The organism is Nocardia transvalensis NBRC 15921 (assembly GCF_000308875.1).
GTDB classification, from domain to species: domain Bacteria; phylum Actinomycetota; class Actinomycetes; order Mycobacteriales; family Mycobacteriaceae; genus Nocardia; species Nocardia transvalensis.
Map to the genome: position 1 here is coordinate 56,908 of NZ_BAGL01000065.1, position 55,530 is coordinate 112,437.

Here is a 55,530-nt window from a genome sequence, read left to right on the forward strand (position 1 = left end):
GCCGTCGTGGAATTTCACGCCCTGCCGGAGGTCGAAGGTCCAGATCCGGCCGTCCGGCGAGGACCGCCAGCTCGTGGCCAGCGCGGGAACCGGTTTCGGGACGCCCTGATCGGTGGACAGATCCTCCTTGACCAGCGGCTCGTAGATATTGCTGGAGACCCGGTAGGTCTCCCAGTAGTACTCCCGATTCGGGTCGATCGCGCTGGGCTCGGTGTAGAGCCCGACGACCAGGGTGTCACCGGCCGACGCGTCCGCGCCGCAGCCGGTCAGGACCAGCGTCAGCGCGACTCCGGCGGCCGCGACGACCCGTGCCACACCGGATCTCATGAGCCGTTCCCCTGCGACCTCGCCGCCGCGCGCGCCAGTTCACGAAGCCGGCCGGGGTGCGGGAGACGCCCGTTGAGCAGGTAGTCGCCGATCTCGCGCTGCCGGTAGGCGACCGGATCGTGCGTGGTGTGCGTGCGCGCGTTGCGCCAATAGATGTCCAGCCCCACGGAATTGGCGGTCGATCGCGCGCCGGTGGCCTGGTAGATCGTGCTGGTGACGTCCAGGACCGCTTCGGTGGACACCGATTTCAGCTGATCCAGCCGGATCGCGAGCGCGCCCCACCGCTCCCGGGTCAGCCCGGTCCCGGCCGCGAGCGCGGTCTCGTACTCCCCCGCCACCGCGTCCGCGAGCGCGACACCGGCGGCGACATCGGCCGACAGCCGCCCGAACAGTTGCAGGTGGTAGGGGTCCTCGGTGGCCTCGCGGGTCGGGGCTTCCGGCCAGGGGCGTCCCCGGTCGCGCACATACTCCGCCGCGGCGTCGAGCGCGCCCTCGGCGATGCCGAGATACAAGGTGGCGAAGATGAGCTGGCTGAACAGACCCCGCAGACCGTCACGCAGTGCGGGATCGCCTCCGGCGGTGGCGAATTCGTCCAGCCCGGTCAGTATCTCCTCCGGTTCGACGGCGACGTCGTCGAAGGTCACACTGCCGCTGGCGGTCAGCCGCTGGCCCAGGTTGTCCCAGTCGTCGCCGAAGCTCAGGCCGGGGCGGTCCGGCGGAATGTGCACGTACACCGGGCGATCGCCGTCGAACAGGCAGACCGTGATGTAGTCGGCGACCGCGACGCCGGTAGCGAAGGTACGGGTTCCGTTGATACGCAGGCCCTTCGCCGCGCGCGTGACCTGCACGTTCGGGTCGCGCGGATTGCTGACGCTGCCCTGGAACCAGCCCTTCTCCCCCACCCCGCGCGCCACATGTTCCCACTGGGCCCGCGAGGCGAGCAGATAGGTCCACACACCGTTCGAATAGTGATAGGTGAGGAGCTGCCCGATCGAGCCGTCGGCGGCGGAGACGATGCGGCCCAGCCGCAGCGCCTGGGTCAGGCCGCCACCGGCGCCGCCGAACTCGCGCGGCGTGGCGAAACCGAGTAATCCGTTGCGGCGCAACAGTTCCAGCTCCGCGAGCGGGTTCCGGTTGGCGCGGTCCCGCTCCAGTGCCGTCTCGGCGAGTTCGGCGGCCACCTGTCGCGCGATCCCCTCCCACCGTGCGAATTCCTCGGCGTCGGTCCCGCCGTAGGGAACCACCGATCCGGCATTCGTCATGGGTCTCCTTCGGCTCACGACGCGCGGCTCGGATTCGGCACGCCGCGCGGTGACGTCAGCCAGTCAACCGTACGGTTTTGGGTGCCAACAGAATTGCGATCACTCGGAACACAACACCGGGGGTTAAGCGGGGTCGTTGCGGCGGAAGGTGAGGGCTACGGCGAAGGTGAGAGCGGCGATGACCACCGCTCCGGTGAAGGCGGCGGTGATGCCGTGGACCAGGACCTCGTGGGGTGTGCCCGAGGCGGCGCGGGAGGCGGTGCCGAAGATCGTCACCAGGATGGCCAGGCCCAGGGTGCCGCCGGTCTGCTGGACGGTTTGCAGCGCGCCCCCGGCCGCGCCGGCCTCGTTCGGCGGGATATTCGACATGATGATCACGTTCAGGGGCGAGAACGCCAGGCCGATGCCACAGCCCATGAGGATCATCGCCGCCAGCAACAGCGGGAAATACGCGCTGTCCGTGGACAATCGGGTCAGCAGCAGCAAGCCCGCGGCCATCAGGACCGTACCGGTCACGGTCACCGGCTTCGGGCCGAACCGGGGCAGCAGGCGGGGAATCAGCCGGATCATGGTGAACATCAGCGCCGCGGTCGGCAGGAAGGCGAAACCCGTTGCCAGCGCGCTCATTCCACGCACCTCCTGCAAATACTGGGTGAGGAAGAAGAACATCGACATGCCCGCCATCGGGCCGAGGAACATATTGACGTAGGCGGCGGCGCGATTGCGGTCGGCGAACAGGTGCAGCGGCAGCAGCGGCTGCGCCGCGCGCAGTTCGACGGCGACGAAGGCCACGAGCAGCACGGCGCCCGCCGCCAGCGAGACGCCCGTGGCGGGCGCGCCCCAGCCGTGCGCGGCGGCATTGATGAAGCCGTAGACCAGCGCCGCGACACCGCCGGTGGCGGTCACCGCGCCCGGCAGATCCAGGCGCGCGGGCTGCCGCACCGATTGCGGGAGGTAGCGCAGCGCCAGCGCGACCACGGCCACCCCGAACGGCACGTTGATGAACAGCACGGATCGCCAGCCCAGCCACTCGGTGAGCAGCCCGCCGAGCATCAGCCCGATCGCGAATCCGGCACTGGACATGCCCGAGAACAGCGCCAGCACCCGCATCCGGGCCTTGGGTTCGCTGAAGGTCGTGGTCAGCAGCGCCAGCGTGCTGGGCCCGGCCATCGCGCCGCCGATCCCCTGCACGACCCGCGCGGCCAGCAGCCAGCCCGCCGTTGGCGCCAGGCCCCCGACCAGCGAAGCGAGGGTGAACAGGGCGGCGCCGGCGACGAACAGCCGCCGGCGTCCGAACAGGTCGCCGGCCCGGCCACCGAGCAGCAGCAGGCCACCGAAGACCAGCGTGTACGCATTCATCACCCAGGACAGTCCGGTGGCGCTGAAATGCAGGTCGGTCCGGATGCGCGGCAGCGCCACATTCATCACGGTGACATCGAGAATGATCATCAATTGGCAGGTCAGCAGGGTCATCAGCACGACACCGCGGCGCAGCGGCGGGGTATCGGTGCGGACGGCGGCCGACGAGAGGGTGGAGGTGGTCAAGGGGGCTCCATCGAAAGCGAAATCAAGCGGAGACAGTCTCCGTTTCTGATGGAGTTAGCATATGGAGAACATCTCCACTTACGCAAGACTAAGCGGAGAGTTCATCCGTTTTCAATGGAGGAACCGTGGACGCACCGCCGACAACGACGCCGACGGGACGGCCGATGCGCGCCGACGCACGCCGCAACTACGAGCGCATCATCGAATGCGCCCGCGCGGCCTTCGCCGAGCACGGCCCCGAGGCCCCGCTGGACGACATCGCCCGCCGCGCCGGAGTCGGCCCCGGCACGCTCTACCGGCACTTTCCCCAGCGCGACGCGCTCATCGAGGCCGTCTACCGGTCCAGTATCGAGACGCTGTCGGCCCGCGCCCACGAACTCGCGGAGACGCGGCCGCCGGCGGAGGCGCTCGAGCAGTGGTTCCGCGCGCAGGTCGACTTCGTCATGGACAAGCGCAGCCTCGCGGCCACACTCAAGGCCGCGATCGACCGCAGCTCCGAGACGTTCACCCTGTGCTCGAGCCTGATCGTCGACGCGGCGACCACCGTCCTGCGACCGGCGCAGGAGGCGGGCCTGGTCCGCGACGACATCCAGCCCCGCGACCTGCTGCGCCTGGGCCACGGCATCGGCGCCGCCTGCGAGACCGCGCCGGATGCCGCCGATCGCCTGATCGCGGTGACGCTCGCCGGGCTTTACACGCAGCCGTAACGCTCCGCACCCTCTTTCGTGGCACTATCTAGATTGCTGATCATTAACCCGCAATCCATCGAGTGGTACGCACAGGATGGTGGCCATGGAGTCGATCGACCAGCAGCGCCCCGGCGCGGCCGAACTCTGGGGTAAGTTCCGCGCCGTCGGCGGCGTGCGGCATCTCGTGGACGGCGCCGCTCCGGCCGTCGGTTTCCTCGTCGGATACGCGACCGTCAACGCCAAGGCGGGGGTCCTGATCGCGCTGCTGACGCCGGCCTGGTTCGTCTTCTGGGCGGTACACCTCGTGATCATGGTGCCGCTGTACGTCGCGAACGAGGTGGTGCTGCTCGGCTCGGTCGCGCTCGTCCTCGGTAAACCGGCTCTGGTGGTCATGATCGGGGTCACCTGGTTGTGGGTGCGGCGATCGCTGCGAGCCGCATGATGGCTTCCGTGGACGACGACGAAGATCCCGGAATCGACTACCGCTTCACCCTGGCCAACGAGCGCACCTTCCTGGCGTGGATCCGGACCGCGCTGGGCCTGCTCGCCGGCGGCGTCGCGGTGCACACCCTCGTACAGCCCTTCCACCACGCCGGGCTGCGGCGGGCGCTGGCATTGAGCTGCATCGTGCTGGCGGTGACGGTGTCCATCGGCGCGTACACGCACTGGCGCGACGTGCAGCGGCGGATGGAACGCGGTGCGCCGCTGGCGAATTCGGTCATGGTGCCGCTGCTGGCCGCGGGCATCGCGGCGGTGTCGATACTGGCCGCGGTGGCGGTGTTGTACCGATGACCGCGCCGACGCTCGCCGCCGAGCGCACCGCCCTCGCCTGGCGGCGGACCGCGGTCGCGGCGATGGCCACCGCGGCGCTGTTCATCCACGAGGCCATCGGGAGCGGCTGGCGCGAGACGGCGGCGGCGCCCGTGGCCGCGGCACTGGTGCTCATGGCCGTCACCGTGATGAGCTATGTGCGCAATCGTTCTCTGCAGCAAGGCCATTGGGGACACGGCAGCCAGGTGATCGCGGTGACCGCGGTGGCGATCATCGGCGTCGCGCTGGCCGCGGTCGCCATCGGAGCCACCGATCCCCTGTTCTGACACGTGATCTCACAGTCCGGCTGCTCAGGAGGCAGATGTGGATACCGCAACAGATCCGACCGGCGCCATCGCCGATCAGCAACAGCAGCTGGCGGATGAGCTGCCCTTCGCCGACACCGCCGACCAGGAGGACGCCGATCGCGGCTTCGTCGCCGCCCTCGAACCCGGGACCGTGACCGATGCCAACGGAAATATCGTGTGGGACAACGACTCCTACGGCTTCCTGCGCGGTACCTGCCCGGCTTCGGTGAATCCGAGCCTGTGGCGGCAGTCGGGGCTCAACATCCGCCAGGGGCTGTACGAGGTGACCGACGGCATCTATCAGATCCGCGGCCTGGATCTGTCGAATATGACGCTGGTGGAGGGGAATTCCGGCGTGATCGTGATCGATCCGCTGATCTCCGCGGAGACCGCGGCCGCCGGGCTCGCGCTGTACCGTGTGCATCGCGGCGACCGGCCGGTGACCGGGCTGATCTACACCCATTCGCACGTCGACCATTTCGGCGGGGCGCTGGGCGTCACCACCGTCGAGGACGTCGAGGCGGGCCGATGCCCGGTGCTCGCACCGGCCGGATTCCTCGAGCACGCCGTCGCCGAGAACGTCTACGCCGGAACGGCGATGGCCCGCCGCGCGGCCTACATGTACGGCGCGGCGCTGCCCCGCGGGCCGAAGGGGCAGGTCGGGGCGGGCCTGGGGCAGACCACCTCGACCGGCACCGTCACGCTGATCGCCCCGACGCACGACATCACCCGCACCGGCCAGACCGAGACCGTCGACGGGGTCCGCATCGACTTCCAGATCACCCCGGGCACCGAGGCCCCGGCGGAGATGAACTTCTACTTCCCCGGCCGCCGCGCCCTGTGCATGGCCGAGAACGCCACGCACACCCTGCACAACCTGCTGACCCTGCGCGGCGCGCTGGTGCGCGATCCGCACGTGTGGTCGCAGTACCTGACCGAGGCGATCACCCTGTTCGCCCGCGACGCCGACGTGGTGTTCGCCTCCCATCACTGGCCCACCTGGGGCACCGAGCGCGGCGTGGAATACCTTGCCCTGCAACGGGATCTGTACGCATACCTGCACGACCAGACGCTGCGCCGCCTCAATCAGGGCTATGTGGGCGCGGAGATCGCCGAGACCATCGAGCTGCCGCCCGCCCTCGAGGCCGCGTGGCACACCCGCGGGTACTACGGCTCGGTCAGCCACAATGTGAAGGCCGTCTACCAGCGCTATATGGGCTGGTTCGACGGCAATCCGGCACACCTGTGGGAGCATCCGCCGGTCGAATCCGCCACGCGGCACGTGGAATTCATGGGCGGCGCCGAGGAGGTGCTGCGCAAGGCCCGGGTGGCCTACGACGACAGCGACTACCGGTGGGTGGCGCAGGTGGTGAACTACGTCCTGTTCGCCGATCCGTCCAACGAGGCGGCAAAGAAGTTGCAAGCAGGCACCTTCGAGCAGCTCGGCTACGGCGCCGAGAACGCGACCTGGCGCAATTTCTATCTCATGGGCGCCTACGAGCTGCGCCACGGCAGCGTCGGCACCCCGACCAAGGCGAGTTCACCGACCATGCTCGCCGCCCTCACCGTCGAGCAGGTCTTCGACGCCCTCTCGCTGCGACTGGACGGCCCCAAGGCGTGGCACGAGAAGGCCGTCAGCGACTGGGTACTGACCGACGAGAAGCGCACCCGCCGGCTGGAACTGCGCAACGGCGTGCTGGTGCACTACGACCGCCGCGACGGCGACCGGCTGCCACCCGCCGACGTCACCTTCACCCTCACCCGCGCCACCCTCATCGGCGTCCTGCTGGCGGGGCAGGATCTCCAGGCCGCACTGAGCTCCGGAGCGATCGCCATCGACGGTGACGCCCAGAGCTTCGTGCGCCTGGTGTCGCTGTTCGACCAGCCCGACCCGGACTTCGCGATCGTCACTCCCTGACAGCTGCCACACCACAACCGAATCCGTCGGCGTGCCCGGCATGCCCCGCACCCAGGAGGAACCATGATCGTGCTGTCCCGCAGCGCTCTTCCCTGCCTGCTCGTGCTCGCCGCCGGATGCCTGTGCGGGTCCGGAGCCGCCGGGGCCGCGCCCGGCCTCCGGCTCGCCGACGCGGGCGACCTGGTCGTCAACGGGGCGTTCCAGGACGGCCCGAGCGGCTGGGATCAGCATCTCTACAACGCGACGATCGGTGGTTCCGGCGCCGGCGTGCACGACAGCGGGTACGTGGGCCAGGACGTGCCGGTGACCAAGGGCCTCACCTACACGTTCTCCGCCCGGGCCGGCGCGGCCGATCAAGGGGCGGTGCTGGTGCTGGCCCTCGATTCGCGCTCGGGCGTCGGCTATGTCAACCGCACGGTCACCTCGACCGCGCCGGAGACGGTGACGCAGACCTTCACCGCCGCCGGCGACACGGTCTACATCGCCTGCCAGGCGACCGGCGCCACGGGCGGCTGGTGCACCGACTTCAGTGTGGTCGCTGCGCCCGCCGCCGCAGGCTCGTGCACCGGCTCCGCGACCAGTGGGTCGGGCTGCACCCTGTCCGCCGCCACGGGTTCCGCACAGCGCACCCGCGCGGACGGGTAGCGCTCGCGGATCGACGCCGCTCGTGCCCAGCCTCCCGCGCGCCGCCGTGCGGATACCGGCGGCCCCTGGGTGAGGTCAGAGGCCGTGCGGGGTGCGGTCGGCGCCGTGCCGGGTGACGAACCGGGCGCAGTCCGGGCATTCGGCGATGATCGGGTGACTGCAGGTGAGGACGTGGGCGAGGAAGCGGTCGGTGTCGCGCAGCAGCGCGATCTGGTCGCGGATCTCGCCGCGTTTGGCGTCGATCAGGGCGATCCGCTCGCCGTGGCCGCCCGCCGCCATCCCGCGGATCTGCCCCAGCGACAGCCCGGTGCGCTGCAGCGTCCGGATCAGCCGGGCCCGGTCCAGGGTCTGCTCGTCGTAGGTGCGGTGGCCCGACGGGCTGCGCGGCGGCGCGAGCAGGCCCACCGACTCCCAGTGGCGCAGGACGTGCGCGGCGATGCCCGTCGAGGCCGCCGCATCGCCGATCTTCAGACCGTCCCGGATAGTCACACATTTCCCCTTTACTTCACGTCGACATGAAGTTTTACGGTGACTCCGATGGTAGCGGCGGCTGGGCCGCCGGGAGATCCTGGAACGGAGTGAGGGCGAATGTCGGATCCGGCACGGACGCCGAGCGTGCTCGAATGCTGCTCGGCGGCAACGGGTTTCGTGTACGGAATGGTGCGGCCGCGGCGGCGGGACGAACGGCTGCTGCGCTCGATCGAGGATGCCGGCCTGCCGGAGCCGCGGGGCACGGTCACGGTGACCGCGCTGCCGCAGGCGCCGCGTCCGGTGCCGACCGAGGCGGTCGCGGAGGGCGTCTTCACGCCGCGCCGGATCACGAACTCGCTCACGTCGTTCGTGATCGAGCATCCGGAGGCGACATTCCTGGTCGACCCGAGCGTCTGTATCGACGCCGAGCACCGCGCGATCGCGCAACTCCCCGCGGTGCTGCGGGTCGCCGTGCGCCCGCCCGGCGACGTCGTCGCCACCGTCGACGCGCTGCGCGCCGAACCGCGGCTGCCGCGTCCGGATTTCGCGCTGCCCACGCACGCCCACTGGGATCACGTATGCGGCCTGCTGGACCTGCCCGGCCTGCCCGTGCATCTGCACCGGCCCGAATACCGGTGGGTGTCCTCGGGGCCGGTGGCGCCGGTCGGCGGCGTGCGGGATTCGCTGCGCGACCGTCCGATCGTGGAGTACGAGCTGGACGGGCCGCCGGTGCTCACCTTCACCCGCAGCCGCGATCTCTTCGGTGACGGCACCGTGGTTCTCGTCGACCTGGCCGGGCATACGCCGGGCAGCGTCGGGATACTCGCGCACACCCGCAGCGGGTGGATCCTGCTGGCCGGGGATGCCGCCTGGCACCGTCTCCAGATCGATACGATCCGCCAGAAGGCCAGCTACCCAGGTAATTTCGCCGACGCCGATCGCGACGAGACGTTCCGCACCCTCCACCGCCTGCACCTGGCCCGCCACCGGGTGACCATCGTCCCGACCCACGATCACGACGCGGCGCAGGCATTGCGTGATCACTCGAATCCGCAGCCGGGATCGTCGGCGGCCCCGGACAGCGGGCTGCCCGCGGGGAGGACGTAGCGCACGGCGCGGAGTCAATCCAGTTGCTTGGCAAAGCAATTCGACAGGGGCAGGTCCTCGTACGGCGGGAAGAGGTCGATGCGGTGGTAGCCGCTGCGCAGGTAGAAACGGACCGCCGCCGGCTGTAGATGGCCGGTCTGGAGAACGAGCCGGGGCACGCCGTGTTCGCGCGCGGCGTCCTCGGCGGCGGCCAGCAGCAATCCGGACACGCCGCGACCGCGATTCCCGGGACGCACGAACATCCGTTTCAGCTCGAGATCGCCCCCGTTCCAGCGCACGGCCGCGTGCCCGACAGGACCGTCCGCGTAGGCGACGACCGTCCGCACCACCGTCTCCGGTTCGACGTGGTGCGGATTGGCGGCCAGCGATCGCATCAGGCGCGCGTAGCGAGGTCCGACCTCGGCGGCCATCTCGTCCCGGAGGAGTTCCGCGTCCAGGTGGTTCCAGTCGACTGTGGAGAGGGTCACCGGGGTCCCGGCCACAAGCGTGCCGGGAAATGAGGACGAGCCGGTGCCGGGAAACGAGGACGGGGCAGTACCGGGAAACGAGGACGGGACAGTACCGGGAAACGAGGACGGGACAGTACCGGGAAACGAGGACGGGACAGTACCGGGAAACGAGGACGGGCCTGGGAGAGACGTGAGGGGATGCCCGGTCATGAGTCGCCCAGGCTGTTGAGGAAGGAGCGGGGGCGGGTGCCGTTGACCGCGTGGTCGCCGATCAGGGCGGCCTTGTAGACGGCCGGGTTGTGGGAGGAGACGGTGCGGGCGTTGCGCCAGTGGCGGTCGAGGCCGAGCCGGGTTTTCAGGGCGCTCGCGCTTCCGGCGTTGAAGAACTGCCAGGTCGCGGCGCCGACGAGGTCGGTGTTCACCACCTGGGTCGCGGCGGAGTCCAGCAGGGCCCGCTCGGCGCGCGCGGGGCTCGGGTCGGCCAGGAATTCGTCCAGGGTGCCGGCGAGGTGCAGCACGTTCGCGCGCGCCGAATACGCCTTGCCGCGGACCTCCCCCACGATCTGCAACACCTGCGGATCGGCCGCGGGTTCGGGCGTCGAGGCCAGCGGATACGACCGCGCGCGGCCGCGGACCAGGTCGGCCAGGTCGTCGGCGACCGCCCGCGCGATACCGGCCTGGGTGGCCGAGTGCACGAACTGGTAGAACGCCTCCATGTAGTCGTTGGTCAGCGGATCGCGATGGCGCAGCAGGTAATCCGGGTCCACGCGCACGGATTCGAAGACGGCCGTACCGCTGGCGGTGAGCCGCTGCCCGAAGCCGTCCCAGTCGTCGATCACCGTGACGCCCTCGCTGCGCCGGGGCACGATCGCGGAGACGAATTCGCCGTCCACGGAGACCAGCACGTTGAGCCAGTCGGCGTAGAGGCTGCCGGTCGTGTAGTACTTGCGGCCCGACAGCAGATAGTGGTCGCCGTCCCGGCGCAGCGAGGTGGCAAGTTCTTTCAGATTGGGCGTGCTCAGCTCCGCGCCCGCGGGGCCGAAGAACGCGCCCCCCGCGGCCGAGCGCAGCAGCGTCTCGCGGGCCGGGCCGGGGTCGGCGAACCGCAGGATCTCGGTGAGCCCGAGGTGCCCCCGGAAGATCTGCGCCAGATTCGAATCGCCCGCGGCGATATCGATCAGGACGTCCGCCAGCACCCGCACCGGCGCGCCGGATCCGCCGTACTCCACCGGCACGCGCAGCGCCCCGGCCCCCGCGGCCAGCAGGTGCGACAGCTGCTCGGTGGGCAGCTTGTGCTCGGCCTCGCGGTCGGCGGCCTCCGGGCCCAGGCCGGCCGCCACCGTGGCGACGGCGTCCAGGCGCGTCCGGAGATCATCGTCGACTGCCACCATCACAGCTCCCCATTCGTCGTGCAGGCTCCTCCGCATTCGAACCGCAACGGGGCGCCGGCGACAGGTATGCGCTCACGGTGGTGAAAATTCTTTACAGCACAACCCCTTTCCCGCAGCATGACCTGCGGACCACGGGGGTCTGTCCCACCTTCTCCTCTACGAACGGACGTCATACGTATGTCTGATGTCGTTGTCTCCGGACCGCTGTTCCGCCTGTCCGACGAGGTGCGCGAGGCGCTGCGGGCCGGTCGGCCGGTCGTCGCGCTCGAATCCAACGTGGTGGCGCACGGGTTTCGCCGCCCCGACAATGTCGCCATCGCCCACGAGGTCGAGCGGGCGGTGCGCGAGGGGGGCGCGGTGCCCGCGACCATCGCCATCGCCGACGGCCGCATCCTGGTCGGCACGAGCCAGAACGATCTCGAAAGGCTCGGCACCGCAACCGATGTCGCGAAGGTGACCACCCGCGACATCGCGGTCGCGCTGGCGGGCGGCGGCCTCGGCGCGACCTCGATCGCGGCCACCATGGCGATCGCGAACGAGGTCGGCATCGCGACGGTCGCCTCGGCCGGGCTCGGCGGCGTGCATCGCGGCGCGGAGACGACCATGGACATCTCCGCGGATCTCACCGAACTCGCCCGGACCCGGCTCATCGTGGTGTGCGCGGGGGTGAAGAAGATCCTCGACGCGGGCCTGACGCTCGAGTTCCTGGAGACCCAGGGCACGCCGGTGATCGGCTACCGGCATCGTGGCTTCCCGGCCTTCTACTGCCGCGAGAGCGGCTTCGACACCCAGGCGCGCGTCGACGATCCGCGCCGGATCGCCGAGATCGCCCGCTTCCACCGGGAGCTGTCGGGAAGCAGTTCACTGCTGGTCACCCATCCGATCCCGGTCGAGGACGCACTCGACGGCGACGCCATCGAAGCGGCGATCCAGCAGGCGCTCGCCCGCGCCGAGGCGGAGCGTGTCACCGGCCCGGCCGTCACCACGTTCGTCCTGAAGGCCGTGGACGCGGCCACCGGCGGCGCGGCGGCCGCCGCCAACCGCGCGGTCCTGATCAGCACCGCCGTGGCCGCCGCGGAGATCGAGGTCGCGCGGGCCACGCTGGAGCGCACGACCGCCCCGAGAGAAGGAGCAGCCCATGTCGGCTGAGACAACCCGTTCGGCGCTGCTGTTCGATCTGGACGGGACGCTGCTGGACACCCCGCGCGCGATCGCCGAGCAGATGTCACTGGCCGTCGAGGCGGTGACCGGTACGCGTCCGGAGCTGGACGAGGTGCGCGCCCTCGTCGGCGCACCGCTGGAGCGCATGGCGGGCGCGCTGTCCGGCGCCGGTTCGGATTCGGATATCGCACAGGCGATTTCGGCGGACTACGTGACACGGTACCGGGAACTGATCGTGCCGAAGGCGGCCGACCTCCTCTTCCCCGGAGTTCGCGGCGGCCTGGAGCGGCTGGCCCGCACGGGATTCGCGCTCGCCGTCGTCACCAGCAAGAAGCACGAGAGTGCCGAGCTGATCCTGGACGCGGCGGGGATCCGGGAACCGTTCACGGCGATCGTGGGCGCCGACGACGTCGCGCATCCCAAACCGCATCGCGACAGCGCCGATGCCGCCCTGGCGGGGCTGGGGCTCGGCGACGTCGGTCCCGCGGGAGCCGTCATCGGCGATACCGCGGCCGATATCGGGCTGGGCACGGGTATCGGCGCCTTCACCGTGGGCGTCACCTACGGGGTCGGCACCACGCACCAGATCCTCACGGCCGCAGCCGATGTCGTGGCGCACACCTTCGACGACGTGACCCGCGCCGTTCTGTCCCGGATTGGAAAGTGAGCCAAGGCCATGACCGCATGGACCCGTCCGACCACCGCACCCGTCCCGCTGGATCGCTACCTGGGCGTCAACGTCTTCGAACTGCCCAAGCAGCCGGGACTGATCGCCCTGCACACCGAGGCCCGCGACGCCGAGACCGGGCAGGAGCGGTTCGTCCGCGCGACCGGGCGCATCATCCGCCTGCTGCTCGAGACCGCGCTCTCACATCTGGAACACCGGCCACACGCGGTTACCACGCCCACCGGATTCACCTTCGAGGGACTCGAAACCGCCTCTCCCACACTGTATGCGGTATCGATTCCGCGGGCCGGCGATGCGCTGGAGGGCGGGTTGCGCGAGATCCGGCCGGATACGCGGTTCGGCAAGATCCTCATCCAGCGCGATGTGACGACCAAGCAGCCGACGCTGTTCTACAGCAAGCTCCCGCCCGGTATCGCCGGTAGCGAGGTGCTGCTGCTCGATCCCACCATCGCCACCGGGGGCACGCTGCTGACGGCGGTGAACGAGCTGATCGCGGCCGGGGTGCCGGAGCATCGGATCGTGGTGGTCAATGTCCTGACCTGCCCCGAGGCATTGGCGACGGTGCTGACGCGGCGGCCCGATCTGCGCATCGTCACCTCGCATATCGACGAATCCCTCACCGATCAGGCGTTCATGCTGCCCGGCATCGGCGATTTCGGGGACCGCTTCCACGGCACGGTCGCGGAGGCCTGAGATGGCGGCGAACCTTCTCGACCTGTTCGAGGCGCGGGTGCATCGACATCCGGACGCCATCGCGTGCGTGGACGATTCCCGCGCGCTGAGTTTCGGAGAACTCGCGCGGCTCGCGCGCGGTGGTGCGCAGGCATTGCGGGATGCCGGTGTCGGGCCGGGCGATGTGGTGGGCGTATTCCTGGATCCGTCGGTCGACCTCGTCGTCGCGGTGTGGGCCGTATTGCACGCCGGGGCCGCGTATCTGCCGCTGGCGGTGGATTATCCGGCCGAGCGCCTCGTGTACACGGCGACCGACAGCGCGGTGCGCGTGGTGCTGACCGACGCGCGCAATGCGGCGCGGGCGCATCGGATCCTGCCGGAAGACGTGCGGACACTGCCGGTGTCAGGACTCGGCGAGCAAGGCGACCCGGACCGGCCCGAAATCTCCTCCGCCTACACCATTTACACCTCCGGGACCACCGGATCCCCTAAGGGCGTGGTGATCTCGCACACCGCTATCACCAACCAGATGATCTGGCTCGGAACGGAACTCGGCCTCGGGCCGGAAGCGCGGATCCTGCTGAAGACGCCGGTCGGCTTCGACGCGGCGCAGTGGGAGCTGCTGGCGAATGCCTGCGGGGCCACGGTCGTGGTCGCGCCGGCCGGAACGCACACCAGCCCGGAGGACATCCTCGACCTCGTTGTGCGCGAGGCGATCACGATCGTGCAGTGCGTGCCGACGGTCTGGGCGGAACTGGCCGCACTGCCCGGCACAGCCGCCGCGACCACGCTGCGGACGGTGGTGAGCGGCGGCGAGGCGCTGCCGAGTACGGTGGCGCGGCGATTGCGCGAAGCGCTGCCCGGACCCCGCAAGATCAACCTGTACGGGCCTACCGAGACCACCATCAACGCGACCTGGTTCGACTTCACCGACGCCGATCTCGGCGGCGCGCCCGTGGTGCCGATCGGGCGGGCCGTCGACGGGTGCGGCACGAGCGTGGTGGACACGTCGGATCGCGAGGTCGCCGACGGCGAGATCGGCGAACTGCTCATCGGCGGAATCCAGCTGGCGGACGGCTACCGCAACCGGCCGGAGATCACCGCCGCGCGATTCTCCGGAAGCGGGACCGGACGCCGGTACCGCACAGGCGATCTCGTGCGTCGCCGGGCCGACGGCGTCCTGGAGTTCGTCGGGCGCAACGACGAGCAGGTGAAGGTGAACGGTCACCGCGTCGAGACCACCGAGGTGCGCGGGTGGATCGAGAAGCACCACTGGGTGCGGTCGGCCGCCGTGGTGCCGTGGGTCTCCGACCGCGGGGTGACGCAGCTGGCCGGATTCGTCGAACTCGATCCGGACGAGGCCCCGCTGATGGATCAGGGGCAGGCCGGACGCCATCACCGGTCCAAGTCGACCCGCACCCAGGTGACCGCGCAGCTGGCCGGGCTGGGAGCGCGCCGATTCGACACCGTCCCCGATCTCGAGCTGCCCGGCGCCGAACCCACCGGCGAGCAGCGGCGAAAAGTGTTCGCCCGCAAGACGTATCGCAACTTGGAGGAGTCGCCCTTCGACCTGGAACGGCTCGCGGCGGTCGTGCGGCGGCTACCCGTCCGGGGCCGCGAGGTCCCCGCACCGGCCGAGTTCACCGCGCGGACGCTCGGCACGCTGCTGCGGTGGTTCGGCCCGTTCCACAGCCCGGATCGCCTGCTGCCCAAGTACTCCTACGCCTCGCCCGGTGCGCTCAATGCCACCCGGATCTACCTGGAGACCAGCGGGATTCCGGGGCTCGCGGCGGGGGTGTACTACTTCGATCCGGAGCGGCACGCGCTCTTTCGCGTCGGCGCGGCCGCGCGCAGCGGGCTGCACCTGCATCTCGTGGGGCTGGCGCGGGTGATCGAAGCGGTGTACGCGACCAATGTCCGGGAGGTCCTGCACTTCGAGGCGGGCCACATGCTGGGCGTGCTGGACGAGGTGGCGGCGGGTTACGGCTGGCGCGTTCGCACGGTGCCCGTGCGGGTCGTCGACGGGATCGACGAGGGCGTGGTGACCGCGACCGTCGCGCTCGATACGCGGGCGCTGCCCGCCGGGCACGAGCCGCCGGTGCGCGTTCTGGTCCAGGTGCACGGCGACGCCGGGGGCGCACGGCACGGGCTGTACCGGTTCACCGGTGCGGGAACGGAATTCGTCTCCGAGCGGAAGGTCGAGCGGCGGCATGTGATCGCCATCAACCAGCGTTCCTACGACCGATCCCCCTGTGCCGTCGCGCTCACCGTCGCGGCGACGTCGGGATGGGACGGATTCACCGCGCTCGGCCGGTCCCTGGCACATCTGCAGCAGATCGGGGCGGAGGTCAATGTCGGGTTCATGTCGGCCGGGTACTCCTCGCTCACCGGGCGTGACCTGCCCTCGGCGCGCCGACTGAACGAGATACTCGGCGAGACAGCCCAACTCAGCTATTTCGCGCTGGCCGGGCCGGTCTCCGACGAGCAGGTGCGATCGACGGGGATGGCCGAGGACGCCGTGCACATGAAGGGCCCCGAGGAGCTGCTGAAGGACGATCTGCGGGTGGTCCTGCCGTCCTACATGGTGCCGCCGACGATCCACGTGCTCGATCGAATCCCGCTGTCGCAGAACGGGAAGCAGGACCGGGTCGCGCTCTCGCGGCTGGCGGCCGACCTGAACGCGCGCGCGGCGCGGGCCGCCGATCCGCCCAGCGGCGAGCGGGAATCGCGGGTGGCGCGGGTGTGGTCGCGGGTACTCGGCTACGAGCCGGTGTACCGTCACGACGACTTCTTCGCGCAGGGCGGGAATTCGATGTCGGCGCTGCGGCTGATCCGGGCGCTGCACGAGGAACTGGGTGTCGCGCTGCCGGTGCAGACCCTCTTCCGATCCCCCACCCCGGCCGAGCTGGCCGCCGCGATCACGACTCCCGCGCAGGGTCCGACGTCGCGGCTGCTGCGGCTGGCGGGGTCGGAGGGCACCGCGACGACCGTGCTCTGGCCCGGACTCGGCGGCTATCCGATGGGACTGCGCACCCTCGCCCGCGAGCTGGCCGAGCACGGGCAGGTCGTCTACGGGGTGCAGGCGCGCGGACTCAACGGCGGGGAGCGGCCGCACGGCGACCTCGGGGCCCTGATCGCCGACGACCTCGACGAACTGCTGGCGGCGAAACTGCCGGAGCCCCTGCGCCTGGTCGGGTACTCGTTCGGCGCGCGAGTGGCCGCCGAGGTGGCGCAGCGGCTGATCGCCGCCGGGCACGACGTCGAGGAGCTGGTGCTGATCGCACCCGGGTCGCCGGTGATCGCGGCGGCCGGGCCCGATACGGGCGCGATCGACTACCGGGACCGGTATTTCAAGCGGGTACTGGGCTCGGTGTTCAGCGGGCGGGTGGATCCGCCGTACGCGGACCGGCTCGACTCGCTCGGCGGCCGCGGCGAATTCGTCGACCTGATCGTCGCCGAGGAGCCCGGATTCGCGCGTGAGACCGTCGAGCGCATCGTCGCCGTGGTCGAGCACACCTACGGTTTCCGCGGGGAGCCGACGAGCGTCGACCAGGAACTGCTCGACCGGAGCGTCTATCTGCGGGCCCGGGGCGACGGTCCCGCGTTCGCCGACGTCCCCGTCGCGCCGCTGCGGCTGCGCGCCACGCCGGTGAGCAACCTGCCCTACCACCACTACGAGATCGTGACCGCCGGGGCGCTCGACATCGCCGCCGCGGTCCTGGAGCAGAGCATGAATCGGGAGTTGGTCTGATATGCCACACGTAGAGATCTCGCACTTCCCCGCCGACCTGTCCGACACCACCCGGCGACGCCTGGAATCCGACCTCGTCGAGGCGATCACCAGAGCCTTCGGAGTCTCCGCCGACGCGGTATCGATCGGCCTCGCCCCGGTCGACCGCGACCACTGGCAGACCCGGGTCTACGACCCCCTCATCACCGACCGCGCCCCGGGCACTCCCCTCCTGCGCACCCCCGGCTACTGATGGTGGATATCGGCCGGAATCCACACACGGCGGAGGTAACGCGGCTGGCGGTGCTGGTCGCAGTTATCGCGGCAGTGGCCGTTAACCTGCGGCCGGGAATCGCGACCGTCGGGCCCGAATTGGACGGCATTACAGCGGATTTCGGGGCGGGGGCTCGGGCGGCGGGTGTGATTACCGCGCTGCCGGTCGTCGCGTTCGCGGTGGTGAGTCTGGTGGTGCCGGCGGTGCGGGGACGGATCTCGGTGCGGGCCGGGCTGTTCGGGGCGCTGGCCGTGACGGGGGGGAGTCTGGCGGTGCGGCCCTGGGGCGGGCTGTGGTTGTTCGGGGTCACCACCTTCACCGCGGCGCTCGGGGTCGGCCTGTTGGCGGTGCTGCTTCCCGCCGTGGTGCGCTCGGTCGGCAACACCCGAGTTCTGGTCGCCACCTTCACCACCGCCCTACAAGCCGGGGCCGCACTGGGTTTCGCGACGGTCGTCCCGCTCTCCGACCTGTTCGGCAGCTGGAAGTGGGCGCTGGCGGTGTGGGCCGTCCTCGCGCCGATAGCGATCGTTGCGCTGTGGGGGTCCCCTTCGATCGCCGCACCGGACGCCCAACATCCCTTGTCCCGGCACGCTTTTGGCCGGGACCCACTGCCCGCATCGGCGGATTCCGGCCAAAAGCGTGCCGGAAAAACCAAGGCAGACTCGGCGGGGGCCGGCTCGGCAGGGGCGGGCTCGGCAGGGGCGGGCTCGGCAGGGGCGGGCTCGGCAGGGGCGGGCTCGGCGGGGGCGGGCTCGGCGGGGGCGGGTTTGGCGGGGGCGGGCGGTAGTCCCCTCGCGATTCTGCGGCGTACGGGGACCGTGGGGCTGGCGGTGTTCTTCGGGTTGCAGGCGTTGGTGGCGTTCGTGGTCATGGGGTGGTTGCCCTCGGTGTTGCGGGATGCGGGGGTCGGAGCTCAGGCGGCCGGGGGGTATCTGGGGCTGCTCACTTTTCTGGGGGTGCCGATCAGCCTGACCGTGCCGCCGATAGTCGCGCGTTCGGCGCACCCGGAGCGGTGGCTGGCGGGGTTCAGCGGATTCACCGTGCTGGGCGTGCTCGCCTTCCTGGTCTCCCCCGGGAGCGCTCCGCTGCTGTGGTCGCTGGTGCTGGGGATCGGGCTGGCGGTGTTCTCGCTGGCCCTGACCGTGATCACCGTCCGCGCGGGGTCGGCCGAGCAGGCGGTGGAGTTGTCCGGTGCGGTGCAGGGCGTCGGCTATCTCATCGCCGCCGTCGGACCGTATGTGATCGGGCTGTTCCGGCAGCTCGGCGACGGCTGGGCGCTGCCGCTCGGCGCGCTGCTGGCCACCGCGGTCGCGCAGTTGCTCATCGCCCTGAAATCCGGCGGCGCGCGCACCGCCACACACCACGACGGGAGGAAGCTGTCATGACCACCAAGGTTCTGGACGACGTCTCGGATCTGCTGGACGACCGCACCCACCACATCGAGTTCAACGGCCACCTCACCAATCACGTCAAGCACGCGGTGGTGGCGCTGGCCGCGATCGGCGCCTCCGAGGAGCGAATCCGCGACTACTACCGCACCTACGCCCACCTGACCCCGTACGGATTCCCGCTGGAACCCCGGCGCCCGTCCACTCAGGTGATCGACAGCGGGAACTGGCGCGAATTCCTCGGGCGGCGCACCCATTTCGACGCCTACCTGACATTCTTCGATCGCGAGGTCGCCGAGCGCGGGATCTCGGGAGCGGTCGGCGAGTACGCGCCCGAGCTGCTGCGCGGCTGGATCGGCGCCTTCACCCACGCCGCCATCCATCTCGGCTGGGGGCTGTGGGCCGAACACCCCGGGCTGACCGCGGAAGCGCTTGCCTACCTGGCGTTCTCGCAGGTTCTCACGGTCGACGGCGAGCGGCCCGCCGGACCCGACACCGATGCGGCCGACCCTGTCGAGTCGCTGGTGCGACTGAGTGACCGCTGGACCGGCGACACCCCCTTCCACCGCGCGGTGGAGACGGTGATCGCCGACACCGACACCTTCACCGAACTCCATCCCGAGCTGAACCGATCCGGCCTCCAGGCCAGGGTCGCGAGCGTCGCCCGCGCCGGAATCCCCGACCTGGCCGATACTCCCGCCTGGATCCACGCGCTTCCCCCCGACGAACGACGCGACCGGGTCCGCCGCGCGATCACCCTGCTGTATCTCGCACAGCCCGGCGATTTCGTTGTGCTGCACCTGATCACGTCGCTGTTCGCGCTCGAGGTCGTCGCCGGCGCCCTCGATTCCCCGGAGACCATCACGGCGATCTACGACCTGTACTGGGCGGGGGCGCGCATCATCACCGCGGCCGAACGCAAATTCCCCGGCGGCGACAAGCTGCGTGAACTCGACACGCTGTACGCGGGACGGGAATCCGATCGCTCCGCCCATGCCGTCGACGAATTCGACGTCGCCGCGCGGCGCGCGTGGCTCGAGGACGAGGAGCACAACCCGAAGCTGGTCTTCGTCCTGCGCTCCTGGTGGGACGCCGACGACTGGACCGGCTACCGCCACGCCGCCGCCCAGTTCACTCGAACACCCGAACTGCCCGCGAGTTTCGACGAACCGCCGACCGTCTGACCGAGAACAGGAATACGCTGTGACAGAAGTGATTTCGACCGGACTGCAGGAGCAGCTGGACAAGCGGTACGGCCCGGACGCCCCCGTCGCCGGCGATATCGGCAACCCGACGCTCGAGGTGCTGCTGCGGCACCGCACGGTGCGCCGATACCTGCCGGGCACGCTGAGCGAGACCGAATTGCAGCTGATCATCGCTGCCGCGCAGTCGGCGTCGACCTCGGCCAACTTCCAGTTCACCAGCGTGGTCGTGGTCGACGATCCGGCACTGCGGGAACGCCTGTCGGAGCTGGCCGGCGGGCAGCAGCTGGTGCGCGATGCCGCGGTATTCCTGGTCTGGGTGGCCGACTGGTCCCGCAATGTCGCCATCGCCACCGAGCACGGGCACACCATCGAGGCCACCTCCTACCTCGACAGCACGGTCTCCAGCATCGTCGACGTCACCCTGTCGGCGCAGAACGCCGCGGTCGCCGCCGAATCCCTCGGCTACGGAATCACTTTCGTGGGCGCGCTGCGCAACAATATCGACGCGGTCATCGAGGAGCTGCGGCTGCCCGAGTGGACCTTCCCGGTCTACGGCCTCGCCATCGGCATCCCCGATCCCGACGATCCGGCGGATATCAAGCCGCGCTACGGGCAGAGCGTGGTCGCCCACCGCAACGCCTACACCCCGCCGACCCCGGCCGAGACCCAGGACTACCTGGACCGCATCAATGCCTACTACCGCGAGCAGGAACTGCCCGCCGATTGGGTGAAGAACCGTCTGGCGGGGCGCATCTCGACCAAGGAGAGCCTGCACGGGCGGCAGCACATCCGCCGGACCTTCAACAACCAGGGCTTCTCGCTGAAGTAGCACCCTTTTTCCGGCCAAAAGCACGCCGGAAAAAGGAGGAGGAGGGGCGCGGCGGGAGGGTAGGGTCGGTTACTTGCGCAGCCAGGTGTCGAAGAATTGCAGCCGCCCCGAGGCTTCGAACTTCAAGTCCTGCACGGCGTTCGAGACGCCGATGGCCTGGGACAGTTCGATGGTCGGGATCCACAGCCCGTTGTCGACGACCAGCTTCTGCGCCTGGCCGATGAGCTGGGCGCGGGTGGCGGGGTCGACCGCCTGCAACTGGTCGTAGAGGGCCTGGTCCAGCGGCGGGATCGGGCCGCGCACATTGAGATTGCGGTCGGCCAGGCCGAACGTGGTGCGCAGGATGTCCCCGTCGGCGCGGGTGGTGTTGTAGTACACCGAGTCGAAGTCCTTGGCGTTCTGCCGCGCCGTGTACTCCGAATCGGAGGCCACCTGGAGTTGCACGTCCACCCCGACCTTGTGCAGCTGCTGCTGGATCAGTTCCAGGATCGCCTGATTCCCGGCGAACGCGCGGCTGAACAGAACGCCGAACGACAGGCGCACGCCGTCCTTCGCCCGGATACCGTCCCCGCCCGGCACCCACCCGGCCTGGTCCAGCTGCCGCCGCACGGCGTCGGGGTCGTACCGGATCTGACCGGAAAGATCGACATACGCAGGGGTTTTCGAGCCCAGCGAGCTACTCGCGGGCCGGAACTGCGGGCCCAGCACGGTATCGACCAGCTCCTGGCGGTCGATCGCCCGTTCCAGGGCGCCGCGCACGGCCGGATCCCGCAGCGGCCCGCGGGTCACATTGGGCTGAATGCCGAACGGCAGCCCGGGATTCGAGGTGACGAGCACAGACCCGCCCGTGGCCTCGATCTGCGGGGCGTCCTGCGGCAGCGCGTCGCTGATCGCGTCCAGCTGATTCGACGACAGGCTGCCCGCCCGCACACCGGACTCCGGAACGACCCGGAACTCGATGCGATCCAGATACGCCTCACCCTGATGTGCGAAAACCGCTGAGCCCCAGGCATATCCGGGCCGCTTCACCACCGTCGCCGACGAACCCTGCTTGTATTCGGCATAGGTGAACGGCCCGCTGCCGATATTGTCGCCGAGGCAGCGCTCGTCGGCCGACTTCGCGGTGGTGGCGTCGGCGAGCAGTCCCAGCTGCGGCGTCGAGGACGCCTGCAGGAACTGCGCGTTCGGGCGGTCGAACTCCACCCGCGCGGTGAGCGGGTCCACCGCCGTGGTGCCGGTGTAGCCGGCCAGGTAGCTGGCGCCCAGCGGCGCCTTCACCCCGGTCAGCGTGCGCACCACGGCGTCGAAGTTCTTCTGCACCGAGGTGGCGGTCAGCGGCGTGCCGTCGCTGAAGGTGACGCCCGGCCGCAGGTGGAAGGTGAACGTCTTCGCGTCCGGGCTCACCTCCCAGCTCTGCGCCAGCCACGGCGTGATCGCGCCCGTCTCCGGATTCTGGTCGGTCAGCGAATCGACGATCTGCCGGGTGACGTAGACGGTTTGGTTGGTGCCCGCCTGCGCCGGATCCGAGCAGGTCGGCGCGAGCGACAGCCCGTAGCGCAGCGTGCCGCCCGGCTGCGGCGGACCGGCCGGGCCACCGGCGCCGGTATCGGCGCCGCAGGCCGCGAGCGTGACGGCCGCGGCGGCGGCTCCGAGCAGGGCGACGGGTCGTTTCATCGAGATTCTCCAGATCGATCGGTCGGTCACGGCTTGGTGCGCGGGAGCCCCGGCGGGTTGATCCGCGACGCCTGCACCGCCTCGCCGCGCAGGCCCCAGCGGTCGAGCAGCTTCTGATAGCTGCCGTGGTCGATGGCGTACTGCAACGCCTCGTGGATGGGGCCGATCAGGCCGTTGTCCTTGCGGGTCAGCACCGCGATCTCGGCCTGCAGCGCGTCACCGGCCCCGGAGTAGGTGGCGATGATCTTCGTCTGGTTCGCGGTCGCGGTGTGATAGACGGCCACCGGGTTGGGCCCGAGGAAACCGTCGATGCGGTGCGACGACAGCGCCAGGTAGTAGTCGGTGGTCTGCTGGTAGTAGGCGATATCGATCTTCGGCAGTCCCTCGGCGACGTTCTGCTCGTTCCACTGCACCAGCAGCTGCTCCTGGTTGGTGCCGCTGCCGACGCCGATTCGCTTGCCCGCCAGTGACTTCCGGTCCTTGTAGGCCAGGTCGCTGTCCTTGGGGACCTCGAGGGCGAGGTTGTCGAGCCGGTAGGTGGCGAAGTCGTACTTGTCCTTACGCTCCTCCGTCACGGTGACGTTCGAGACGAACGCGTCCACCGCGCCGGAGTCGACGGCGACGAAGTTCTGCGCCCAATCGGCGGCGCGCAGCTCGACCTTCAGCCCGAGGATCTCGGAGATCAACGTCGCGAAGTCGACCTCGGACCCGATGTAGGTCTTGTCGTCGCTGGCGGTGAACCGCAGCGGCGGGCCGGTGGTCGCCGAACCCGTGACCACGAGCGTGCCCCGGTCGCGCACCGCCTGCGGCAGTTTCGCGGCGATCGCGTCGACCTTCTCGGCGTGCACCCGGCCGGGCTGCTCCGGGGACAGGTCGAAGGTCTGGCCGTCGGCGGTGCGGACCTCGTTCTCGGGGTCGTCGGTACCGCACGCGCCGGTGACCAGCGCCGCGGCGAGAAGCGTGGCGGCCAGCACGCGGCGGCGTCCGCGACGGCCGTTGCGGGCGAGAAGCATCGGATTTCCTTTACATCGACGGCAGGCGCGAGCGGAACGCTCGAAGCGCACGGGCCAGGGCGGCTGTGTGACCGTAAGGCGGAATCCGTTGCCGTGTCTGCACTCTCGATCGGCCTGAGCGGAAGGGTTGCCCAGCCGTGGGGGCCTGGACCGCACCGGGCCGGGGTATTTTGCTCACGCTGATCCTGTCCGATGGCAGATGTCCCGCCGTGGCGGACAATCCGTGCAGAGCAGGCTCTCCGCGTTCGTTCGACCGACCAGACAGGAGCTACAGCGTGACCACGTCACTCCCGGTGAATCTCAAGCACGCCAAGGATATTCACCCCAGTGTCGACGTGCCGCTACTACGGGATGCCGTCTACCCGGAGCGCACGCTGTGGACCCCCGCCGAACTGCGCGAGCTGATCGTCACGGTCGCCACCGGCCTGGCGACGCCGCTGCTGGACATCGTCCGCTTCGACGCCGGGCAGCGCTGGTGGAGCCGGCTGGCGCTGACCATGGGCGTGGAGCTGTGGCTGCTGTCGTGGGCGCCCGGTCAGGGCACGGAACCGCACGATCACGGCGGGGCGTCCGGCGCGTTCACCGTCACGATCGGCGAGCTGAGCGAGGAGTACCGGCATTCCGGCGGGCCGGTGCAGACCGCGCGGTGGGCGGCCGGCGATACGGTGGCCTTCGGCCCGCAGCGCGCTCACCAGCTGCGCAATCACAGCACCCGCCCGGCGGCCACGGTGCACGCGTACTCGCCGCCGCTGCGCCCGGTGCGGGAGTACCGCGCGCTCACGGATTTCGCGGGCATATGAGCGGCCTCGACGACCGGCTCGCCGACGCCCGGTCCCAGCTGTCCCGTGTCGAACCCCGCGAGGCGGCGACACTGCAGGCCGAGGGCGCGCTCGTCGTGGACATCCGCCCGTACGCCAACCGGCTGAACGAGGGCGAGATCCCGGGTGCGGTGGTGGTCGAGCGGATCGTGCTGGAGTGGCGGCTCGATCCGGCGGGCGACCACCGGCTGCCCGGGCTGACCGCCGATTCTCAGGTGATCGTCGTCTGCAACGAGGGCTACGCCTCCAGCCTCGCGGCCGCGGATCTGCACGGCCTCGGCCTGCCGCGCGCGACCGATCTCGACGGCGGCTTCCGGGCGTGGAAGGCCGCGGGGCTGCCCGTCGTTCCCGGCGGCTCCCCGGCCGTGCCGTAGCCCCGTAGGCGGGCCGAGCGCTCGAAGATCGTTGCGAATCACGGGTGAACGACGAATTTTGTTCGATACCGTGAGGTGTGCGCAAGAACGATCGCTCGGCGCAGGCCGGGCGCACCGGCTCGACGCCGGCCGTGCCCCTCGACGATGTCGACCGGATCCTGCTGGACGAGCTGACCCGCGACGGGCGCATGACGAACAACGCGCTGGCCGCGGCGGCCGGTATCGCGCCCTCGACGTGCCTGGGCCGGGTGCGGGCGCTGGTGGAACGCGGTGTCATCCGCGGCTTCCACGCCGATATCGACCCGGCCGCGCTGGGCCGCAGCCTACAGGCCATGGTCTCGGTGCGGGTGCAGGCCAACGCACGCAGGCACCTCGCCGAATTCGGCGAACAGCTGGCCGCCCTCGACGAGGTCCTCAACGTCTATTTCATCGCCGGTGCGGACGATTTCCTCGTCCACGTCGCCACCGCCGACACCGAGGGCCTCCGCACCTTCGTCCTCGAGAACCTCAGCGCCCACCCCGCCGTCGCCCGCACCGAAACCATCCTCATCTTCGAACACGTCCGCCCCCGCATCCGCGCCCCGCGCTGAAGACCCAGCCCGGCCCCGGCCTCATTCCTCTCCCGGCACCGCATCCCTTTTCCCCGCACCGCATCCCTTTTCCCGGCACCGCATCCCTCGTTTCCCGGCACCGCATCCCTTTTCCCGGCACCGCATCCCTCGTTTCCCGGCATGCTTTTGGCCGGGAACTACGCGAGATTCCGGCCAAAAGCACGCCGGAATCATGAAGGCGGCGTACCGGGGTCATGGGGATTACTACGCGGGGGCGAGGGGCTTGGCGGTGTAACCGTGTGCGGCGGCGACGCTTTCGGACAGGAGGACGCCCTGGTGGGTGCTCAGGCCCTGGGCCAGGCCGGGGTCCGCGGCGACCGCGTCACGCCAGCCTTTGTCGGCCAGCGAGACCACGTAGGGCAGGGTGGCGTTGGTGAGGGCCACGGTGGAGGTGTAGGGGACCGCGCCGGGCATGTTGGCGACGCAGTAGAAGACCGACTCGTGCACCCGGTAGGTGGGGTCGTCGTGGGTGGTCGGGCGGGAGTCGGCGAAGCAGCCGCCCTGGTCGATGGCGATATCCACCAGGACCGTGCCCGGCTTCAGCTGTTCCACCAGTTCGTGGGAGACCAGCTTCGGCGCCTTGGCGCCCGGCACCAGCACCGCGCCGATCACCAGATCCGCCTCGCGCACCGAGTTCTCGACCTCCTGCGCGTTGGAGATCACCGTCCGCACCCGGCCCTGATACTGCGCGTCCAGCTCGCGCAGCGGAGCGATATCGAGATCCAGCACCGTGACGTCGGCGTGCATACCGACCGCCACCGCCACGGCATTGCGCCCCGCGACACCCGCGCCGATCACGACCACCTTCGCCGGCCGGGCGCCAGGCACGCCGCCCATCAGCACGCCGCGGCCACCGCCGCTGCGCATCAGGTGATAGGCGCCGGCCTGCGGCGCCAACCGGCCCGCGACCTCGCTCATCGGCGCCAGCAACGGCAGCGAGCCGTCGCGCCCGGTCACGGTCTCGTAGGCGATCGAGGTGGTGCCCGACCGCAGCAGCGCGTCGGTGCACTCCGCCGAGGCCGCCAGGTGCAGGTAGGTGAACAGCACCTGGTCCGGCCGCATGCGCGAGTACTCCTCGGCCACCGGCTCTTTCACCTTCAGCACCAGGTCGGCGACGCCCCAGACCTCGTCGGCCGAATCCAGGACGCGCGCGCCGACGAGGGTGTAGGCGTCGTCGCCGAACGCCGATCCGACACCGGCCCCGGTCTCGATGAACACCTCGTGTCCGCGCGACACCAGTTCACGCACCCCGGCGGGGGTGCCCGCGACCCGGTACTCGTGGTTCTTGACCTCGCGGGGAATTCCGATCTTCACCTGGACTCCTGGTGGCTGTGGTGGATGGAGCGCTCGCCAAAAGTATGAAGAAAGTGCGGATCCATCTCCATCTTGATGAAGATAATTCTCTATTACGGCCATGTATCGCCCCTATTATCGGATAGGGGGGTCATGGGAAGGGTCTCCCCGAAGCATCTTCGGCGGCGTTACGACCCGTGCGTCTCGTCCCAGATCAGCGCCAGGAACAGCCGCGCCCGCTCGCGCGGCGAATCGAGCCGATCGCCGTACAACTCGCGCAGGCGGGCCAGCCGGTAGCGCACGGTCTGCGGGTGGATGTGCAGTTCGTGCGCGATCGCCTGCCGGTCACCCATCTGCCACAGCCAGCTGCGCAACGTCTCGATCAGGCGGTCCCGGGTGCCCTCGGGCAGATCGCGCAGCGGCTGCAGGACCTGGTCGCGCAGCACCGACAGCAGCCATTCGTCGCGGTTGGCGATGATCATGTCCAGCCGCTCACCGACCACCACCGGGCTGTCGCCGAGCACTCCGCTGTGCCGCAACCGCAACGCCGTCTGCGCGATCCGCATCCCCACCGGCAGCAGATCCAGCGACAGCGGGCCGCCGATGACCACCGCGCGCCCGCGCAATGTGGCCGCCAGCCGCGGCAGCTGGCCGACCCCGTCGGCATTGGGCACGATCACCCCGGTGGCATCGGGACGGCGGATGGGCAGCGCGTTCATGCCCAGCCGGTCCAGGGCGGTGCGGGCGTCGGCGTCGGCCGGGTCGGCGAGGACCACGGCGGCGTCGGCGGGCAGCGGCCAGCTGGCCCGGGTCGCGGCCGCGCGCACGTCGAGGGCGTCGGACCGGCCCGACAGCAACAGTTCGGCGAGTTCCTCACGACGCCGTTCGCGGGCCGCGCTGGCGGCCGACTGCTCCAGCACGTATCCGTGTGCCGACGCCGTGGAGAACTCGTCGACGAAGACGAAAACCGCCTCGGCGAGAGCGGCCAGCACATGCGGTTCCAATTCCAGTTCCAGCGCGGTCGCGGCGACATGGTGCCACGCGACGCGAGCGCCGACCTGATAGGCGGTGAGCAGGTAGGACAGCTCCAGCCCGTCCTGGAAGTGCCGCCGGCCGATCAGCTCGAACACCAGCCCGGCGCGGGCGTACTCGCCGTCGTGCGCGCGATCGGCGTCCGGGCCGTGTTCGGCCATGTCGAGCAGGCTGTGCACGAACAGCACGCCCGCCTCGGCGACGTCGGGATGATGCTGGTCGAGGAATTCCGCGTAGTCGGGCCACTCGGCGGCGAGCATGTCGCGCACCTCGTCGAGCAGTCGCGGCATCCTAGCATCGAGCTCGGTCGCCAGGCGTTCCATCTCGGCGGGTTTTACCTGAAATTCTTTGTCGGAGTTATTCATTCGATACCCTCCGGCCTCGATTATCGCTCCGTGACAAAAACGACCGACCGAAATCACCTCGATGGTTGAAGATTTGTGCGCGGGGCAGCCCGCACCATCGAGACATGGACGCAGCGACAGCCCGCCCCCGCTGGACGCGGGCCCGGGAACGGGAGGAGAACTTCCCCGTCGCGCTGCGCTGGCTGCCCCGTGACCTGCGCGACCACCTGCACGCGGTGTACGCGGTGGCCCGCACGATCGACGATGTGGGCGACCGATCGACCGGCGACCGCACCGCGCGGTTGCTGGCGCTGCGCGCGGATCTGGCGCTGGTGTGGACCGGTGACACCCCGGCCGAGCCGGTGTTCCGGGAGCTGGCGCCGACGGTGGCCGCGTGCGGGCTGGCGCAGGAGCCGTTCCAGCGCCTGATCGAGGCGAATCTGGCCGATCAGCGGGTCACCCGGTACGCGACGTTCGAGGATCTGCTCGAGTACTGCCGGCTGTCCGCGGATCCGATCGGGCGGATCGTGCTCGGCGTCTTCGGGCAGGCCACACCCGCGACCACCGCGCTGTCCGACCGGGTGTGCACGGCGTTGCAGATCCTCGAGCACTGCCAGGACGTCGCGGAGGACTACCGGGCGGGGCGGATCTACCTGCCACAGGACGATCTGACCGGTGTCGCCGACGAACAGCTGATCACGGGCGGCCCCGGGCCGCGGGCCGTGGTGCTGCGCCAGGTAAACCGGGCCTCGGCTCTGCTCGACGAGGGGGCGGTGCTGGTCGGGCGGCTCACCGGGTGGGCGCGGATCGCGGTCGGCGGGTATGTGGCGGGCGGCTACGCGACCGCGCGGGCGCTGCGCGCGGCCGGCGGTGATGTCTGGACGCGAAAAGTCGTTCCCGGACATGTCGACACCGTACGCACGATGGTGGCTCTCCTCGGCCGTGCGGCGGTGGTGTCGCGATGACGGCCACGATTCCCACGGTCGCCGACGCCTACGCGGCCTGCGAGCAGATCACCCGCACCGAGGCCAAGAACTTCTACTACGGCATCCGCCTGCTGCCGCCGGACAAGCGGTCCGCGCTGTGCGCGCTCTACGCGCTCGCCCGCCGCATCGACGATATCGGCGACGGCGCGCTGGCTCCGGCCGCCAAGACCGAGGCGCTGGCGCTGCTGCGCAAATCCCTCGACGACCCGGGCGGCCAGGACGATCCGGTGCTGGTCGCCGTCGCCGAGACCGCGCGACGCTATCCCGTGCCGATGCCCGCGTTCGGCGAGCTGATCGACGGTGTGCAGATGGACGTGGACGGGACCGGATACGCCGATTTCGCCCATCTGACCACGTACTGCCGGTGTGTCGCGGGATCCGTGGGCCGGTTGTGCCTGTCGGTCTTCGGCACCGGCTCCGATCCCCGGGCGCCGCTGTTCGCCGATCAGCTCGGCATCGCGCTCCAGCAGACCAATATCCTGCGCGATATCCGCGAGGATCTCGGCGACGGCCGCGTCTACCTGCCGCGCGACGAGCTGGACCGGTTCGGGGTGCGGCTGGAATTCGACGCCACCGGGGCGCTCAGCGATCCGGACGGGCGGCTGGCGGCGCTCGTGCGCACGGCCGCCGAGCGGGCCGAGAACTGGTACTGCCTGGGCCTGCGGCTGCTCCCCGAACTGGACAGCCGCAGCGCCGCCTGCTGCGCCGCGATGGCGGGCATCTACCGGCAGCTGAACTCCCGCATCCGCGCGAATCCCGCGGCGGTGTACGACCGGCGGCTGTCCCTGTCGGGGTGGGAGAAGGCCCGCGTCGCCTCGAGCGCGCTGCTGCGGTCCTCCGCGACGCTGGCGGGTGTGCGGTGACTCCCCGGGTGGCGGTGGTCGGCGGCGGGCTGGCGGGTATCACGGCGGCGCTGGCCTGCGCCGATGCGGGATATCGGGTGACCCTCTACGAATCCCGGCCCCGGCTCGGCGGATTGACCTACTCGTTCGAGCGCGGCGGGCTGCGGGTGGACAACGGCCAGCACGTATTCCTGCGCTGCTGCGAGCGGTACCGCGCCCTGCTCACCCGGCTGGGCGTGGAGCGGGACGTGAATCTCCAAGAGCGACTGGATATTCCGGTACGCGGGCTGTCACCCGGTACTTCGACGGCTGAGACGTTCACCGCGGCGGGCCGGCTGCGTCGCCTGTCGCTGCCCGCTCCCCTGCACCTGAGCTGGGCCCTGCTGCGCTACCCGTGGCTGGACACCGCCGCGCGGGTGCGGTTCGTCCGCGCCGCACTGGCACTCCGCGCCGTCGATCCGGCCGATCCCCGCAGCGACACCACGAGTTTCGGTGCGTGGCTGCGCGAATACGGCCAGGACCGCGCCGCGATCGAGAGCCTGTGGGATCTGGTGGGGATCGCGACCCTCAACGCCCGCGCCGACGACGTCTCACTGGCCCTGGCGGCCACCGTCTTCCAGATCGGGCTGCTCACCGAGGCGGCCGCGGCGGATATCGGCTGGGCCCGAGTTCCCCTGGGGCAGTTGCACGGTGAGGCGGCGGGGCGGGCGCTGGCCGCATCCGGCGTAGACGTGGTGACGCACGCGAAGGTGACGGCTGTCCGGCAGGCCCCGGGCGGCTGGGCGCTGTCGGCCGACGACACCGCCGTCACGGCCGACGCGGTGGTACTCGCGGTGCCGCCGGATGCGGCCGCGGCCCTGTTACCGCCCGGCGCGGTGGACCTGGGCCCGGATTGGGCTGCCGCCCTGGGTAGTTCGCCGATCATCAACGTGCACGCGGTCTACGACCGGAAGGTGATGGACGGGCCGTTCCTGGCCGGGATCGGGACGGCGGCGCAGTGGGTGTTCGACCGCACCGCGGCCTCGGGCCTGGACGACGGCCAGTACCTCGCGGTCTCGGTCTCCGCCGCCGACGAATTCGTCGACCTGCCTACCGCCGAACTGCGCCGGCGCTTCCTCCCCGCCCTGAACGCCCTGCTCCCGGCCACTCGTGCGGCGGAGGTCCGCGACTTCTTCGTCACCCGTGAGCGGCACGCCACCTTCCGCCCCTCCCCCGGCACCACCCGCCTGCGCCCGGCCGCCCGCACCGCGCTCCCCGGCCTCTACCTGGCGGGCGCGTGGACCGCCACCGGCTGGCCCGCGACCATGGAGGGCGCGGTCCGCAGCGGCGAATCCGCTTCCGCCGCACTACTTTCGGACCTCTCCCCCATCCGCTCCCGGGAGGCGGTCCGATGACGGGATCCGGCTACCGCGCGCACGTCTCGGAGGTGATTCGGTGACCACGACCACGGCGGCGAAGGTAGACACCGGCAGCGATGCGGTCCGAGAGGCACTGCGGCAAGCGGTGAACCGGCTCGACGACACGATCCGGCCGGTGGTCTCCTACCACTTCGGCTGGTGCGACGAGCACGGCCGGCCGGTACGGACGAACGGCGGCAAATCCCTGCGATCCCGCCTGGTGCTGCACGCCGCGCGGGCCGTCGGCGGCGACGACGCCCGCGCGCTGCCCGGCGCGGCCGCGGTCGAGCTGGTGCACAACTTCTCCCTGGTCCACGACGATTTGATGGACCGCGACGCCACCCGCCGGCACCGGCCGACGGTCTGGGCCGTGTGGGGTGACGCGGTGGCGGTCCTCGCCGGGGACGCGATGCTCTCCCTGGCGCCCGAGGTGCTACTGGAATCCGGTTCGCCGCAGGCGGTTCCTGCCGCCCGGATGATCGGCGCCGCGACCCGGGAGCTGATCCGGGGCCAAGCCGCCGATGTCGGCTTCGAGCACCGTGACAACGTCACGCTCGCCGAATGCGTCCGGATGGCCACGGGGAAGACGGCGGCGCTATTGGCCGCCAGCGCGTCGATCGGCGCGGTGCTGTCCGGCGCGCCGCCGCGCTCGGTCACGGCGATGAAGCACTTCGGCCACCACCTCGGCCTGGCATTCCAGCTGGTCGACGATCTGCTCGGCATCTGGGGCGATCCGGAGACGACCGGTAAGCCGGTCTGCTCGGATCTGCGCTCGCGCAAGAAGTCGCTCCCGGTCGTGCGGACGCTGGAGGCCGGCGGTCCGGCGGGACGCGAGCTGGCGCTGCTGCTCGCCCAGCCGGACGCCCTCACCGAGGCGCAGTTGCGGACCGCGGCGGATCTGGTCGACCGGGGCGGCGGGCGGCGCTGGGCGCGGGCCGAGGCCCGCCGGCGGATCACGCTGGCCGAGCGGTCGCTGGCCGTGGTGCCGATGGCGGAGACCGCCCGCAGGGATCTGACCGACCTGGCGAATTTCATCGTCGAACGGAGTGCGTGAGCATGACAGTGATCGACACCGCGACCACCGCGACCGACGACCTCGCGTCCGTCCACGACGCGTTGCACGCCGCCGTCGCCCACCTGCGTGGCCTCCAGGACGACAACGGTTGGTGGAAGGGCGAATTGGCCACCAACGTGACCATGGACGCCGAGGATCTGCTGCTGCGCGAATTCCTGGGCATCAGCACCCCGCGGGTGACCGAGCCCGCCGCCCGCTGGATCCGGTCGCAGCAGCGCGAGGACGGCACCTGGGCGACCTTCCACGGCGGTCCCGGCGACCTGTCCACCACCGTCGAGGCATGGGTGGCGCTGCGGCTGGCCGGTGACTCCCCCGCCGCGCCGCATATGCGCGCGGCCGCCGACTTCGTGCGGGCGGGCGGCGGTGTCGAGGCGAGCCGGGTGTTCACCCGGATCTGGCTGGCGCTGTTCGGGCTGTGGTCGTGGGACGATCTGCCCAACCTGCCACCGGAACTGGTCTTCCTGCCGCCCTGGTTCCCGCTCAACGTCTACGACTGGGGGTGCTGGGCGCGGCAGACCGTGGTGCCGCTGACCGTGGTCGCCACGCTGCGGCCGGTCCGCCCGCTGCCGTTCGGCATCGACGAACTGCGCGCCGGATCGCCTGCGCCGCAGCGTGATTCGCTGTTCAGCGTCTCCGGCGCCTTCCAGCGGCTGGACACCGTGCTGCACGGGTACGCGCGCCGCCCGCTGGGCTGGGTGCGCGATCTCGCGATGCGGCAGGCGGCGGAATGGATCCTGGCCCGGCAGGAGGCCGACGGCGGGTGGGGCGGCATCCAGCCGCCCTGGGTGTATTCGCTGCTCGCGCTGCATCTGCTGGGCTACTCCCTGGACCACCCGGCCGTGCGCGCCGGGCTGGACGGACTCGAGGGTTTCGTCGTCCACGAGCAGACCCCCGACGGCGAGGTGCGCCGGCTCGAGGCGTGCCAGTCGCCGGTGTGGGACACCGCCCTCGCCGTCACCGCGCTGCTGGATGCCGGTGTGCCCGGCGACGATCCGGCCGTGCTGCGGGCCGCGGACTGGCTGCTCGACGAGCAGATCACGGCGGGCGGCGACTGGCAGGTGCGCCGTCCCGACCTGACGCCGGGCGGCTGGGCCTTCGAATTCGCCAACGACGGCTATCCGGATACCGACGACTCGTCGCTGATCGTCCTGGCGCTGAACAGGGTCGCGCACCCCGATCCGGCGCGGCTGCGCGCGGCCGTGGAGCGGGGCGCGGAGTGGACGACCGGCATGCAGTCCGCCGACGGCGGCTGGGGCGCCTTCGATGCCGACAACACCTCGAAACTCCCTCTCGCCCTGCCGTTCTGCGATTTCGGGGCGGTCACCGATCCGCCGTCGGCCGATGTCACGGCGCACGTCGTGGAGATGCTCGCCGCGCTCGGCCGCGCATCCGGCGACGAGTGCCGTCGCGGGGTGCGCTGGCTGCTGGCGCATCAGGAACGGGACGGGTCGTGGTTCGGCCGCTGGGGCGCCAATCACGTCTACGGCACCGGCGCGGTCGTCCCCGCGCTGATCGCGGCCGGTGTGGACCGGCGGTCCCGGCACATCCGGGCCGCGGTGCGCTGGTTGCGAATTCACCAGAACCGCGACGGGGGCTGGGGCGAGGATCTGCGCTCGTACCGCGACGCGACCTGGATCGGGCGCGGCGAATCGACGGCCTCCCAGACCGCCTGGGCGCTGCTGGCCCTGCTGGCCGCCGACGCGGACCGCGCGGTCATCGATCGCGGAATCCGCTGGCTGGTCGGCACGCAGCGGCCCGACGGCGGATGGGACGAGGACCTCTTCACCGGCACCGGGTTCCCCGGGGACTTCTACATCAACTATCACCTGTACCGGCTCGTGTTCCCGATCTGGGCGCTCGGCAGGTATCTGAGTCGCGAGGACGGGTGAGCCCATGCACCCCGGAACCGTCTGTGCCCCACTGCGGAGCGAGTGGGCGGCCCTGCGCGGGGCGACCGCCGCGCCCATGGTGCGGACCGGTCGCGGGCCCACCCACCGGCTGAACTCGCCGACCGGCGCGATCGCGGTCGCCGGGGTCGCGGGTGCGCTCGATCCCGCGCTCTGCCCCGGGGATCTCGTCGTCGCACAGGAGATCCGGAGAGCGGGGAGCGCGCTCCCGAGCCTGGCCGCACCGCTGCTGCACGCCGCGCTGCGGCGCCTGGGCCTGCCGGTGCACCTCGGCCCGATCTTCTCCGCCGAGAACATCGTCGACGGCCCCGCCCGCACCCGCCTCGCCACCACCGGCGCCCTCGCCGTCGACACCGAATCCGCCTTCCTCGCCGACGCCGCCCCCGACGGCCGCACGGTGGTCGTCCGGGCCATCGTGGACACCCCCGGCGCGCCCCTCGTCCATCCGGGGACCGTCCTCCGAGGCATTCGAGCGCTGCACGCATTGCGCTGTGCCGCACCGGTTCTCGATCAGTGGTCGGCGGCGCTCGGCGAGCGGGAGGTGGTGCTGTGTTATTCGCCCGGCCCCGGCGCCACCGGCGTCGGCCACTCCATTTTTCCGGCACGCTTTTGGCCGGAATCCACCGGTGGTTCCCGGCCAAAAGCATGCCGGGAAAACGAGAAGGCGCTAGCCGACGCGGAGAGCGAGAGGGCGAAGGCGCTAGCCGACGCGGAGAGCGAGAGGGCGAAGGCGCTAGCCGACGCGGAGAGCGAGAGGGCGAAGGCGCTAGCCGACGCGGAGAGCGAGAGGGCGAAGGCGCTAGCCGACGCGGAGAGCGAGAGGGCGAAGGCGCGGAACAGGTCGCGCGTCGATCTTGTCCTGGTGCTGGTCGGACCGGCAGGGGCGGAGCCCATACTGTCCCCGCCGCAAGGTATTCCGGTGTATCCGGTCGACGGTGTCGAGGCGGTGGATCTGCGGATGCTGCGCGGTGTGCGGCGGATCGCGATGGCCGTGACCCCCTCGGCCCCGGCCGGGCTGGCATCCGATCTGATCACCGCCCTGGCCGGGCTGGGCCCGGTGCGGGTGCGCGAGACCACGGCCGACCAAGAACATCGTTCCACCCTCGGGAGGTGAGTTGAATGGCCATGCCCTGGCGTCAATCCCTGCGCCTGGGAACCTATCTCGCGAAGCAGAAGATCCTGCGCCGCGAGAAGTTCCCCATTCTGGTCGAATTGGAGCCGCTGTTCGCGTGCAACCTGAAATGCGCGGGCTGCGGCAAGATCCAGCATCCGCACGACCTACTCAAACAGCGTATGCCGGTGGAACAGGCCGTCGGCGCGATCGAGGAGTGCGGCGCGCCGATGGTGTCGATCGCGGGCGGCGAACCGCTCATGCATCCGCAGATCGACGAGATCGTGCGACAGCTGCTGGACCGCAACAAGATCGTATTCCTGTGCACCAACGCGGTCCTGCTGCCCAAACACCTGCACAAGTTCGCCCCGCACCGGAACTTCGCGTGGATGGTGCACCTCGACGGCCTGCGGGAGCGCCACGACGCCTCGGTCTGCAAGGACGGCGTCTTCGACCAGGCCGTCGACGCGATCCGCCAGGCCCAGGCGGCCGGTTTCCGGATCATGACCAACACCACCTTCTTCGATCTGGACTCGCCGCAGGACGTCATCGACGTCCTCGACTACCTCAACGACGATCTCGGCATCGACCACATGCAGATCGCCCCCGGCTACGCCTACGAGAAGGCGCCCGATCAGGAGCACTGGCTCGGCGTGGAGGACACCCACCAGCTGTTCGCCAAGGCCTTCGCGGGCGGACGGCGCAAGAAGTGGCGGCTCAACCACTCGCCGCTGTACCTGGACTTCCTGGAGGGCAAGGTCGATTTCGACTGCACGGCCTGGGCGATCCCGTCGTATTCACTGAAGGGCTGGCAACGTCCCTGCTACCTGCTGGACGACGGCTACGCCGCGACCTACCGAGAGCTGATCGACGACACCGACTGGGCGAGCTTCGGCCGCGGCAACGATCCGCGCTGCGCCAACTGCATGGCCCACTGCGGGTACGAACCCACCGCGGTCGTCGCCACGCTCGGTTCGCTCCGGGAGACGATCCGGGCCGCGGTGAACTGACCCGCGCGCGGCGTTTCGCGCGGCCGCCAGGCTCGCTACCAGGTAATTTGGCGAAGTGCGACGTATCCACACCGAGGTGGACACGGTCACGGCCTTTCTGGCGACCCTCGTTGCCGGGCTGTCGCTGGCCTTGCCGATCGACTTCCGGTGGACGAGCGAATCCTCGCCACTGCAGCTGAACCTGCTCGCCTACAGCCAGCCCCGGGCCGTCGCGGCGGGCGCCATCGTCGCGGTGGTCGTCGCCACGGTGCTCACCGCCGCCGACAGCGAGGTGGTGTCCTGGTGCACGGCGCTGTGCGGGATCGCGATCGTCACGGCGAACCATCTGGTCGGCTACAACGCCAGTCCCGGGGCCTCGCTGGCGACCATGAACTTCCTCGACGCGGCGGTCGGCGGCCTGCTGCTCGCCAGCGTCGGCACCGCCGTCATGCGACGCCGGATTCCGACCGCCGGCTGGCTGCTCGGCATGGTCGCCAGCATCTCGGTCGCCGAGGCGCTGCCGTCCGCGGATCATTCCGACGACGGCGAATTCCGGATGCACTGGACGGCCACCGATTCTCCGCCGGTGTGGCTGATCTGCGTAACGCTGGCGCTGGTGGCCGTGAGCACGTATCAGAACCGCCGCCGCCCGGACGTCCAGCGCATGTCGGTCGAACTGCCGATGGCCCCGATCGTCTCCGGCCTGCTGCTGGTCGCGGCCGGGGCGCTGACCTCGGGATGGGTGACTCGCAGCGGCGACAGCACGGTCGTGGTCGTCGCGGCGGTCGCGCTCGCCACGCTCGCCGCCGGACTCGCCGCACTGCTGCTGCCGGATCACGAGGGTGTCTTCCCGCTGATGGCGGTGGCCGTCACCGCGGCGGGGAACGCGCTGATCTCGGCCACGCTGGAACCCTGGTCGGTGCCGCTGTTCCTGGTGCTGGCCGGCGGCGGGCTGGCGGCCGGCATGCGATGGCCGCATGTGACGGCCGGTTTCGGCGCGGCCGCCGCGGTGGCACTCGCCTCGACGGTCCTGGTTTATCTCGACAGCCACAGCGGCGTGATCGACCGCGTCGGGAACTGCGCGCTGGCCGTGGTCGTGGGGTACGGCCTCGGTGCGGCGCTGCCGCGACGCGGTTCGTCCCGCGTGATCGGCGTCGTGCTGATCGTCGCGCCCTCGGCGGTGCTCGCCCTGCGCACCCGCCTGAGTTTCGGTGACTGCGCCGAGGATCCGTCGCCGGGCGGCGGCCTGGTATGCGAATTCGACGGGCGCGCCTCGGCTGTTCCGGGCTGGGCGGCCGTCGCCGTGATCACCGGTTGCCTGCTCTTCGCCCGCATGCTGTTACGCCGTCGCGTTGACAAGACCCCGAGCGGCGCTTAAGTTTTCCGAACCGATCGAGCGTCAAGATCACACCGCACAGGGAGCCGCCGATGGCAACCGGCTTGACGCGCAGGACCTTTCTGCGCACAGCGGGCATCGGCGCGGCCGCGTTCTCCGCCGCATGCACCGGCTTCACCACCAGCGGCGCGGGCGGAATGGTGTTCCTGTCCACCCAGTTCCGGCCCGCCGACGAGGCCGAGCGATTCCGTTCGCTGCTCTCCCGGACCGCGTCCGGCGTCAGCTACGTGACCATCGAGGAGAGCCCGTTCGCGAGTCAGGTGCGCAGCCAGGTCGACGCCGGTGACACCAAGATCGGGTTGCTGGGCGGGCTGCACGGCGATCTCGCGCCGCTGGCCGACGGCTACCTGAACGATCTCACCGGACTGCTCGCCGATCTCGGGGACCGCGGCTGGCCCGCCGACTACCTGCGGCTGGCCCGGTCGGGCACGGACCGCACGTGGTACATCCCCTGGGCCACCGCGAGTTACGTCCTCGCCGCGCACGCCGACGCGCTCGAGCGGCTGCCGTCCGGCGTCGACGCGAACGCGCTGACCTACGACCAGTTCCTCGACTGGGCGATCGCCGCCCGGCGGGCCAACGGCAATCGCCCGATGCTCGGGCTGCCCGCGGGGCCGAAAGGGTTGCTGCACAGATTTGTTCAGGGTTTCCTGCTGCCGTCGTTCACCGGCGGCCAGATCACCACCTTCCGCTCGCCGGAGGCGGTGACGGCCTGGCAGTACTTCCGCGAGCTGTGGGCCAATTGCGCCTCCTCGAGCACCGGCTACGACTTCATGCAGGACGCGCTGGACGGCGGGGAGGTGCGGATGGCGTGGGATCACGTGGTCCGGCTGGCGCAGGCGCCCGCGCGGGATCCGGGGCGGTGGCGCATGCTGCCCGCACCGCGCGGCCCGCACGGACTCGGGTACATGGCCGTGGTGACCGGTCTCGCGGTGCCCCGGCACGGCCCGGATCCCGAACTCGCGCAACGCACCATCTCGACGCTCACCGAGCCGGATACGCAGATCGAGCTGCTGCGGTCGAACGGCTTCTTCCCGTCGATCGACACTCCCGTGCCCGGCGACCTGCCCCCGGCGGTGACGATGGAGGCCGACGCCCTGCGCCGTCAGCAGCGGGCACCGGACGCCCTGCTGTCGCTGCCTCCGGTCGGACTCGGTAAACGCGAGGGCGAGGTGAGCAAGGTGTTCCAGGACAGCTTCCGCTCGATCGTGCTGGGCGGGGCCGATATTCGCGCCACGCTCGATCAGCAGGCGCGGGTGCTACAGGGCATCCTCGACGATCTGAAGGTGCCGTGCTGGGCCCCGGACCCCGCCGCCGACCGCTGCGAGGTGGGGTGAGATGACCAGATCCCGATCACCCTGGATCCTGCTGCTGCCGTCGATCGTCTTGCTGGCGGCGCTGTTCGGCTGGCCGCTGATCCAGGCGGTGCTGGCGGCGTTCCGTGGCGACGAGGGCTTCACTCTCGACAATTGGCACCGGCTGTTCGACGACCCGTATTTCTTTACCGCGCTGCGTAATACGCTGCTGCTGATCGTCATCGTCGTGCCGATCCAGCTGGTGCTGTCGGTCGGGATGGCGCTGCTGCTGCAGGCGCGGCCACGATTCGCCGGAGCGCACTTCTACCTGTGGTGCGTGCCGCTGGCGATCTCCGAATTGGCGGCGGGCCTGGTGTGGCTGTCGGTCTTCGGCAACCGGGGCTATCTGAACTCGCTGCTGGTGTGGCTCGGGCTGTCCGAGAACGGGGTGCAGTGGCTGGGCTATCAGCACACCGGCACCATGCTGCTGGCCGTGGTGATCGCGGAGATCTGGCGGGCCACCTCGCTGGTGTTCGTGATCGTCGTCGCCGGGACGCAGCTGATGCCCCGCGACTACGACGAGGCCGCCCAGGTCTTCGGCGCGAACCTGTGGCAGCGGCTGCGCCACGTGACCCTGCCGCTGCTGGGCCCCAGCCTCCAGGTGGCCCTCATCCTGCGCACCATCCTCGCCCTCCAGGCCTTCGCCGTCGCCCAGGCCCTCACCGGCCGCGACTTCCCGCTCCTGGTCGGCGAGACCTACCAGTGGTACTCCAACCTCCAGAACCCCGCGGTAGCGAGCTGCGTCTCCCTTGTCGTACTGGCGATTTCGCTGGGGACAGCCGTCTTCTATCTGCGCACGGTGCGGGAACCGGAGGGTGCGCGATGACCGAGGCCCACCGCGCGGATTTGCCGCCCATCGACCGCGCTCCGCTAGTCAGGCGACAATGGCGGGCGGTAGGCGTGCAGATCGCCTGCATCGCCATCACCCTCTTCATGGCGCTCCCGATCGTGCTCATCGCCCTGTCGGCGGTGTCGTCCCGGGACGCGCTCAACCGATTTCCGAAACCCCTTGTCCCGAGCGAGATCTCGACCGATACGCTGGTCTCGTTCTTCCGGTCCACCGGAACAGTGGCGGCGCTGGGGAATTCGGTACTGGTCGGGCTGTACACCGTGTTCTGGTCGCTGATCGTCGGCGCGCCCGCCGGATATGCGTTGGCGCGCTACGCCTTTCGCGGGAAGGACGCCTACCAGGTGTTCGTGCTGCTGGTGCGGGCGCTGCCGATCGTGGTGCTGTCGGTGCCGCTGGCGACGATCTTCCTGCACCTGCACGTCTACGACACGGTGCTGGCGGTGACGCTGGTGCACACCGTGCTGGCGCTGCCGACCACGGTGCTCATCACCGCCAGCATCTTCGTCGCCGTGCCGACCGACCTCGAAGAGGCGGCCCGGGTGTTCGGCTGCACCCGCTGGCAGGCGGCGCGCCGGGTCGTGGTGCCGCTGGCGCTGCCGGGACTGGCCGCGTCGTCGATCTTCACCTTCGTGCTGTCGTGGAACGAGATCCTCGGCGCGACCATCGTGACGCTGGGCCACCGCACCCTGCCCGCCCAGGTGCTCACCTCGCTCGGGGAGGCGTCCACGCCGTACCGGTTCGCGGGCGGGTTCGCGCTGATCATCCCGGCGCTGCTGTTCATCCTCGTGATGCGGCGCTATCTGGTGAACATGTGGGGGACGACGCTGCGATGACGGAGGAACGCGATGGCTGAGGTGATCCTGCGCGATCTGGTGAAGACCTATCCCGGCGGCACCGTGCGCGCCACCGACGAGGTCTCGCTCGAGGTCGCCGACGGCGAGTTCATGGTGCTGCTGGGACCGTCCGGCTGCGGTAAGACCACGCTGCTGCGCATGATCGCCGGACTCGACCTCCCCGACTCCGGGCAGATCGTGATCGGCGGGCGGGACGTCACCTATCTGGAACCGCGGCGGCGCAATCTGTCGATGGTGTTCCAGTCCTACGCGGTGTTCCCCAACAAGAAGGTCGCCGACAACATCGGTTTCGGCCTGCGCGTGCACGGCGTACCCGCCGACGAGATCCGCCGCAAGGTCGCCTGGGCCGCCGACCTGCTGCAGCTCACGCCCTATCTCGACCGCTATCCCGCGAAACTGTCGGGCGGCCAGCGCCAGCGGGTCGCGGTGGCCCGCGCGATCGTGATGGACGCCGACGTGCTGCTGATGGACGAGCCGCTGTCGAATCTCGACGCCCTGCTGCGCCTGTCGTTCCGCGCCGACCTGAAGAAGCTGGTGAGCGACCTCGGCACCACGACGATCTACGTGACCCACGATCAGGTCGAGGCGCTGTCGCTGGGCCATCGCGTCGCCGTTCTGCGCGAGGGCCGCATCGCCCAGACCGGGGCGCCGACCGACGTCTACGACAGTCCCGCAACCGAATTCGTCGGCGGCTTCCTCGGCAGCCCGCCCATGAACTTCCTCACCGGCCCCGTCGCATCCGGCCGTCTCGACCTCGGCACGCAATCCCTCGCGGTCCCGCCCGCCCTGTCCTCCTTCGACGGCCGCGAACTCCGCCTGGGCATCCGCCCCGAGGCGCTCACCGTCACCGACACTCCCGGCCCCGACACCCTCACCACCGAACTCCAGGTCCTGGAACCCCTCGGCTCCGCCACCCTCCTCACCACCGCCCTCGCCGGCCAGACCCTCAAGGTCCAGGCCCCCGCAGGGTTCCACGCCAGCCCGGACACTCCCCTCACCCTCACCGCACCCCCGGCCGCCCGCCGCTGGTACGACCCCGAGACCGGCCTGCTCCTCCAAACCCCCTGACCCCTCACGGAATCCGGTCAGCGTGGCGGCGGCGGGCAGCCCAGCCGGGCGGACGATTCGCCCTGGAGTTCGAGGTGCTCGGCCTGCATATCGGCGACGCGCTGGCCGATCTGCATCGCCCGCTGGACCGCCTGCAACATCCGGAGGCGGGCATCGTGCGAATACACCCGAGTCTCCGTCGCCACCTTTCGCGCACGCGCGGACGCGTTCTTCGCAGCGACCAGCGTCTGCCTGGCATGCGCGACTTCCGCCGCGAGTAACGAGTTCATCGACAGCCATGATCCACCAACCGCTCGCCGGACACCGCAACCAGGGTTCCCGCGCCGGATCTCTCGCCCGGCGAATCCATGGTGCACACAGTGGCTTTCGACCGGGAGGTGCGACGATGGGCCACTGTGCGCCGCCCCCTCCGACTACTGGTCCTCGTCGTGCTCTCGGCTGCCGGGCTCGGGCTGGTCGTCCCGTGGCCGGTACCCGCGCTCACCGCACCGGCCGTCGTCGACGCCCGGCCCCTGAGCTGCCTCGATGCCGCGCTGACGCGGTACGGGAACGCCGGGAGCGGCTGGACCGGCGGCGATTCGACCTGGTCGGCGGCATTGCCCGAGGGCCGCGAGGTGTTCGCGTTCTCCGATACGTTCCTGCCGCCCGTGCATCCGCCGGGCAGGCCGCCGGATGCCGGATTCGTGCACAACTCGTTCGTCGTCCGGGAGGCGGACGGCCGCCTCTCCACCGTCGTCGGCGGCACCGCCGAGCGTCCGGCCGCGGTGCTCGCGCCGCCGGATCCCGGGCACTGGTTCTGGCTGGGCGCGGTCACGTATCCGGATGGCGCGCTTCAGGTTCCGGTCACCGAGTGGCGATCCACCGGGCCCGGATCGCTCGATATCGAGTTCGCCGGGTCGTCGGTGGCGCGGTTCGACGCGCACGATCTGCGCCGGCCGATCTCGGTCACGCCGTTGCCTCGCGACCGCGGCATCCAGTGGGGGCAGTGGGTACAACCGGACGGCCCGCGGACCTATGTGTACGGGGTCGAGACCGCGGGTGACGCCAAATACCTGCACGTCGCCCGCGTCGACGGCGGCGATCTCCGGCACCGGTTCTCGTTCTGGACCGGACGCGGCTGGTCCGACGACGAGGCGGACTCGGCCCGGATCACCGACGGGATCAATGCCGAATTCTCGGTCCACCGGGTGCGTGCGGGCGTGTACCTGCTCGTCACCATGCAGGGCGGCGCCGCGTTCAGCGACCGGCTGATCGGCCGGTACGCCCCGTCGCCGACGGGTCCGTTCGGGCCGGCCACCACGCTGTACGTCACACCGGAGACCGGTGCGGCGGGGTCGTATCGCGACCCCGACGTGTACACCTACAACGCACACGTCCATCCGGAGTTCTCCACGCCGACGCGTCTGGTCGTGTCCTACAACGTCAACAGCATCGACACCGCGCCCGGCGGCGATGTCTATCGCCAGGTGAGCATCTACCGTCCGCGCACGGTCCTGGTGACGCTCCGGGGCGAGACGGGCGACGCTCCGCGCGCGGCCTGCCCCTGACCGGAGCCTCAGTACACGGTCGTGGCGTAGGGATCGGCGCGCAACTTGCCGTTGAGCAGGCGGAGGAAGGCGTCGGCGAAGCGGAGCATCCAGACGGTGTCGACGTTGCGGCAGTACTGTGTGCCGGAACCGCCTGTCCCCCAGCCGTTCACGGTCTCCATCGGAATCGCCGGGGCCCATCCGTGCAGGCGGAGGCGGACTCGCTCGGACAGCGCCACCACCGTCTCGACCCGCTCCGGATCGATGCCGAGATGTTTGTCCAGCGAGGCGCTGACGGCCCCCTGACAGCCGAGTGTCGCCTGCGTCCGCCAGTCGGCGCTCGCCTCCGCGAGCCAGGCGGGCCGGTCCGCGACGCGGTCGGCCTCCTCGGACAGCAGATACAGCCACAGCTCCGCCGAACCGTCGCGGCACCAGAATCCGTTGGCGCGGTAATCGATGAAGGAGCTGCCCATGGCCGGACAGTTCACCACGCTCCGCCGCCCCCTCCCACCTCTGGCGACAGTCACCACACTGTCGTCTCCACGGGGGATGCCGAATCCGGTTGCGCCGTCGGGAGTTTCGGCGTGATCCGCCCGGGTGGCCCACCGACCCGGTAAAGAAGGAGGGGTACGGACCGGCGGGCCACCCGGGGGATTCCCATGCTACGTAATAACGGGGAAAAATGTCCGCTAAAACCAGTACGTCGGGGAAATCCGGTCGAATCGCCCTGGCGGGAGCTGGCAGACTGCTGCCACATGGAACGAACCTTCGAGGAGTTGGTCGACGAGGCCGCCGCCGCGCCGGTGGCGGGCTGGGATTTCTCGTGGCTCGACGGGCGGGCCACCGAGCAGCGGCCGTCGTGGGGCTACCAGCGCCTGATGAGCGCGCGGCTGGCGACCGTGGCCGCCGCCCTCGACATCCAGACCGGCGGGGGCGAGGTCCTGGCCGAATCCGAGACGTTCCCGGCGACCATGGCCGCCACCGAATCCTGGCCGCCGAATGTCGCGAAGGCCACCGAACTCCTGCATCCCCGGGGCGTCGTGGTGATCGCCGATCCGGACGAGCCGCCGCTCCCCTTCGCCGACGGGGCCTTCGACCTGGTCACCAGCAGGCATCCGGCCACCGTCTGGTGGGACGAGATCGCCCGCGTATTGCGCACGGGCGGAACCTATTTCGCACAGCACGTCGGTCCTGCGAGCGTCTTCGAACTGGTCGAGTACTTCCTAGGCCCGCAGCCCGAGGCCCGCCTCGAGCGCGATCCGCGCGACGAGGCCGCCGCCGCCGAGGCCGCGGGCCTGCGCATCGCCGACCTGCGCGGCGAACGACTGCGCATGGAGTTCGGCGATATCGGCGCGGTGGTGTACTTCCTGCGCAAGGTCGTCTGGATGGTCCCCGGGTTCACCGTCGAGGCCCACCTCGACCGCCTTCGCGACCTCCACGAAGCCGACCGGCTACCGCGTGGTCCTCGCCGCCGCGACCCTGGACCCGGTGACCACCTCCGCCGGGGTGCGCGTCCTGCCCGACGCCACCTTCGAGGAGGTGTCCGCGCGCGGGATCGACACCCTGGTGGTGCCCGGGTCGGTCGAGGTCGACGACCGCCGCCGGGTGCGCGCGGTGACGGATCCGGCGGTGGTCGAGTGGGTGCGGCGGCTCGCGGCGGGCACCCGGCGGGTCGCCTCGGTCTGCGTCGGCGCGCACCTGCTGGCGGGCGCGGGGCTGCTGGACGGTAAGCGCGCCACGACGCACTGGTCGACCGCGCGGCAGCTGGCCGCGGACCATCCGGCGGTCGAGGTGGACGCCGACCCGATCTTCATCCGCGAGGGCGATGTCTGGACCGGGGCCGGGCTCAGCGCCTGCCTCGACCTGGCTCTCGCGCTGGTCGCCGACGATTTCGGCGAGGCGGTGGCGCTGCGGGTCGCGCGGCAGCTCGTGGTGTATCTGAAGCGGCCCAGCGGGCAGAGCCAGTTCAGCGTCTCCGTCGAGCCGATCTCCACCACGCGCCGCATCGAGGATCTCCGGCACTACATCACCCGCCACATCGCCGACACGCTCACCGTCGACGATCTCGCCGCGCACGCCCACGTCAGCGCCCGCCAACTCACCCGCATCTTCAAGACCGAACTCGGCACGACCCCCGCCGCCTACCTGGAGTCCGCCCGCGTAGAGGTGGCCCGCCACCGCCTCGAGACCACCGACGACACCCTCGACCGCATCGCCTCCACCTGCGGTTTCAACACCACCGACACCCTCACCCGAGCCTTCCGCCGGACATTGGACACCACCCCCGCCGCCTACCGAAACCGTTTCCGGGTGCGGTGATTCCGGCCGAAAGCATGCCGGAAAAATGAGGGGGCATGCCGGAAACGGAAGAAGGGCGCACCAGGCGTGCGACGGATGTTCCTTCCCCGGCGCGCTTCCTCCCTCCCCGGCGCGCTTCCTCTTTCCCCGGCATGCTTGCTCTTTTCCCCGGCATGCTTTTGGCCGGGGTCACGTCACGGCGACTCGGCGACGGGAGGTGGCGGGGCGGCGGGAGGTGGCGGGGCGGTCGAGGTCTATGAGGATGTAGGGGTCGGTGGTGGCGGCTTGTTTGCGGGGGTGGGCGCGGCGGTATGTGGCCGTGAGGATTTCGTATTCGGCCGTTCCGGGGAGGACGGCGCGGGCGAGGCCGGTGAGACGGTCGCGGTCGGTGCGGAGCGAGACGGGGCGCGGGGCGCGGAAGCTGCGCCACCAGGTGGTGGCGTCGGCCCGGCGGGCCCGCACGACCACGCCCCCGGGCGAGCGCGCGTACGACACCGGTAGCGTCCACGTCCGGTCCGACTCCCGGAAGCGGAGTTCGCCGACGGTTCGCCGGAGACCGAACGGTAGCCGCATCGCGATCAGTAGAGCCGAAGCACCGAGGCCCGCGGTGATGTCTCTAATGGTCACGTCGGCCGCCTTCTCGTCGTCGCACATTCGGTGACATGCTTCGATGATCCGGCGGCCGCGCGGCCGACCCCAGTGACCAAAGTCCCCGCGCGGGATTCCTTTCGACCGCATCTCCCCCGAAACCGCATGTCCAGTCCGACCTGCGTGTTCCGGGGGAGGCGAAAGGGCTTTGCTGGACGGTCGCTGTGAGGGATCATGGAGCAGTGGTGCGAGGTGCGCCGCGGTGTCAACTGAGTATTTTCCACGATCGGCTTCCGCTACCCAGGAGGACGAGATCCATGGTGATTATTCGGAACTACCGGCGTCCGGCCCTCATCGCGAGCGTCTTCGGGACGATGGGGCTGGCCGTCGTGACGGCCGCCGGCCCCGCACTGGCCGCCAATACTGTCGACGTCACCGGTGTCGGCCCCGCCAATATCGGGGTGAACTACGCCTGCGACGCCGGGTCCGGGGTGACCAGCATCCAGGCGATGGCCGGCGACCCGAACGCGGAGGCCGCGTCGGCCAGCGGCAAGCAGCCCGACGTCACCTGCGACGGCGCCCAGCACAGCACGGTGATCGTGCTGACCGGGGCACCGCTGGCGGTCGGGCAGCAGGTGCAGATACGCGTGGCGCTGACCGACAGCACCGATACCGTCGTCACGGGTCAGGCGAAGGTGTTCACCCTGGGCTAGCCCGGACATGCGAAAAGGCCCGGAGAGTACGCGACTCTCCGGGCCTTTTCGCACCGCCGCTACGGGTGGCCGAGCACCCGATCGATGAGATCGGGCGCCACCCCGAGGTAGTTCTCCGGGCGCAGCAGATCGTGGATCTCGGCTATCTCGAGGTGCTCGCGGACCGCCGCATTGCCCGCCAGCACCGCGGCGAGCGAGGTCCCGGACTCCGCGGCCTCGAACGCGGCGGTCTGCAGCACCTTCTTCGCCCCCACGCGCCCCAGCAGCGGCGTCAACCGGATCGACAACCGCTCCGAGACCAGCTGCCCGGCGCTCAGCTCGAGGCTCCGGCGCATGCGGTCGGTGTCGGCGCCGAGGCCGTCGGCCAGTTCGGCGGCGGTGTGCGCGCTGCCGCCCAGCAGCAGCAGGCATTCCCGCAGCGGCTGCCACTCCGCGTGCCACGCGCCGGGTGAGCGTTCGTCCTCGGCCAGCATCGCGGTGAACAGCGTCGACACCAGCGCCGGGATCTGTAGCGACGCGGATCGGATCAGCGTGGCGAGCACCGGATTGCGCTTCTGCGGCATGGCCGAGGATTCCCCGCGGCCGGCCGCGACGGGTTCGTACACCTCCATGACCTCCGTGCGCGACTGCGAGATCACGTCGACGGCGAATTTGCCGAGCGCCCCCGAGGTGGTGGCCACCGCGGCGGCCAGATCGGCGAACGGGGTGCGGACGCTGTGCCAGGGCACGGGGCTCGGGACCAACGCCAGCTCCGCGGCGAATTCACCGGTCAGCCGGGTGTAGATCTCCGTGCCGCTCGCATCGGCCAGCTCACCGCCGCTGCGGCGCGCGCATTCGATATACGAGGCGAATGTCCCGGCGGCGCCGCCGAGTTGGACGGGCAACCCGTGGTCGCGGACCTGACGCAACCGGTCACCGGCGTCGAGCAGACCCTGGACCCAGCTCGCGACCCGGGCCCCGAAGGTCGTCGGCACCGCGTGCATCCCCAGGGTCCGCGCGGCGAGCAGCGTATCCCGATGCCGAAGTCCCAGGCGGGCAAGCGAATCCACGCTCGCCTCCACGTCGGCGATGATCGTGGACAGCGCCCGGGAGGCACACAGCACGGTCGCCGTATCGAGGATGTCCTGACTGGTCGAACCCCAGTGCACGTAGTGCGCGGCGGCCGGGTCGGTCGCCGCCACCACGCGTTGCAATTCCTGGACGAAGACGACCACCGGATTCGCCGCACCCCGCGACGCCCGGGCGATCGCTCGCGTGTCGAACCGATGCGTCCGCACCGCCGCGGTCATCTGCGTGACGGCGTCGGCCGGAATGATGCCCAGCCGCGCCTGCGCGCGGGCCAGGGCCAGCTCGGCCTCGAGCATGGCCTCGATCCAGGCGTCGTCGGACACCAGATCCTCCACCGGCACACCGGCCCGCACCGGCGCCAGCAATCCCTTATCCACCACCATCGACGTACTCCTTTCGATCCAGCCGGTCGCCCGCGGTCCGGTACGCGGCGAGGACGGCGCGGGCGATGCCGTCGTTGTCGGACAGCGTCACCGAGTTGACGCACGGGCGCGGGCCCGCGGCGGTCACCCAGTGCACGGCCTCGGTGGGCACGCCGACCACGTAGCGCCGGGGATGGGCGACGCCCTCGCCGTCGAGCAGCGCGTGGGTGTCGCGCTCCACCTCGACGCCGCCGGTGCCGTAGCGGCTGCCGTCCGGGTTAGTCACCGCGAAGCCACGGATCTCCTTGCGCCGCAGCAGGTTGTGCAGCAGGACGTCCCCGGTGGCGCGCAGATCCGGTTCGGGCAGGCGCGCGTCGATGAGCACCGTCCCCTCGACTTCCGACCCCTCGACCAGCGGGGAGTCGGTCACGAAGCGGCCCGCCCCGGCATCGAGGCGCACCCGCATCCCGGGCCCGACGATCCGCACCACGCCCGCCCGGATCAGCGCCGACAGCTCCGCGATGCGCACGGCGGGCGGGCCGATGGACAGGAACGCGTTCAACGGCGTGTACCAGCCGTCGAGATCGTCGCGGTAGGACCGGCCCGTGATACCGCCGTGGTCGACGATCAGCCGCACCTCGTTGCGCAGGTCGCGCAGCACGTCCAGCGCGGCCTTGACCGGGCCGTGCACATTGCCCATCCGGGCGTTGCGCACGTCGGTGTCCAGGTAGTCGAGCAGCCAGTCGCGGAACTCCGCGACGCCGCCGAAGCGGCGTCCCTCGGCGGGGTCGACCAGGGCGGTCCAGTCCCAGCGCCGGTCGGGCTCGATCCCGAATTCGGCGAGTACGTCGGCCGCCGCTCGCTCGGTCGGCGCGTCGAGATAGCGCGTCCGGAACCAGCGCAGGTCGCGCGGGCTGACCCGGTCGGCGATCAGCACCGCGTAGTAGACCGCCTCGACCTCCCGCGCCACCAGCGGCCAGACGTCACGACGGAAGGAGATGTCACCGAAACGCTCGGCGCGGCTGCGCAGTTCGGCGATGCGGGCCGGATCGAGCAGCGTCGGTACATGCCGGTCGTCGAGGGCCTTCTGGTTCTCGCCGCGCGCGTGGTGCGGCACGCCGCGCCGGCACCCGGCGACGATGAACGGCTCACGGCCGGAGGCGATGTACTCCAGGGTCCCGTCGGCGTGGGTCTCCTTGAAATACCCGCCGCGGCCGACCGTCAGCAATGCCATGTAGTCGAAGAACGTCAGGCCGAGACCCCGGATGATGGCGGTGTGCCGCGCGGGCACCCGGTCCATGTCCACATCCGCGGCATTGATCGGGGAGATATGCATCAGCCCCGGCGGCAGCTCACCCGCCCAGCACCGCCCGCCGGGTTCCGCCGGTTCTCGCGGCGCGACATGGCCCTGCGCGAGAACGACCGCGTGCAATCCGCCGATCCGCTCCCCCGTGCTCAGCGTCAGCTCTTGCAGACCCGCCGGATCGTCGCGGAGATCGGTTGCCGTGGCGGTGATCTCGTGGGTGCGCACCCAGCGCGCGTACCTGTCGCGGATGTGCTCGTAGGCCCAGCGCAGGTAATGACCGTAGAAGGCGCGGGTCGGATAGGTGTTCGGCAGGGTGCGGCACGCCTCGGTATACATATCCTCGGGCAGGCCGGCGAAATTGCCGATCTTCGTCAGAAAGCTGGCCCATTCGAACAGGCTGGGGCCCGCGATCACGGGCCCGTCCATCTCCACGCTGTCGTCGGTGTAGATGGTGACCTGTGCCGCAACGGTATTCATCAGCAGATGCCGCGATTGGCCGGTGCGCCAGACGGTTCCGGTGCCGACCCTGGTCGAATCGATGAGATAGATCTCGGTCTCGATATGGTCCTCACCCCGGAGGATATTGGCGCAGAGCCGCTCGAAAAAGCTCAGACCTCGGGGGCCCACGCCGACTACTGCGATGCGTAACGGATCTCGGGATTCGGATCCATGCCTGTGCCTAGCCACCACGATGTCACCCTCATGAAATACGCGAAGGGCCGCCCGGCGATTCGATCGGTACTCTACCGGCAGCCACGTCCGGACACGACCGTTCGCCCGGGCGCCCTGCCGGCGCCCGGGCGTAACGAACAGTGTTATGCGGTAACGGTTTCGGCGCTCGGCGCCGCGACGGCGGCGTCCTCCTCACCGCGGGTGTTCACTGTGCGCAGCGCGGTCAGCGCGCCCGCGGCCGCGATGAGTCCCGCGACCAGCAGCGCGCGCCGGAAGCCGGCGGTCGTCGCGTCCAGCGGCAGCTGTCCGGCGGCCAGCAGGCCCTCGGTGCGCGAGATCGAGATCGCCGTCAGCACGGCCACGCCCAGGGCCACGCCGAGCTGCTGTGCGGTGGTCAGCAGCGCCGCCGCCAGCCCGGCCTTGTCCGCCGGCACACCCGCGTTGGCGGCGGTCGTATTGGCGACGAAGACCGCCGCCGACCCGGCCGCCGTGATCATCAGACCGGGCAGCAGGTCCTGGAGATACGCGCCGTCCGTCGGGATCCGCGACAACAGCAGGATGCCGATCCCGGTGACCAGCGCGCCGATGACGATGACGGGCCGAGTTCCGGTGCGGGGCACGATCTTCGACGTGACACCCGAAACCACGATGATGGTAGCGCTGAACGGCAGGTAGGCGCAGCCCGCCTTGATCTCGCCGTAGCCGAGCACCGTCTGCGTGTAGAGCGTGACGAAGAAGAACAGCGACATCATGCCCGCGGCCACGAAGCCCTGCGTCACATCGGCGGCGGCGATGCCGCGGATACGGAAGATCGACAGCGGCACAAGGGGATTGGAGAACTTGTGCTCGTTGATCACGAATCCGGCCAGCAGTGCCGCGGCCACCGCGAGCTCGACGATCGTGCGGGCGCTGCCCCAGCCCCGGTCCGGGGCCTCCACCAGCGCGTAGACCAGCAGCATCAGGCCACCGGTGGCCAGGACCGTGCCGAAGACGTCGAATCCGCCGCGAATGTCGTTGCGGCGGTCACTGGGAATCAGCAGCGGGAGGACGACGAGGATCAGCACACAGACCGGCACGTTGACGTAGAACACCCACCGCCAGCCGGGGCCCTGGGTGATCAGGCCGCCCAGCAGCAGCCCGGACGCGGCGCCGAGCCCCGCGATACCGGCCCACACGCCCAGCGCCGTGCTGCGGTCGGAGCCCTCGCGGAAGCTGGTGGTCAGGATGGACAGCGCCGCGGGCAGCATGAGCGCCGCACCGATGCCCTGAGTGCAGCGGGCGCCGATCACCAGTTCGCTGTTCTGCGCCAGACCCGCTGCGGCGGAGGACAATCCGATGATCGCGGTGCCGGTGATCAGGACGCGCCGCCGCCCGAGCAGATCCGCCAGACGCCCGCCCAGCAGCATCAGACCGCCGTAGGTCAGCAGGTAGCCGGTGGTCACCCACTGCAGGGTCGACACCGGAAGACGCATCTCACGCTGGATGGCCGGCAGCGCGAGGTTGACGATCGAACTGTCGACGAAGTCCAGGAACGCGGCCGTGCACAGCAGCACCAGCGTGAGCTTGCCGCGGCGGGTCGCCAGGAACGACGGTGTCTGGGAAGGTGAACTCACAACGCTCTCTCTTTCCCGGATGAATGTCATCCGCTATCAGCCCGAGAGGGCCGGGGCGCCGCCGAGTGTGACAACGCATCGGTCTTTCGAGAGATAGATCACTTTCGGGTATGCTCGTCATGTTTTGCGGCACTGTCGTATTCCGAGGTCGGACGCCTGTTCCAGGAGGGAAACGATGACCGGCAGCGCCGAAGAGGACGCGACTCGGGTATTCGCCGACCACCGCGAACTGCTGTTCTCGGTGGTCTACAACATGCTCGCCAGCGTCGCCGACACCGAGGACGTCCTGCAGGAGACGTGGCTGGCGTGGGTGTCGCGCAATTCCCCCGGCGGCGACGAGATCGAACATCCGCGGGCGTATCTGGTGCGGATCGCGATCAACCAGGCCCTGGCGCGCCGGGCGGCCATCAGCCGCCGGCGCGAGACCTATGTCGGCCCCTGGTTGCCGGAGCCGCTGGTCGCGGGCGACGCGCAGACCGGCGACAGCGCCGACGCCGCCGAGATCGCGCTGCGGTCGGAATCGGTGTCGATGGCGATGCTGGTGGTGCTGGAAACCCTGAGCCCGCTCGAGCGGGCCGTCTTCGTCCTGCACGACGTCTTCGGCTACTCCCACACCGATATCGCCGGGATGCTGCACCGCAGCGACGCCGCGATCCGCCAGCTCGCCCATCGCGCCCGCGAGCACGTCCACGCCCGCCGTCCGCGCCGGCAGGCGGATCCGCGGACGCAGCGCCGGGTAACCGAGAAGTTCCTCGTCACCTCCCAGCGCGGCGACGATCTGGCGGGACTGCTGGAACTGCTGGCGCCGGACGTGACGCTGTGGTCCGACGGCGGCGGCAAGCGCCGGGCCGCGCTGCGGCCGGTCGAGGGCCGCGAGCGGATCCTGCGACTCATCGCGAATCCCGGCCTGCTGCAACAGGTCCCCGCCCTCGAGATCGGCTACCGGCTGGTCAACGGCGACCCGGCGGCGGTGCTGTTCTCCGACGGCGTGCCGTTCACCGTCGTCGTCCTGGACATCGATCCGGCCACGGAACTGATCCGGGGCATCTACGCCGTCAGCAACCCCGACAAACTCGCCCACATCACCACTCGAGCAGGGTGAGGCCCACCGACATACCGCCCCCGAATCCGACCAGGAGCACCTTCTCGCCGGGCCGGATCGATCCCGACCGGGCGGCGCTGTCGAGGGTGATCGGGATGGACGCCGCGCCCGTATTGCCGAAGTACGGCACCGTCGTGTGCACGGTGGTCTTCCCGAGCCCGAGTTGCTCGACGAGCTGTGCCAGCAGGACGCCGTTGGCCTGATGGGGAATCAGGTGTGTGACGTCGTCCGGCGAGGCGCCCGAATCGTGCAGGAACTGCTTGATCAGTACGGGCAGCCGGTCGGCCACGAATTCGCGGACGCCGCGGCCGTCCATCGTGAAATAGTGCGCGCCCAGTTCGTGCGCCGCCGGGTCGTAGGGCCGCCGGCTGCCGCCCGCCGGTACCTGGATCAGCGAGGTCAGCGCGCCGAAGGTGTGCAGCGAGGACCGCTGGATACCGCCCCTCGCGGCCGGGCCGACCACCGCGGCCCCGGCCCCGTCGCCGAACAGGACCACCGTCCGGCGATCACCGCGATCGAGGATCCGGGAGTAGGTGTCGGCCCCGACGACCAGGCCGTATCCCCCGCCCGCCCGCGCGACGGCCGCCTCCATCGTGGCGAGGGCGAAGACGAAGCCCGAGCACACGGCGTTCATATCGAACGCCGAGGCCGCGTGCGCGGACAGAGTGTGCTGGACGAAGGCCGCGGTGGGCGGCTGGGAGTGATCGGGCGTGGAGGTGGCGACCACGATGGCGGTCAGTTCCCCCGCGCCGATGCCCGCCGCGTCGAGCGCCCCGAGCGCCGCCCGCGTCGCCAGATCGGAGGTGGCCTGGCCGGGCAGCGCCCAGCGGCGCTCGCGGATCGCGGTCTTGCGGATGATCCAGTCGCTGTCGACGCCGGCCGGAATCCCCACCTCGCTGTTGGTGACGACGCGTTCCGGCAGGTACGCGCCGGTGCCCAGTACGCCGACGCGGGTCATGGGACGGTCCTCCCGGTAGGAAGGGCGTCGACGCTCGCCGGCGCCGGTTCGTCCAGCTTGCCGTCCGGTTTCTCGGACGTCGCCGCCAGCGAGTTCTCGGACGTGCGGCGCGACCGCTTGCCCGAGAACCGGGTCATCAGCGGCAGATCGACCCAGTGGTACAGGGCCGCACCCGCCAGCGTCGAGACGACCAGGCTCAGCGCCGCGAAGCCCAGCCAGCCCGGCCACCCGAACTGGCGCCCGCCGATGAACAGCCGCGTGATCAGCACCATCACCGGGAACTGGATCAGGTAGAACGCGAACGACACATTGCCGAGCCACACCATCGGACGGGACGAGTTCACCCCCCGGATACCGCGCAGATCGCGCGCGGCGAGGGTGGCGACCACGGCCGTCATCGGCGCCAGCAGCAGCGCCGACATCTTGTAGTTCACCGGCACCACCCACGTCGCCGCGTAGGCGAGCGCGAGCGCGAGCAGCGGCGGGGCCATCCGGATATTGGTCCACCGGCCCTCCAGCACCATCCGGGCCGCGAGGACGCCGAGGAAGAACTCCGGCAGCCGCGACAGCGGGAAGTTGTAGCTGAGCCAGTACGCCGGCGCGACCGGGATGTCGTCGCGGGCGAACCACGCGGGCGAGGAATGCAATTCGAACATCGGCGAGACGTTCCCGCCGACCAGCCGTGCGGCGAAGGCGTTCTCGATGCCCTTGGGGCCGTCGACGAACAGGAAGTACGCGGTGTGCAGCGCGAGGATGAACAGGAACAGCGCCACCGCGCACCGCATCAGCCGGTCGGTGCGGATACGCCGGACCAGCGGCAGCACGATCGGGAAGGTGAAGTAGAACAGCATCTCCGAGGCCAGCGACCAGGACGGCACGCTGAGCCCGCCGACGGTCGTGGATTTCGGGAACCAGGTGTGCACCAGCAGCAGATTCGGCACCCACACCACCAGCCGGTGCAGGGGCACGCTCGCCACCACGATGAATATCGCCGAGGCGATCAGATGCGAGGGATAGATCTTCAGTACCCGGCGCCAATAGAACCGCGGCACAGAGGATCCCGGCCGGAACGACCAGTAGATGATGAAGCCGGACAGCACGAAGAAGAACGTGACGCCCGCCGCGCCCAACTGCATGGGCATGAAGAAATGGATCCGGCGGAACAGTTCCGATTTCTGGAACGGGTACACCGGCAGGAACAGCAGGGCGTGGAGGAGGAAGACGGCGAACGCCGCCCACCACCGGGCCCCCGTCAGCGACGGAAGGGCCGGGCGGCTGCGCGCGATATCGGACGACACCGCGGGCTCGGCCCGCGGTGTCGTCGTCGTGGGACTGTCGGTCACGACAGGACTCGATCAGTACCCGGCCTGCGGATCGAAGCCCTCGTCCGGCAGGGTCGGCGGGGCCGGCTTCGGCTCGGGCGCGGGGGCCGGGGCCGGAGCGGGCGCGGGGGGCGGGGCGGGCGC

General features: G+C 70.3%; 52 protein-coding genes and 1 pseudogene (1 of these 53 only partly in view). 35 read left to right on the top strand and 18 right to left on the bottom strand.

The features are described from left to right. From ON41_RS24120 to ON41_RS24130, 3 genes are all read right to left on the bottom strand, one after another. Positions 1-327, bottom strand: the 5' portion of a protein-coding gene (locus tag ON41_RS24120) for an ABC transporter substrate-binding protein (RefSeq protein WP_040750025.1). Its footprint begins 1,239 nt before the window's first position; 327 of the gene's 1,566 nt are visible here — the first part of the coding sequence; the start codon lies at positions 325-327; its stop codon lies off the left edge, out of view. Further along, positions 324-1,589 carry an acyl-CoA dehydrogenase family protein gene (locus tag ON41_RS24125; RefSeq protein ID WP_040750026.1) on the bottom strand — a complete coding sequence of 422 codons (1,266 nt, stop codon included), beginning with the start codon at positions 1,587-1,589 and terminating at the stop codon, positions 324-326. The genes ON41_RS24120 and ON41_RS24125 overlap by 4 nt, the downstream gene beginning before the upstream one ends. A 123-nt stretch (positions 1,590-1,712) precedes the next feature. Further along, positions 1,713-3,134 (bottom strand): MFS transporter, encoded by a 1,422-nt coding sequence (locus ON41_RS24130; protein WP_051162338.1) that lies wholly within the window; start codon positions 3,132-3,134, stop codon positions 1,713-1,715. Between the two features lie 125 nt (positions 3,135-3,259). On the opposite strand from ON41_RS24130, the gene ON41_RS24135 reads away from it, so the two are divergent. From ON41_RS24135 to ON41_RS24160, 6 genes are all read left to right on the top strand, one after another. Further along, positions 3,260-3,841 carry a TetR/AcrR family transcriptional regulator gene (locus tag ON41_RS24135; RefSeq protein WP_246829599.1) on the top strand — a complete coding sequence of 194 codons (582 nt, stop codon included), beginning with the start codon at positions 3,260-3,262 and terminating at the stop codon, positions 3,839-3,841. Positions 3,842-3,926: 85 nt separating this feature from the next. Beyond that, positions 3,927-4,265: a DUF3159 domain-containing protein gene (locus ON41_RS24140; protein WP_157185607.1), complete on the top strand. Its 339-nt coding sequence runs from the start codon at positions 3,927-3,929 to the stop codon at positions 4,263-4,265. Beyond that, complete coding sequence (locus ON41_RS24145) at positions 4,265-4,615, top strand: YidH family protein (protein ID WP_040750029.1); 351 nt, start codon at positions 4,265-4,267, stop codon at positions 4,613-4,615. Before ON41_RS24140 ends, ON41_RS24145 begins: the two co-directional genes overlap by 1 nt. Continuing rightward, a complete protein-coding gene (locus ON41_RS24150) occupies positions 4,612-4,920 on the top strand; it encodes a DUF202 domain-containing protein (RefSeq protein WP_040750030.1) in 309 nt (102 codons plus the stop codon). Before ON41_RS24145 ends, ON41_RS24150 begins: the two co-directional genes overlap by 4 nt. A 37-nt stretch (positions 4,921-4,957) precedes the next feature. Further along, positions 4,958-6,859: an alkyl/aryl-sulfatase gene (locus ON41_RS24155; protein WP_083905592.1), complete on the top strand. Its 1,902-nt coding sequence runs from the start codon at positions 4,958-4,960 to the stop codon at positions 6,857-6,859. Between the two features lie 63 nt (positions 6,860-6,922). After that, on the top strand, positions 6,923-7,504 hold the full coding sequence (locus ON41_RS24160; RefSeq protein WP_040750031.1) for a carbohydrate binding domain-containing protein: 582 nt from the start codon (positions 6,923-6,925) through the stop codon (positions 7,502-7,504). Between the two features lie 75 nt (positions 7,505-7,579). Here ON41_RS24160 and ON41_RS24165 read toward each other — a convergent pair whose 3' ends face one another. Further along, entirely contained in the window at positions 7,580-7,993 is a 414-nt protein-coding gene (locus ON41_RS24165; RefSeq protein ID WP_051162342.1) for a MerR family transcriptional regulator, read from the bottom strand. A gap of 99 nt (positions 7,994-8,092) precedes the next feature. Between ON41_RS24165 and ON41_RS24170 the strand changes: the two genes are divergently transcribed. After that, positions 8,093-9,082: an MBL fold metallo-hydrolase gene (locus tag ON41_RS24170; RefSeq protein ID WP_051162344.1), complete on the top strand. Its 990-nt coding sequence runs from the start codon at positions 8,093-8,095 to the stop codon at positions 9,080-9,082. A 14-nt stretch (positions 9,083-9,096) separates the two neighbouring features. On the opposite strand, the gene ON41_RS24175 is transcribed toward ON41_RS24170, so the two are convergent. Continuing rightward, on the bottom strand, positions 9,097-9,549 hold the full coding sequence (locus tag ON41_RS24175; RefSeq protein ID WP_040750078.1) for a GNAT family N-acetyltransferase: 453 nt from the start codon (positions 9,547-9,549) through the stop codon (positions 9,097-9,099). A 188-nt stretch (positions 9,550-9,737) separates the two neighbouring features. Beyond that, a complete protein-coding gene (locus ON41_RS24180; RefSeq protein WP_169336508.1) occupies positions 9,738-10,922 on the bottom strand; it encodes an acyl-CoA dehydrogenase family protein in 1,185 nt (394 codons plus the stop codon). A 177-nt stretch (positions 10,923-11,099) separates the two neighbouring features. Between ON41_RS24180 and ON41_RS24185 the strand changes: the two genes are divergently transcribed. Genes ON41_RS24185 through ON41_RS24220 form a run of 8 tightly spaced genes read left to right on the top strand, consistent with a single transcriptional unit; the run spans position 11,100 to position 20,869 of the window. Continuing rightward, positions 11,100-12,071, top strand: a complete 972-nt coding sequence (locus ON41_RS24185) for a pseudouridine-5'-phosphate glycosidase (RefSeq protein ID WP_051162349.1) — start codon at positions 11,100-11,102, stop codon at positions 12,069-12,071. Beyond that, positions 12,061-12,750, top strand: a complete 690-nt coding sequence (locus tag ON41_RS24190; protein WP_051162351.1) for an HAD family hydrolase — start codon at positions 12,061-12,063, stop codon at positions 12,748-12,750. The genes ON41_RS24185 and ON41_RS24190 overlap by 11 nt, the downstream gene beginning before the upstream one ends. A 9-nt stretch (positions 12,751-12,759) precedes the next feature. Then, positions 12,760-13,464 (top strand): uracil phosphoribosyltransferase, encoded by a 705-nt coding sequence (gene upp / locus ON41_RS24195; RefSeq protein ID WP_051162353.1) that lies wholly within the window; start codon positions 12,760-12,762, stop codon positions 13,462-13,464. Between the two features lies 1 nt (position 13,465). Next, entirely contained in the window at positions 13,466-17,194 is a 3,729-nt protein-coding gene (locus tag ON41_RS24200) for a non-ribosomal peptide synthetase family protein (RefSeq protein ID WP_051162354.1), read from the top strand. A 1-nt stretch (position 17,195) separates the two neighbouring features. Beyond that, positions 17,196-17,426: a tautomerase family protein gene (locus tag ON41_RS24205; protein WP_040750032.1), complete on the top strand. Its 231-nt coding sequence runs from the start codon at positions 17,196-17,198 to the stop codon at positions 17,424-17,426. Positions 17,427-17,476: 50 nt separating this feature from the next. Further along, positions 17,477-18,832 carry an MFS transporter gene (locus tag ON41_RS42370; RefSeq protein ID WP_169336509.1) on the top strand — a complete coding sequence of 452 codons (1,356 nt, stop codon included), beginning with the start codon at positions 17,477-17,479 and terminating at the stop codon, positions 18,830-18,832. Next, complete coding sequence (locus ON41_RS24215; RefSeq protein WP_040750034.1) at positions 18,829-20,019, top strand: questin oxidase family protein; 1,191 nt, start codon at positions 18,829-18,831, stop codon at positions 20,017-20,019. The genes ON41_RS42370 and ON41_RS24215 overlap by 4 nt, the downstream gene beginning before the upstream one ends. A 19-nt stretch (positions 20,020-20,038) precedes the next feature. Continuing rightward, entirely contained in the window at positions 20,039-20,869 is an 831-nt protein-coding gene (locus ON41_RS24220; RefSeq protein WP_157185608.1) for a nitroreductase family protein, read from the top strand. Between the two features lie 69 nt (positions 20,870-20,938). On the opposite strand, the gene ON41_RS24225 is transcribed toward ON41_RS24220, so the two are convergent. Both ON41_RS24225 and ON41_RS24230 read right to left on the bottom strand, forming a co-directional pair. Continuing rightward, positions 20,939-22,543 (bottom strand): ABC transporter substrate-binding protein, encoded by a 1,605-nt coding sequence (locus ON41_RS24225; RefSeq protein WP_040750035.1) that lies wholly within the window; start codon positions 22,541-22,543, stop codon positions 20,939-20,941. Positions 22,544-22,569: 26 nt separating this feature from the next. Then, positions 22,570-23,556: an ABC transporter substrate-binding protein gene (locus ON41_RS24230; protein WP_040750036.1), complete on the bottom strand. Its 987-nt coding sequence runs from the start codon at positions 23,554-23,556 to the stop codon at positions 22,570-22,572. A 275-nt stretch (positions 23,557-23,831) separates the two neighbouring features. Between ON41_RS24230 and ON41_RS24235 the strand changes: the two genes are divergently transcribed. The 3 genes from ON41_RS24235 to ON41_RS24245 all read left to right on the top strand — a co-directional run bounded on the left by ON41_RS24235 (position 23,832) and on the right by ON41_RS24245 (position 25,338). After that, positions 23,832-24,356 carry a cysteine dioxygenase gene (locus ON41_RS24235; protein ID WP_040750037.1) on the top strand — a complete coding sequence of 175 codons (525 nt, stop codon included), beginning with the start codon at positions 23,832-23,834 and terminating at the stop codon, positions 24,354-24,356. After that, positions 24,353-24,748 (top strand): rhodanese-like domain-containing protein, encoded by a 396-nt coding sequence (locus ON41_RS24240; RefSeq protein WP_040750038.1) that lies wholly within the window; start codon positions 24,353-24,355, stop codon positions 24,746-24,748. Before ON41_RS24235 ends, ON41_RS24240 begins: the two co-directional genes overlap by 4 nt. Positions 24,749-24,825: 77 nt before the next feature. Next, positions 24,826-25,338 carry an Lrp/AsnC family transcriptional regulator gene (locus tag ON41_RS24245; protein ID WP_040750039.1) on the top strand — a complete coding sequence of 171 codons (513 nt, stop codon included), beginning with the start codon at positions 24,826-24,828 and terminating at the stop codon, positions 25,336-25,338. 225 nt (positions 25,339-25,563) lie between these two features. Here ON41_RS24245 and ald read toward each other — a convergent pair whose 3' ends face one another. Next, positions 25,564-26,673 (bottom strand): alanine dehydrogenase, encoded by a 1,110-nt coding sequence (ald, locus tag ON41_RS24250; protein WP_040750040.1) that lies wholly within the window; start codon positions 26,671-26,673, stop codon positions 25,564-25,566. A gap of 167 nt (positions 26,674-26,840) precedes the next feature. Further along, positions 26,841-28,049, bottom strand: a complete 1,209-nt coding sequence (locus tag ON41_RS24255; protein WP_051162359.1) for a PucR family transcriptional regulator — start codon at positions 28,047-28,049, stop codon at positions 26,841-26,843. A gap of 104 nt (positions 28,050-28,153) precedes the next feature. Here ON41_RS24255 and hpnC point away from each other — a divergent pair, with 104 nt between their 5' ends. From hpnC to ON41_RS24315, 12 genes are read left to right on the top strand one after another with little or no spacing between them, the layout of a single operon-like run. After that, entirely contained in the window at positions 28,154-28,993 is an 840-nt protein-coding gene (hpnC, locus tag ON41_RS24260) for a squalene synthase HpnC (RefSeq protein ID WP_051162361.1), read from the top strand. Next, positions 28,990-29,877, top strand: coding sequence for a presqualene diphosphate synthase HpnD (gene hpnD / locus ON41_RS41130; RefSeq protein ID WP_040750042.1), 888 nt, complete (start codon positions 28,990-28,992; stop codon positions 29,875-29,877). Before hpnC ends, hpnD begins: the two co-directional genes overlap by 4 nt. After that, positions 29,874-31,250, top strand: coding sequence for a hydroxysqualene dehydroxylase HpnE (gene hpnE / locus ON41_RS41135; RefSeq protein ID WP_051162363.1), 1,377 nt, complete (start codon positions 29,874-29,876; stop codon positions 31,248-31,250). Before hpnD ends, hpnE begins: the two co-directional genes overlap by 4 nt. Before the next feature lie 40 nt (positions 31,251-31,290). After that, positions 31,291-32,307: a polyprenyl synthetase family protein gene (locus ON41_RS24275; RefSeq protein WP_051162365.1), complete on the top strand. Its 1,017-nt coding sequence runs from the start codon at positions 31,291-31,293 to the stop codon at positions 32,305-32,307. Positions 32,308-32,309: 2 nt separating this feature from the next. Next, complete coding sequence (gene shc, locus ON41_RS24280; RefSeq protein WP_040750043.1) at positions 32,310-34,217, top strand: squalene--hopene cyclase; 1,908 nt, start codon at positions 32,310-32,312, stop codon at positions 34,215-34,217. Between the two features lie 4 nt (positions 34,218-34,221). Beyond that, entirely contained in the window at positions 34,222-35,349 is a 1,128-nt protein-coding gene (locus ON41_RS41815) for a phosphorylase family protein (RefSeq protein ID WP_051162367.1), read from the top strand. Between the two features lie 5 nt (positions 35,350-35,354). Then, complete coding sequence (hpnH, locus tag ON41_RS24290) at positions 35,355-36,356, top strand: adenosyl-hopene transferase HpnH (protein ID WP_040750044.1); 1,002 nt, start codon at positions 35,355-35,357, stop codon at positions 36,354-36,356. Positions 36,357-36,411: 55 nt separating this feature from the next. Continuing rightward, positions 36,412-37,713 (top strand): hypothetical protein, encoded by a 1,302-nt coding sequence (locus ON41_RS24295; RefSeq protein ID WP_040750045.1) that lies wholly within the window; start codon positions 36,412-36,414, stop codon positions 37,711-37,713. A 50-nt stretch (positions 37,714-37,763) separates the two neighbouring features. Next, a complete protein-coding gene (locus ON41_RS24300; RefSeq protein WP_040750046.1) occupies positions 37,764-39,068 on the top strand; it encodes an ABC transporter substrate-binding protein in 1,305 nt (434 codons plus the stop codon). 1 nt (position 39,069) lies between these two features. Continuing rightward, the gene (locus tag ON41_RS24305; RefSeq protein ID WP_040750047.1) at positions 39,070-39,912 is read left to right on the top strand and encodes a carbohydrate ABC transporter permease; all 843 of its coding nucleotides are present in this window, start codon (positions 39,070-39,072) and stop codon (positions 39,910-39,912) included. Further along, complete coding sequence (locus tag ON41_RS24310; protein WP_040750048.1) at positions 39,909-40,769, top strand: carbohydrate ABC transporter permease; 861 nt, start codon at positions 39,909-39,911, stop codon at positions 40,767-40,769. Before ON41_RS24305 ends, ON41_RS24310 begins: the two co-directional genes overlap by 4 nt. A gap of 12 nt (positions 40,770-40,781) precedes the next feature. Next, positions 40,782-41,858, top strand: a complete 1,077-nt coding sequence (locus ON41_RS24315; protein ID WP_040750049.1) for an ABC transporter ATP-binding protein — start codon at positions 40,782-40,784, stop codon at positions 41,856-41,858. A 17-nt stretch (positions 41,859-41,875) separates the two neighbouring features. Here ON41_RS24315 and ON41_RS24320 read toward each other — a convergent pair whose 3' ends face one another. After that, the gene (locus ON41_RS24320) at positions 41,876-42,127 is read right to left on the bottom strand and encodes a hypothetical protein (protein WP_040750050.1); all 252 of its coding nucleotides are present in this window, start codon (positions 42,125-42,127) and stop codon (positions 41,876-41,878) included. A 90-nt stretch (positions 42,128-42,217) separates the two neighbouring features. On the opposite strand from ON41_RS24320, the gene ON41_RS24325 reads away from it, so the two are divergent. Then, on the top strand, positions 42,218-43,405 hold the full coding sequence (locus ON41_RS24325) for a DUF5005 domain-containing protein (RefSeq protein ID WP_157185610.1): 1,188 nt from the start codon (positions 42,218-42,220) through the stop codon (positions 43,403-43,405). Positions 43,406-43,413: 8 nt separating this feature from the next. Here the strand turns inward: ON41_RS24325 and ON41_RS24330 are convergent, their stop codons facing one another. Further along, complete coding sequence (locus ON41_RS24330; protein WP_040750051.1) at positions 43,414-43,857, bottom strand: hypothetical protein; 444 nt, start codon at positions 43,855-43,857, stop codon at positions 43,414-43,416. A gap of 282 nt (positions 43,858-44,139) precedes the next feature. Here ON41_RS24330 and ON41_RS40585 point away from each other — a divergent pair. Beyond that, positions 44,140-44,826 (top strand): annotated as a pseudogene (locus ON41_RS40585) (methyltransferase domain-containing protein); the annotation flags it as partial. 64 nt (positions 44,827-44,890) lie between these two features. Continuing rightward, positions 44,891-45,703, top strand: coding sequence for a GlxA family transcriptional regulator (locus ON41_RS24345; protein WP_338088184.1), 813 nt, complete (start codon positions 44,891-44,893; stop codon positions 45,701-45,703). A 168-nt stretch (positions 45,704-45,871) separates the two neighbouring features. On the opposite strand, the gene ON41_RS24350 is transcribed toward ON41_RS24345, so the two are convergent. Continuing rightward, positions 45,872-46,336 carry a hypothetical protein gene (locus ON41_RS24350; RefSeq protein ID WP_040750054.1) on the bottom strand — a complete coding sequence of 155 codons (465 nt, stop codon included), beginning with the start codon at positions 46,334-46,336 and terminating at the stop codon, positions 45,872-45,874. A gap of 251 nt (positions 46,337-46,587) precedes the next feature. Between ON41_RS24350 and ON41_RS24355 the strand changes: the two genes are divergently transcribed. Beyond that, on the top strand, positions 46,588-46,983 hold the full coding sequence (locus tag ON41_RS24355; protein ID WP_040750055.1) for a hypothetical protein: 396 nt from the start codon (positions 46,588-46,590) through the stop codon (positions 46,981-46,983). A gap of 59 nt (positions 46,984-47,042) precedes the next feature. Here the strand turns inward: ON41_RS24355 and ON41_RS24360 are convergent, their stop codons facing one another. The 3 genes from ON41_RS24360 to ON41_RS24370 form a co-directional block, all read right to left on the bottom strand. Then, a complete protein-coding gene (locus tag ON41_RS24360) occupies positions 47,043-48,434 on the bottom strand; it encodes a class-II fumarase/aspartase family protein (RefSeq protein WP_040750056.1) in 1,392 nt (463 codons plus the stop codon). Continuing rightward, positions 48,421-50,346, bottom strand: coding sequence for an FAD/NAD(P)-binding protein (locus ON41_RS24365; RefSeq protein ID WP_246829601.1), 1,926 nt, complete (start codon positions 50,344-50,346; stop codon positions 48,421-48,423). The genes ON41_RS24360 and ON41_RS24365 overlap by 14 nt, the downstream gene beginning before the upstream one ends. Positions 50,347-50,534: 188 nt before the next feature. Next, positions 50,535-52,004: an MFS transporter gene (locus ON41_RS24370; RefSeq protein ID WP_040750057.1), complete on the bottom strand. Its 1,470-nt coding sequence runs from the start codon at positions 52,002-52,004 to the stop codon at positions 50,535-50,537. Positions 52,005-52,179: 175 nt separating this feature from the next. Here ON41_RS24370 and sigJ point away from each other — a divergent pair, with 175 nt between their 5' ends. Continuing rightward, positions 52,180-53,106, top strand: a complete 927-nt coding sequence (gene sigJ / locus ON41_RS24375; protein WP_040750058.1) for an RNA polymerase sigma factor SigJ — start codon at positions 52,180-52,182, stop codon at positions 53,104-53,106. On the opposite strand, the gene ON41_RS24380 is transcribed toward sigJ, so the two are convergent. Then, positions 53,087-54,064: a 3-oxoacyl-ACP synthase III family protein gene (locus ON41_RS24380; protein ID WP_040750059.1), complete on the bottom strand. Its 978-nt coding sequence runs from the start codon at positions 54,062-54,064 to the stop codon at positions 53,087-53,089. The two genes, sigJ and ON41_RS24380, sit on opposite strands and share 20 nt — an antisense overlap. Continuing rightward, positions 54,061-55,407: an acyltransferase family protein gene (locus ON41_RS24385; RefSeq protein ID WP_083905595.1), complete on the bottom strand. Its 1,347-nt coding sequence runs from the start codon at positions 55,405-55,407 to the stop codon at positions 54,061-54,063. Before ON41_RS24385 ends, ON41_RS24380 begins: the two co-directional genes overlap by 4 nt. Positions 55,408-55,530 lie beyond the last annotated feature (123 nt).

Bases quoted from the DNA above. Each gene is read 5' to 3' on its own strand.
- ON41_RS24150 (WP_040750030.1), top strand. From the start codon at position 4,612: ATGACCGCGCCGACGCTCGCCGCCGAGCGCACCGCCCTCGCCTGGCGG.
- ON41_RS24140 (WP_157185607.1), top strand. From the start codon at position 3,927: ATGGAGTCGATCGACCAGCAGCGCCCCGGCGCGGCCGAACTCTGGGGT.
- ON41_RS24360 (WP_040750056.1), bottom strand. From the start codon at position 48,434: ATGGTGGTGGATAAGGGATTGCTGGCGCCGGTGCGGGCCGGTGTGCCG.
- ON41_RS24170 (WP_051162344.1), top strand. From the start codon at position 8,093: ATGTCGGATCCGGCACGGACGCCGAGCGTGCTCGAATGCTGCTCGGCG.
- ON41_RS24185 (WP_051162349.1), top strand. From the start codon at position 11,100: ATGTCTGATGTCGTTGTCTCCGGACCGCTGTTCCGCCTGTCCGACGAG.
- ON41_RS24350 (WP_040750054.1), bottom strand. From the start codon at position 46,336: ATGTGCGACGACGAGAAGGCGGCCGACGTGACCATTAGAGACATCACC.
- ON41_RS24320 (WP_040750050.1), bottom strand. From the start codon at position 42,127: ATGAACTCGTTACTCGCGGCGGAAGTCGCGCATGCCAGGCAGACGCTG.
- hpnH (WP_040750044.1), top strand. From the start codon at position 35,355: ATGGCCATGCCCTGGCGTCAATCCCTGCGCCTGGGAACCTATCTCGCG.
- ON41_RS24190 (WP_051162351.1), top strand. From the start codon at position 12,061: ATGTCGGCTGAGACAACCCGTTCGGCGCTGCTGTTCGATCTGGACGGG.
- ON41_RS24330 (WP_040750051.1), bottom strand. From the start codon at position 43,857: ATGGGCAGCTCCTTCATCGATTACCGCGCCAACGGATTCTGGTGCCGC.
- ON41_RS24200 (WP_051162354.1), top strand. From the start codon at position 13,466: ATGGCGGCGAACCTTCTCGACCTGTTCGAGGCGCGGGTGCATCGACAT.
- ON41_RS24305 (WP_040750047.1), top strand. From the start codon at position 39,070: ATGACCAGATCCCGATCACCCTGGATCCTGCTGCTGCCGTCGATCGTC.
- ON41_RS24380 (WP_040750059.1), bottom strand. From the start codon at position 54,064: ATGACCCGCGTCGGCGTACTGGGCACCGGCGCGTACCTGCCGGAACGC.
- ON41_RS24205 (WP_040750032.1), top strand. From the start codon at position 17,196: ATGCCACACGTAGAGATCTCGCACTTCCCCGCCGACCTGTCCGACACC.
- ON41_RS24240 (WP_040750038.1), top strand. From the start codon at position 24,353: ATGAGCGGCCTCGACGACCGGCTCGCCGACGCCCGGTCCCAGCTGTCC.
- ON41_RS24315 (WP_040750049.1), top strand. From the start codon at position 40,782: ATGGCTGAGGTGATCCTGCGCGATCTGGTGAAGACCTATCCCGGCGGC.
- ON41_RS24180 (WP_169336508.1), bottom strand. From the start codon at position 10,922: ATGGTGGCAGTCGACGATGATCTCCGGACGCGCCTGGACGCCGTCGCC.
- ON41_RS24225 (WP_040750035.1), bottom strand. From the start codon at position 22,543: ATGAAACGACCCGTCGCCCTGCTCGGAGCCGCCGCCGCGGCCGTCACG.
- ON41_RS24160 (WP_040750031.1), top strand. From the start codon at position 6,923: ATGATCGTGCTGTCCCGCAGCGCTCTTCCCTGCCTGCTCGTGCTCGCC.
- ON41_RS24255 (WP_051162359.1), bottom strand. From the start codon at position 28,049: ATGAATAACTCCGACAAAGAATTTCAGGTAAAACCCGCCGAGATGGAA.
- upp (WP_051162353.1), top strand. From the start codon at position 12,760: ATGACCGCATGGACCCGTCCGACCACCGCACCCGTCCCGCTGGATCGC.
- sigJ (WP_040750058.1), top strand. From the start codon at position 52,180: ATGACCGGCAGCGCCGAAGAGGACGCGACTCGGGTATTCGCCGACCAC.
- ON41_RS41815 (WP_051162367.1), top strand. From the start codon at position 34,222: ATGCACCCCGGAACCGTCTGTGCCCCACTGCGGAGCGAGTGGGCGGCC.
- hpnC (WP_051162361.1), top strand. From the start codon at position 28,154: ATGGACGCAGCGACAGCCCGCCCCCGCTGGACGCGGGCCCGGGAACGG.
- ON41_RS24215 (WP_040750034.1), top strand. From the start codon at position 18,829: ATGACCACCAAGGTTCTGGACGACGTCTCGGATCTGCTGGACGACCGC.
- ON41_RS24300 (WP_040750046.1), top strand. From the start codon at position 37,764: ATGGCAACCGGCTTGACGCGCAGGACCTTTCTGCGCACAGCGGGCATC.
- ON41_RS24125 (WP_040750026.1), bottom strand. From the start codon at position 1,589: ATGACGAATGCCGGATCGGTGGTTCCCTACGGCGGGACCGACGCCGAG.
- ON41_RS24145 (WP_040750029.1), top strand. From the start codon at position 4,265: ATGGCTTCCGTGGACGACGACGAAGATCCCGGAATCGACTACCGCTTC.
- ON41_RS24230 (WP_040750036.1), bottom strand. From the start codon at position 23,556: ATGCTTCTCGCCCGCAACGGCCGTCGCGGACGCCGCCGCGTGCTGGCC.
- ON41_RS24355 (WP_040750055.1), top strand. From the start codon at position 46,588: ATGGTGATTATTCGGAACTACCGGCGTCCGGCCCTCATCGCGAGCGTC.
- shc (WP_040750043.1), top strand. From the start codon at position 32,310: ATGACAGTGATCGACACCGCGACCACCGCGACCGACGACCTCGCGTCC.
- hpnD (WP_040750042.1), top strand. From the start codon at position 28,990: ATGACGGCCACGATTCCCACGGTCGCCGACGCCTACGCGGCCTGCGAG.
- ON41_RS24310 (WP_040750048.1), top strand. From the start codon at position 39,909: ATGACCGAGGCCCACCGCGCGGATTTGCCGCCCATCGACCGCGCTCCG.